We start from the raw sequence: 55,485 nt of genomic DNA, 5'->3' as shown, positions 1-55,485 counted from the left end.
CGACAGCTGGGCCTCGGGCACGCTGCGTGCCTCGCGCTCGGCGGTGAAGCCGTGATAGGTCAGCAGGCCATCCGCTTCGGAGACCTCGCGCACGGTGAGCTTCCAGCCCTCGAAATGGGTCACCTCGTCGCCCGGCGCGAAGCGCACCCGGGTCAGGGGCGCATTACGCTGAGCATACTGGCGCGTCTCACCGGTGGCTGGATAGAGCACCGTGAGCAGGCGGCCGTCCAGGGCCAGGATGGTTCCCAGGCCCAGTTCGGCCTCGCTGTCACTGATCCAGCGTTGTCCCGGTTGATGTGACGCCATGTAGAAGCCTCTCCCCTGCTATCAAAAAGCCGGCTATTTTAGCCAAAGCGGAGTCATAAGCCCAACCTGCTGTTTGCCGCAGGCCGCTAAATTCGAGGTGCCCGTCATGATCCCCATCATTCCACCCCTTGGCGTGACCCCACCGAACCAGTTGGACCCGGCCCCGGTACGCCCACCCGTGGCCCCGGTGGCGCCCGTGGAACCGGCGGCCGAGACGGCCCATGCGCCCCTGGAGGACGAAGCCACTCTGGATCGCGAGGCGCGTCGTCGTCGCCGGCAGCGCGAGGCCCTGCGCCAGGGCCTCGGCGCCGAACGTGCCCAGGCCCTGGAAGAGCCGGAGCAGGTGGGCGTCCAGGTGGACCTGCGGGTCTAGCCCATGGTCGAGCACCTGGAGCTGCAAGACGCCGAGCTGGCCTTCTACCCGCAGTGGCTACCTCTGGAACAAGCCGACGCCTGGTTGCAGCAGCTGGAGGACGAAACCCCCTGGAGCCAGCCGCAGGTGCGGGTCTTCGGGCGCTGGCACCCGGTGCCGCGGCAGGTGGCCTGGTACGCCGATCCCGGCGTGGTCTACGGCTATGCGGGCCTGGATCATGCCGCCTTGCCCTGGACGCCGCTGTTGCAGCGGATTCGCGACGCCGTCGCGGCGGCCTGTGGTCAGGCCTTCAACGGCGTGCTGCTCAACCGCTATCGCGACGGCCAGGATTCCATGGGCTGGCACAGCGATGACGAGGCCAGTCTCGGCGCCAATCCGCTTATCGCCTCGCTCAACCTGGGCGCTGCGCGACGTTTCGATTTCCGCCGCAAGGGCAGCAGCCGCATCGGCCATTCCCTGGAACTCGGTCACGGCAGCCTGCTGGTCATGGGCGGCGCGACCCAGCATCATTGGCAGCACCAGATCGCCAAGACCCGCAAAGCCAGCGGGGTGCGGCTGAATCTCACCTTTCGCCGGATAGCCCCATGAGCGACGACAGCAATCTCATCGACTTCACCACCGAGCGCGGCAAGCGCATCCACGACCTCAAGGAGCGTCGCCTGCAGGAGGTGCGCTCGGCCTTCGAGCAGGCCCTGCCGCTGGCCGCAGCCAAGAAGAAAAAGCGCAAGCCGAAGAAGAAATAGCGGCACTACCGTTCGTCGGGATTGGCCCTTGAAATTTTTTGGGGAATTCCTATCTAGGTTCGTGCGGGATGCCGAAGTCGGGTCCCGCAGGCAACAACGAAACTTGCTGAACCTATCAGGAGATTCACCATGAGCAATGTACTGTCCCTGGCCCCGCTGTTCCGTCATTCCGTTGGCTTCGACCGGTTCAACGACCTGTTCGAATCCGCGCTGCGCAACGACGCTGGCAGCTCCTATCCGCCCTACAACGTCGAGAAGCACGGTGACGACCAGTATCGCATCGTGATCGCCGCCGCCGGTCTCCAGGAAGATGACCTGGACATCGAAGTCGAGCGTGGCGTGCTCACCGTCAAGGGTGGCCGGCGCGAAAACAGCGCCGAGAGCGTGACCTTCCTGCATCAGGGCATCGCCCAGCGCGCCTTCAAGCTGTCCTTCCGCCTCGCCGACCATATCGAGGTGAAGGGTGCCGATCTCAAGCACGGCCTGCTGAGCATCGAGCTGGTGCGGGTGATCCCGGAAGAAGCCAAGCCCAAGCGCATCGCCATCTCCGGCCAGCGCCCGGCCCTGGACAACTGATCGTCCAGGCGTCCTGCCCTAAAGCCCCAGCCCTGAGCTGGGGCTTTTTCGTTTCTGGCCGCTGCGCTAGCGGCTGTGACCGAAGAGCTCCAGCAGCACCCCACGCAACCAGCGGTTGCCGGCCTCCTGGTGATAGCGCGCATGCCAGTGCTGCCTGACCGCGAAACCCTCGATCGGCACCGGGCACTCATGGACCTTGAGACCGTAGGTGGCCGCCAGAGTGGTGCCGATATGCCGGGGCAGGGTGACGATGAGGTCGGAGCTGCCCACCACCGCGCCAACCCCCAGAAAGCCCGGTAGCTCCAGCACGATGCGGCGCTGCACCCCGGCTCTGACCAGGCCTGCTTCCAGCAGCTTCTGCCCGGTGCCGGCACTGACCAGCACATGGCCCTCCTCGGCGTAGGCCGCGGCCGTCAAGCGCTCGCCGAGGCGTGAATGGCGGGCGCTGACCAGGCAGACCCAGTCCTGGGGAAACAGCAGTTGCTGATAGAGGCTGCCGCCCAGCCAGGGAATGAAGCCGATCGCCAGGTCGGCTTCGCCGATCTCCAGGGCCTGTTCGGTATTGCCGTCGATCCGTGCGACCTCCAGGCGTACCCCGGGCGCCACCTCCCGCAGCTGCGCCAATATCCGTGGCAGCAGGGTGATGTGGCTGGCATCGCTCAGGCAGAGGCGGAACAGCCGCTGGGCGGTGGCGGGCTCGAAGGCAACCTCCCAGGCCACCAGCCGACGCAGGGATTCGAGCACTTCCCGACAGGGCGTGATCAGGGCTTCGGCTTGCGGCGTGGGCTTCATGCCGCCCGGTGTGCGCACGAACAGCGGATCACGCAATTGCTGCCGCAGCTTGCCGAGCCAGAGGCTGATGGTGGGCTGGCTCTGGCCCAGTTGCTCGGCGGCCCGGGTCACGCTGCGGGTGCGATAGAGCACCTCGAACAGCATCAACAGCTTGGGTTCGGGCAGGCCGTCCGTAGGCAGCATTATCAGAATTCCTGATGGGTGGATTGAGGTCTTTGTATAGCTCAATAGGGGCCGTGGGCCTAGGGTTAGGGCGGAAACAAGGAGTCCTCTCCCATGAAGATCTGCATCCTCGGGGCCGGTGCGCTGGGCAGCACCTTTGGCGCCTGGTTGAGCGAGGCGGGGCATGAGACCTGGCTGCTCAACCGCCCCAATGCCCATATCGAGACGGTCATCCGCGACGGCCTGGACATCGAGACCGCCGCTGGCAGGCGCCGGGTTCAGGTTCGGGCAGCGGTCAGTGCCGAGGCGGTCGGGGTAGTGGATCTGGTGGTGGTGTTGGTCAAGTCCTTCGCCACCACCGCGGCCATGAGCCAGGCCCAGGCGCTGGTCGGTCCCCACACCCTGGTGCTGTCGCTGCAGAACGGCCTCGGCCATGAAGAATTGTTGGCCGAGATCGTCGGCCAGGAGCGGGTGATCGCCGGCAAGACCTATGTCGGCGGCGTGCTGCTCGGCCCCGGGCGGATCCGTAGCGGGGTGGCGGGCAAGCGCACGCTCATCGGCGAACTCGACGGTCAGCTCTCGGCACGCGTCCAGGCCGTTGCCGCCGTCTTCGAGGACGCCGGGCTGGCCACCACGGTCAGCAGCAACATCCGCGGCACCCTCTGGGACAAGTTGCTGGTCAACGTCGCCACCGGTGCCCTGACCGGCATCACCCAACTCACCTATGGCCAGCTCTACAGCGAGCCGCAGCTGCGCGACACCGCCTTGCAGGCGGTCGCCGAGGCCATCGCGGTGGCGCGCGCGGCCGGCGTCGAGCTCGGCCTGCGCGAGCCGCAGGCGGCCTGGGAGCTGGCGCGCGAAGGCTTGCCGCCGTCCTTCAAGACCTCCCTGCTGCAGAGCTTGCAGAAGGGCTCCATCACCGAAATCGACTTCATCAACGGCGCGGTGGTGCGGCTCGGCCAGCAGTACCGCGTGCCCACGCCGGTCAACGCCACCCTGGTCGCCTGCATCAAGGGCATCGAGCGCGCCCTGGCCGATCGACAACAAGAGGACGCCAAACCATGAGCATTCCCAAGGCCTATCTGGAACACGTGGCCATCTGGGTGAAGGACATCCACTGGCACATCCGCTTCTTCCATGAGGTGTTCGGCATGACCCTGCGCGAGGTGCAGGGCCCGGTCGAGGCGCCCAGCCAGTACTGGACGCTGGGCGGCATGCAGTTCATGAGCAAGCCGGACTTCGCCGGCCCGGAAGGACGCCTGGGCCATCTGGGGCTGATGTGCGAGGACCTCGACGCCGCCCTGGCCGCGGCCCGGCGCTTCGAGGGCGTGGAGCAACTGCCCCAGGGCCCTAACTGGCTGCGCCTGCCCGATGGCCTGGCGCTGGAATTCATCCAGGCCGTGCCGGCCCGCGCCGTGCACGACGCCCTGGCCGTCAACGCCCGTCAAGCCGAGTGAAAGCGACCATGACCGTACCAGAAAGATACTTCGAGGATGCCCGCGAAGGTGACGAGGCGATCACGCCGACCTACCAGGTCACCAAGGAACGCATCCTGGCCTATGCCGACCTCACCGGCGACCACACCCCGGTTCACGTCGACGAGGCCTATGCCAATGCCAGTCACTTCGGCGGCCTGGTTGCCCACGGGCTGATGGGATTGTCCATCGCCGACGGCCTCAAGACCCAATGCGACTACCGCTTCCTGCCAGGGGTGTCGCTGGGCTGGACCTGGGACTTCCTGCTGCCGATCCGCGTCGGCGACGAACTGCACGTCAGGCTGCGCGTGGGCGCCATGCGCCCGAGCAAGAGCAAGCCGGGCTGGGGCATCGTGGTGCTGCCCTCGGAGCTGATCAACCAGAAGGGGGAAGTGGTTCAGTGCGGCGAACACCGGCTGATGGTGCCGCGGCGGGAGGGCGTGGTATGAGCCAGCCATTGCCACTGCAAGGCCTGAGGGTCATCGATTACAGCCACTTCCTCGCCGGCCCCTATGTGGGGCGCTGCCTGGCGGCCTTGGGCGCCGAGGTGATCAAGGTGGAGCGCCCTGGCAGCGGCGATGCCGGTCGCCAGCACGCCTTCGTCCTGGATGACCAGCAGAGTGGCTATTTCCTGCAACTCAACATGGGCAAGCAGGGCGTCAGCGTCAATATGAAGAACCCGCGCGGCAAGGCCTTCATGCAGCAGCTGTGCGACAGCGCCGACGTCTTCATCGAGAACTACCGGCCCGGCGCCCTGGACAGGCTCGGCCTGGGCTATGCGGAGTTGTCTGCGCGCAATCCGCGACTGGTGTATTGCTCGATTTCCGCCTATGGCCACACCGGGCCCGACGCGCACCGCGCCGGTTTCGGGCTGATCGCCGAGGCCAAGAGCGGCATCATGCAGATGGTCGGCACGCCGGGCGAGGCGCCGCCGCTGCTGCGCATCTCCCTGGGCGACATGTACACCGGCGCCCATGCGGTGGCCGCCATCAATGCGGCGCTGCTGGGCCGGGTCACCAGCGGGCGCGGCCAGCACATCGACATGGCGCTGTATGACACCCTGGTATCGATGCACGAGTACGCCGTGCAGTGCTATACCCTGTCCGGTGGCGAGATCCTGCCGCAGCAGACCGGCCACGACATGCCCACCTCGACCCTCTATGGCGTGTTTCGCGCCCGAGACGGCGACCTGGTGATCGCCGCCCAGGTGGACGACTCCTGGAAGCGCTTCGCCGCGCTGGTGGAGCAGGACGCGGGCCAGCCCGGTTTCGGCAGCGACCTGCGCTTCCACACCTCCACCGGCCGCAACGCCCATCGCGAAGCCATCCTGCCCATCGTCAAGGCCTGGGTGGCGGCCAATCCGGTCGCACGGCTGCTGGCCCTGCTCGATGAGATCGACGTGCCCTGTGCCAAGGTGCAGCGCATCGACGAGGTGATCGAGGATCCCCAGATCAAGGCGCGCGGCATGATCCAGGAACAGCAGCACCCGCGCTTCGGCACCCTGCGCATGCCCAATCTGCCATTCCGCTTTTCCGGGTGCGACACCACCATCCAGCAGGTGGCACCGGATCTCGGCGAGCACAACGCTGCCGTCGCCCAGAGCCTGGGCTACAGCGCGGAAGAGATCGCCCGGCTGCAGGCCGATGGCGTGCTGTTCAGCCAGGAGCCCTGGGCATGACCGACCACTACGCGGTGATCGGCCGCCCGATCAACCACACCAAGTCGCCGCTGATCCATGGCCTGTTCGCCGCCACCACCGGGCAAGACCTGGAATACGGCGCCATCGAGGGCTCGCCGGAGGACTTCGCCGGCGACGTGCAGCGCTTTCGCGCCCAGGGCGGGCAGGGCCTGAACGTGACCGCGCCGTTCAAGCTGCAGGCCTTCCAGCTGGCCACCGAGTCCAGCGAGAGGGCACGTCTGGCCCGGGCGGCCAATGCGCTGAAGTTCGAGGGCGAGCAGGTGCTGGCGGAGAACTTCGATGGCATCGGCCTGCTGCGCGACATCGAGGTCAACCTCGGCCAGCCCCTGGCTGGCAAGCGGGTGCTGTTGCTGGGCGCCGGTGGTGCGGTGCGTGGCGCCTTATTGCCCTTGCTCGCGGCGAAGCCGACGGAGCTGGTGCTGGTCAATCGCGACGGGCAAAAGGCGACGGCGCTCGCCCAGGAAATCGACCATCCGCTGCTCAGCCTAAAGAGCTACGCAGCGTTGGAAGGGGAGACATTCGATCTGGTGATCAATGCCACCTCCGCCAGTCTGGTCGGCGAACTGCCGTCGGTGCCGGCCGGCGTCTTCGCCCAGGCCGCGCTGGCCTACGAGCTGGCCTATGGCAAGGGGCTGACGCCTTTCCTGCGTCTCGCCCGCGAGCAAGGCGTGGCGCAGCTGGCGGACGGCGTGGGCATGCTGGTGGAACAGGCCGCCGAAGCCTTCGCCTGGTGGCGCGGCGTGCGCCCCGAGACCCGGCCGGTCATCGACCAGCTGACCCTTCCCCTGACCTGAGCGAACCCATGAAGATCCTGATGCTGCACGGTATCAACCACAACATGTTCGGCAAGCGCGATCCGCTGCAGTACGGCACCGTGACCCTGACGGAGATCGACGCCAGGCTAACGGCCCTGGGTGCTGAACTGGGCGTCGAGGTGGAAAGCTTCCAGAGCAACCACGAAGGGGCGATGGTGGAGCGCATCCATCGGGGCTATGAGGAGGGCGTCGACGCGGTACTGATCAACGCCGGCGCCTGGACCCACTACAGCTACGGCATCCGCGACGCCCTGGCGATCCTCACCGTGCCGGTGGTGGAGCTGCACATGTCCAACATCCACGCGCGGGAAGGCTTCCGGCATCACTCGGTATTCGCCGAGATCGTCCTGGGGCAGATCGCCGGCTTCGGCGTGGACAGCTACCTGCTGGCGCTGCGCGCGGCGGTGAGCGCGGCCCAGGCCAGGCGGTAGTGAACCCCTGGCCCTCTTCCTCGAGTAGAGGGGAGCTCCCGTAGGTTGGGCTGAGGCGGTTCTATCGCCGAAGCCCAACAGGCGTGGATAACCATCGACACCCAGGTGTTTGGGAGCAGGCCATGTTGGGCTTCGCTGCGCTCAGCCCAACCTACGAAAACAGGCCGCCAACGGGTGCCGCTATTCATCGGACGCCTGCGCCCTACCCAAATGCGGCCCCAACTCCCGCTCAGGGCAGTCCCGCCACTGCTTATCCCCAAGACTCGCGGTGAATTCCGGATGCAGCGGATAATGCAGCCGATTGTCCGCCCGGCTGGTATCGCCCACCACCAGCAGCTCCACCGGCTCCGCGGTCTCGTTGATGAAGGTATGGGCGACGCCGTCGCCGGCCTTGAAGCCCACGCCGTCACCCGGCTTGAGCCGGTGGGCGTGACCGTCGATCCAGGCGGTGGGGTGGCCGGCGATCACATAGATGAATTCGTCCTCGGTGGCCTCGGCATGGGGCCTTGAGGTACGCCGGCCAGGTGGCAGCCATTCATGGTGGATGCCCAGGCGGGCGAAGCCGAAGTGGCGGCCGAAGGCGGCGCCCAGGGAAAAGCGCTCGTCACTGCCGGGATAGCCCGGGCCGTCGGGGGCCTGGAGCTGGGACCAGTGGACGATCTTGTCGAAATCTTTCCGGGATTGCATGGGGTGCTGCGCCTCGCGGGAAAATAGCTCAAGCTTGGTCGTTTAGGCGGACATCACCGCCCAGATCTCTTTCGGTAGCGGAACGCGATGCCCAGACTGTCCAGACACCTTCTCGCGCTGTCGACCCTCGTGCTGCTCGGGGGGTGCTCACCCGCTGATACGCCGATCAACAGCCCCTATCGCGCCGGGGCGGAGGGCCAGAATACCCTCTATACCGCCTTTACCACCCGCTCGCCGAAATACTTGGATCCCGCCAGCTCCTATTCCGGCGACGAGACCAATTTCACCTACAACATCTATGAGCCGCTCTATGGCTATCACTATTTCAAGCGGCCCTATGAGTTGATCCCCCGCGGCGCGGAGCGGGTGGTCGCACCCTATTACCTGGACGCTCAGGGCCGGCGCCTGCCGGACGATGCGCCGCCGGCGCAGATCGCCCAGAGCGTCTATGACATCCCCATCCGCCGCGACGCCCGCTATGCGCCCCATCCGGCCTTTGCCCGCGATGCCCAGGGCCACTACCGCTATTTCCCGATCACGCCCGAGGACCTGGCCGACCGCTACCAGATTCCCGACTTTCCCGAGACCGGCAGCCGCGCCGTCACCGCCGCCGACTACGCCTATGGCCTGCGCCGCCTGGCCAGTCCGCGGCTGGTGTCGCCCAGCTACGCGATCTTCGCCGAGCACCTGGTAGGGATGCAGGCCTTTGGCGATGGCCTGCGCGCCGCCGACAAGGCCCTGCGCGCCAGCCTGCCCAAGGACGCACCGCTACCCTGGCTCGACCTGCGTCAGGGCGAGCTGCCCGGGGTCGAGGTACTGGACGACCACACCCTGCGGCTGCGGGTGATCGGCAAGTACCCCCAGTTCAACTACTGGCTGGCCATGACCTTCGCCGCGCCGGTGCCCTGGGAGGCGGAGCGCTTCTACAGCCAGTCGGGTATGGCCGAACACAATCTCAGCCTGAACAGTTGGCCGGTGGGCAGCGGGCCCTATCGCCTCGCCGAATCCATCCCCAATCGCCGCCATGTGCTGGAGCGCAATCCCAACTACCGCGCCGATCCCTATCCCTGCGAGGGCGAGGCCGAGGATCGCGAGCAGGGCCGGCTGGACGACTGCGGCAAGCCCATGCCACTGATCGATCGGGCGGTGTTCAGCCTGGAAAAGGAAGGGGTGCCGCTGATGGGCAAGTTCATCCAGGGCTATTACGACGCGCCGCAGATCGAGCGCGGCGAATACGGCGTGGCCTTGCGCACCCGCGCCGGCGACTCGCTCGACTCCGCCGAGCTCTATCGCGAACGTGGCCTAAAGTTGCCCACCGCGGTGGAGGCCTCCAACTGGTACCTAGGTTTCAACTGGCTGGATCCGGTGGTGGGGCAGGGTGCCACGCCCGAACAGCAGGCGCGCAATCGCAAGTTGCGCCAGGCGCTGTCCATCGCCTTCGACTGGGAGAGCTACATCACCGTCTTTCTCAACGGCAACGGCCTGGTCGCCACCGGCCCGCTGCCGCCGGGCGTGCTGGGCTATGAGCCGCCGCCGGCCGGCACCAACCCCGTGGTCTATCGGTTGGTGGACGGCAAGCCCGAGCGGCGGCCCATCGAGGAAGCCAAGCGGTTGCTCGCCGAAGCCGGCTACCCCGACGGTCGCGACGTCCAGAGCGGGCGACCGCTGATCCTGCAATACGATGCCCAGAGCAGTGGCGACAGCGCCATGTTCGACTGGATGCGCCAGCAGACCGCCAAGCTGGGCATCCAGCTGGAGCTGCGCGGCTCGGACTACAACAGATTCCAGGACAAGATGCGCAAGGGTGCGGCGCAGATCTTCTTCTGGGGCTGGAACGCCGACTATCCCGATGCCGAGAACTTTCTCTTTCTCTTCTACGGTCCCCAGGGCAAGGCCAAGCATGGGGGCGAGAATGCCGGCAACTACAGCAATCCCGAATTCGACCGGCTGTTCGAGCAGATGAAGAGTCTCGACGACGGCCCGGAAAAGGTGGCGTTGATCCGGCGCATGGTCACCATCGTGCAACAGGACGCGCCCTGGCTGTTCGGCTGGAATCCCCTGTCTGGTGGCGCCTACCACCAGTGGGTCTACAACGCCAAGCCGACCCAGATGGTGCGTGACCAGCTGCGCTACCTGCGCCTGGACCCGGCCCTGCGCGAGCGCAAGGTGCTGGAATGGAACCAGCCGGTGCTCTGGCCGCTGTGGTTGCTGCTGGGCGTGGCCCTGCTGCTGGTCTGGCCGGCCTGGCGCATCCTCAAGCGCCGCGAGCGGCAGACCGCCTTTGGCGACTCGGCAGGGGAGGAGCGGCCATGATCGGCTATCTGCTGCGACGCCTGGCCTATGGCGTGCTGATCCTCATCGGGGTGAATCTGCTGACCTTCGTGCTGTTCTTCACCGTCAATACCCCGGACGACATGGCGCGCCTGGCCATCGGCGGCAAGTACGTCACCGCCGACGCCATCGAGGACTGGAAGGCGGAGCACGGCTACGACAAGCCACTGCTGATTAATACCACCCGTGAAGGCGTCGAGCGATTCACCGATACGCTCTTCTTCGAACGGTCGGTCAGTCTGCTGGTGTTCGATTTCGGCACCGCCGACAACGGACGCGACATCGGCCGGGAGATCGCCGAGCGCGCCGGACCGAGTCTGGCGCTGGCGCTGCCGACCTTTGTCCTCGGTCTGCTGGCCAGCGTCGGTTTCGCCCTGCTGCTGGTGTTCTTTCGCGCCACCCGGCTGGACTTCTGGGGCGTGGTGCTCTGTGTGGTGCTGCTGTCGATCTCCTCGCTGTTCTACATCATCGCCGGCCAGTGGCTGTTCGCGAAGATCCTGCGGCTGGTGCCCTATTCGGGCTATGAAGAGGGCTGGAACCTGTTGCGCTTCCTGGCGCTGCCGGTGGTGGTGGCGGTGATTTCCGGCCTGGGCAGCCAGGCGCGCTTCTATCGCGCGCTGTTTCTCGAAGAGATCGGCAAGGACTATGTGCGCACCGCCCGCGCCAAGGGCCTGGCCGAGCGCCAGGTGCTCCTGCGCCATGTACTGCGCAATGCGGCGCTGCCGATCCTTACCGGGGTGGTCTCGGCCATTCCGCTGCTGATCATGGGCAGCCTGATCGCCGAATCCTTCTTTGGCATCCCGGGCCTGGGCAGCTACACCATCGACGCCATCAACGGCCAGGACTTCGCCGTGGTCCGCACCATGGTGTTCCTGGGGTCGGTGCTCTACATCGTCGGCCTGATCCTGGCGGACCTGTCCTACACCCTCGCCGATCCGCGCGTTCGCTTCAGGTAGCCGCCATGCCGAAATTCGTCTTGCTCTGGACCGACCTCGCCCTCTACCTGCTGGTGGCCGGCAGCCTGTTCTATGCCTGGCGTGCGCGTCGCCAGCCGGCGCTGCGCGCCAGTTGGCGACGGGTGCTGCAGGATGCCCCGGCGATGAGCGCGGCCGTGGTGCTGGCCAGCTTCGTCACCATTGCCCTGCTGGATTCGGTGCACTACCGGCCGCAGTTGCCGGCCGCGCCCGGTGCCACGGCGCCGATCTATTCGCCCACGGTGCTCTCCGCCTTCGATGGCCTGCTGGCCGACACCAGCCTGACCCAGCGCGAAAAGACCTATTCCGCACCCCTGGCCACCCACCAGTTCACCAAGGAAACCTTGGGCACCAGCGCCGAGGGCACGCCGCTGCGCGACTTCCCGCGCCTCAAGCACGCCGGCACCACCCTGGGCGATCCCGCCCGCGAATGGCGTGGCGACGTGCTCCGGCGCCTGGGGCTGGGCCTGCTCGGTGGTCTGGGGTTGGCCCTGGCCACCGCGGCCCTGGTGGCGGCGCGGCTGCGCGAAGGGGGCAGCTTCGCCGCGCGTACCGGACTCATCCTGCGCGGCCATACCGCCACCCCCTGGCGCGCCATCCTGCTGACCTGGCTGGGCGTCTGCCTGGTGGCCGGCAGCGTGATCGCCCTGGCCAGCGGCTATCACGTGCTGGGCACCGACAGTACCGGCAACGACGTCCTCTACCAGTCGCTCAAGAGCATCCGCACCGCCTTCGTCATCGGCAGCCTGACCACCCTGGCCATGCTGCCGCCGGCGATCGTTTTCGGCCTGGCCGCCGGCTACTTCAAGGGCCGGGTGGACGACGTCATCACCTATCTCTATACCACCCTGACCTCCATTCCCGGGGTGCTGCTGGTGGCGGCCTGTGTGCTGATGATGCAGGTGTTCATCGACCGCCACCCGGAGCTGTTCGACACTGGTGCGGCGCGCGCCGACCTCCGGTTGTTCATGCTCTGCCTGATCCTCGGCCTCACCGGTTGGGCCGGGCTCTGTCGGCTGCTGCGCGCCGAGGCGCTCAAGCTACGCGAGCTGGAATACGTCCAGGCGGCGCGCGCCTTCGGCGTCTCCCATTTCACCATTCTGCGTCGGCACCTGCTGCCCAATGTCTTCTACCTGGTGCTCATCACCCTGACCCTGGAATTCTCCAGCCTGGTGCTCTACGAGGCGGTGCTGTCCTACCTGGGGATCGGCGTGGACCCGACCATGAATTCCTTTGGCTCCATGATCAACGACGCCCGCACCGAGATGTCCCGGACCCCCATGATCTGGTGGAATCTGCTCAGCGCCTTCGCCTTCATGCTGGCCCTGGTGCTGGCCGCCAATCTGTTCGCCGATGCCGTGCGCGACGCCTTCGATCCACGCAGTCGCCGGCTGAGGTCCGCCTGGCGCAGACGCCGACCCGGCCAGGGCGAGGTGCAGCCATGACGCCGGTGCTGGAAATCCGCGACCTGGAGATCCTGGTCGAAGGCGAGGAGGGCACGCGCCAGGCGGTCAAGCAGCTGGGGCTGGCCATCGCCCGTGGCCAGACCTTCGCCCTGGTCGGAGAATCGGGCAGCGGCAAGAGCGTCACCGCGCTGTCCCTGCTGCGCCTGTTGCCGCCCTCGCTGGGCATCACCCGCGGCGTGGCGCTGCTGGCCGGCACCGATCTGCATCGGCTGCCGGAGCGGCGCCTGCGCGAATTGCGCGGGGGGCGCGTCGGCACCATCTTCCAGGAACCCGCCACCAGCCTGAATCCGGTCATGCGCATCGGCGAGCAGATCGAAGAGACCCTGCGCGCCCATACCCCGCTGCGCGGCGGCGCTGCGCGCGCCCGGGTGGTGGATTGGCTGCGCCGGGTCGGCATTCCCGAGCCGGAGCGGCGTATCGACGACTATCCCTTCCAGTTCTCCGGTGGCCAGAAGCAGCGCATCATGATCGCCCTGGCGCTGGCCGCCGAGCCGGACCTGCTGATCGCCGACGAGCCCACCACGGCGCTGGACGTCACCGTCCAGACGCAGATTCTCACCCTGCTGGCCGACATCCAACGCGAGCTGGGCATGGCCATCCTGCTGATCACCCATGACCTGGCGGTGGTGCGCCAGGTGGCCGATCATGTGGCCCTGATGCGCCATGGCGCGATCGTCGAGAGCGCCCCGGCGGCGGAATTCTTCCAGGCGCCCCGGCATCCCTATGCCCGCGAGCTGTTCGCCGCCATTCCCACCTTCGCCAAACGCGGCCAGACCTTGACCGGTAGCCCACGCACCCTGCCCGAGCGCCAGCCGGGCGACCGCTTGCTGGAGGTGCGCGACCTGGCCGTGCACTATCCGATCCGCCGCGGCGCCTGGGGCCGGACCCGCGACTGGGTCAAGGCGGTGGACGGCGTGAGCTTCGACCTGCACGCCGGCGAGACCCTGGCGCTGCTGGGCGAATCCGGCTGCGGCAAGACCACCACCGGCAAGGCGCTGCTGCGGCTGCTCGATGGACCGCGCATCAGCGGCAGCGCCCAGCTGGGCGGCGAGGACCTGCTCACGGCCGACCGGCGCACCCTGCAGCGGCTACGGCGGCAGATCCAGATCGTCTTCCAGGATCCCTTCGCCTCGCTGGATCCGCGCATGCGCATCGGCGCCACCCTGGAGCAGGGCTTGCTGGCGCTGCGTCCCGAGCTGGATGACGCCGAGCGCCAGCGCCGCGCCGCGGCCCTGGTGGAGCGGGTCGGGCTGCCCGGCGACACCCTGCAGCGCTTCGCCCACGAATTTTCCGGCGGCCAGCGGCAGCGCATCGCCATCGCCCGGGCGCTGATCGTCGAGCCGCAGGTGCTGGTATGCGACGAACCCACCTCGGCACTGGACGTCTCGGTGCAGGCGCAGATCCTCGATCTTCTGCGCGAGCTCCAGGCGGAGCGGGGGCTGGCCTATCTGTTCATCACCCACAATTTCGGCGTGGTCGAGTACCTGGCCGATCGCATCGCGGTGATGGACGGCGGCCACATCGTCGAACAGGGCAGCGCCGAACGGGTGCTGCGTGCGCCCGCTCACGCCATGACCCAACGCCTGCTGGCCGCCGTGCCGCGCCTGGATTTCGGGACCCCGCCATGAATTTTCCACCGCGCATCGCCCTGGCCGACTTCGCGCTGGTCTGGCCGCAACCGCGCCTGGCCGAGGCTTTCGCCGAGGCGCTGAACTGGAGCTATGCCGAGCATCGCCGCTTCCTCGGCTGGGCCCGGGAACACACCACGGTCGCCCAGGCCCGCGACAGCCTGCTCGCCGCGCGCGGTGCCTTCACCCTGGCCCAGGGCGAGAAACGCTACTTCCTGGTGCGCGGTCACGCGTTGCTCGGCTGCCTGGGGCTCACGCCACTGGACGGCGGGCGGCGCTACGAGATCGGCTACTGGCTGCACAGTCTGCATACCGGCCAGGGCCTGATGACCACCGCGCTGCGCTACTTCGTCGAACAGCGCGGCGAAGTGGGGCTCTATCTCACCACCTCGGCCGCCAACGACTCCAGCCAACGGCTCGCCGAACGGGTGGGTTTCCGGCGCGTGCGGGTGCTGGAAAACGATCGGCAAGGTCCGGACGGGCAGCGCTGCGCCACCTGGGTCTACGAATTGCCGCCGGAGACGAAGCGATGACCGCTCTGAGCATTCCGCTGCAGTATCCACCTCGCTTCACCGTGACCGAGGCGGTGGAGCTGATCGACCTGACCCTCGCCGATCCCGCCGCGGTAGCCGACTACTATCGGCGCAATCGCCAGCACCTGGCCCAGTCGATGCCACGGCGCTCCGATGGCTTCTATACCCTGGCCCAGTGGCAGGGCCAGGCGGCCGCCTATCGTGCCGGTGGACCGGGCCTGAGCGATTTGCGCCTGGTCCTGCGGGCAGGGCCGCTGGTCATCGGTACGGTTAATTTCAGTCAGATATTCCGGGGTGGTTTCCAGGCCTGCTACCTGGGCTACGGCCTGGATGAAGCCTGGCAGGGACGCGGGCTGATGCGCAATGCCGTCCGCCTGGGCCGCGATTTCGTCATCGCCGAGCTGGGCCTGAATCGCATCATGGCCAACCATCTGCCGGACAACCTGCGCAGCGCTCATCTGCTCCAGAGCCTTGGCTTCGATCGCGAAGGCCTGGCGCGGCGCTACCTGGAGATCGACGGGGTCTGGCGGGATCACGTGCTGACCAGCTATGTGCGTCCCGCCCCCTGAACGACGAAACCCGGCGGATCGATCCGCCGGGTCCTGGTTCAGACGCGTGCCGCGGTGACCGCCGCCGAGCCCCAGGTGGTGCGCCAGCGGCGCTTGACGCTGAGCAGGCCGAACCAGGCGAGTACGCCGAGGGCGGCGAACAGCCAGAGGCCCAGCTGATAGTCGCCGGTGGCCTGCTTGACCGCGCCCAGGCCGGCGGTGAGGGCGAAGCCACCGATGCCGCCAGCCATGCCGATCAGCCCGGTCATGACGCCGATTTCCTTGCGGAAGCGCTGGGGCACCAGTTGGAATACCGCGCCGTTGCCGGCGCCCAGGCTGAGCATGGCCACCACGAACAGGGCCAGGGCGGCCATGGCGCTGGGCAGGTGGAAGCCCACCGCGGCGATGCAGATGGCCGCCACGGTGTACATGCCGAGCAGGGCGCGGATACCGCCGATACGGTCGGCCAGGGCGCCGCCCAGGGGCCGCATCAGGCTGCCACCGAAGACGCAGGCGGCGGTGTAGTAGCCAGCCATCAGCGGATCCAGACTGTACTGGTCATGGAAATAGCCGGGCAGGGTGCTGGCGAGGCCGAGGAAGCCACCAAAGGTCACGCTGTAGAAGAACATGAACCACCAGCTGTCCCGGTCGTTCAGAGCGCGACCGTAGTCCGCCAGCTTCTTCGGCGCCGGACGTTCCGGCGCGTTGCGGGCGCAGAGCACGAAGACCACCAAGGTCAGGATCAACGGGATCAGCGCGAAGCCGAACACGTTGGTCCAGCCAAAGGCCTTGGCCAGCGCCGGGGCGAAAAGGGCGGCGAACACCGTGCCGGAGTTGCCGGCACCGGCGATGCCCAGCGCCTTGCCCTGATGCTGCGGCGGATACCACTGCGACGCCAGCGGCAGGGCCACGGCGAAGGAGGCCCCGGCGAAACCGAGGAACAGCCCCAGCAGCAGGGTCTGCTCATAACTGTGCACGCCATGCAGCCAGGCCACCAGCAGGGCGAGAATCACCACCACCTGGCCGATGATGCCGGCGGTCTTGGGCGACAGCCGATCGGCGACGAAGCCCAGGATCAGCCGCAGGACCGCGCCTGCGAGGATGGGGGTGGCAACCATCATGCTGCGCTGCTGGGTGGTCAGTTGCAGGTCGGTGGCGATCTGCACGGCCATGGGGCCGAGCACGTACCAGACCATGAAGCTCAGGTCGAAGTAGAGAAAGGCGGCGAACAGGGTCGGCGCATGGCCGGCTTTCCAGAAACTGGGACTCATGGAGGCACCTCGGGCACGTCACGGGCATGAAAAAGGCGCCAGTCCCCCTTGCCCGTTGCCGGGAGGTGAACTGACGCCTTTGTCGGTAAGGTGACCGCCGTTGGCCACCGCTATCCGGGTCTTTGCAAGAGCGAAGCCAAGTCGTCCGAGCCCTGGCCAGATCGCGCCTGGGAGGATCGGGGGTGGGTATCAGGGGTAGGTTGCCGCCCAAAGATTGGGCGCTGCTCCAGACCTTCGCCCTTTATTGGCGCTCTACAGCGCCGTGCCATGGTCGCGACCGTCGATGTAGGTTGGGCTTCGACGATAGCGTCGTCTCAACCCAACCTACGATCCGCCGCTGTTACTTGGCGTACTTGGTCTGCAGCGCCTTGGCTTCCTGGAGGTGGTGCTCCAGCTTCGGCAGGGTTTTCTCGGCGAAGGCCTTGAGCGCGGCGTCATCGCCGGTCTTGGCTTCGTTACGGAAGATCTCGATGGTCTGCTCGTGGGCCACGACCTGATTGTTGGCGTAGGAGCGATCGAAGGAGTCGTCACGCACCTGCAGGATCATGGCCTTGGCCTTGTCCATCAGCTCGGCGTCGGTGGAGACCTTCAGCTTCTTCTCCTGGGCCAGGCTCTTGAGTTGCTCGTTGGCCTTGGTGTGGTCGTCGATCATGCTCTGGGCGAAGGTCTTGATGTCCTGGGACTTGCTCTTTTCCAGGGCCAGCTTGCCTGCTTCGATCTCGGCGATGCCCTTGGCCGAGGCGTCGTCGACGAATTCGGCCGGAGACAGCTTGTCAGCGGCCTGGGCCAGACCGGCACCGGCAGCCAGCAGGATGGCGAGGGACAGGCTGGAGGCTTTCTTCAGCATGGGCGTCATGGACGTGCTCCTGATTTTCTTGGGCAGTTAGGGAAGGGCATCACCGCAGGGCAGTGAAGGCGCCTGCAAAATGGGACCTGCCTAAAAAGTCATACGTTCCCTGGAAAACGATACGAAGCCACATCAGGTGCGGCTTACGCTTGAGCGAAACGCTTCGTAGGCGTCGAAATCGAAGCGCGTCGCCGAGACGATCTGGCTCTGTTTCAGGGTCAGGTAGATGTCCTTGCCCTTGTCCGCATAGTGGGTGGTGAAGGTCACCCAGAGTTTGTCCTTGTCGCGGTAGCCGCTCATGATCGGCTTGATGCAGACGTCCTGGTCGGCCCCTTGCGTTTCGCTCGGTTCGCCCAGGGTGGTGATGCGGCCGACGTACACCTTGCGCTCTTCCAGGGTCAGCATCAGCGTCTCCCGGTTGATCGAGGCGGTCATCAGCAGATCGTCCAGCGGACTGTCCTTGAGGATGCCGGCCAGGATGAAGGTGCGGTAGTTATCCTCGGTGAGGCCGTACTTGCGCTTGATGGTCCAGCGCGCCAGTGCGGCCCAGGCCGTGGGGATGAGCAGGGCCGTCACCGTTACCAGCAGGATCCAGGCGGCCTGCAGCGGATCGTCCAGGGTACCGGTGCGGCGCAACAGCTCGGCGAGACCGGTGAAGTAGTCGAGGGAGAAGGTCCACCCGCCCAGCGACCAGCTACGTCCCTGCAGCAATTGGGCGATGCCCAGGTGCAGGACCACGGCGAGCAGGGTGCAGAACAGACCGAAGCGGGCGCTCTGCAGATAGAGGTACTGGCCCTCGTAGCGGTGCAGGCGATAGAAGTACAACGGATGCTTGTGGCAGACGAGAAATCCGCTGACCAGGATCGGCAGGAGCAGCAGCAGGAACATCAGCGGGTGATGAGCCGCCGGGCGCGGTCCAGGTCTTCCTTGAATTCGGGGGAGTCGAAGACCTCCGCCGGATCGATGCGCAGGGTGCCGCGGCCGACCACGCGCATGGACTTGTAGGAGTTGTTGATGCTCGCGGCCAGCTTGAGATCGTCCGCCGAGGGCGATTTGAGCAGGTTGAACAGGCCTTTCAGCATGACGATATCCCGAGGGTGCACTAGGCGCTTATAGCTTGGAACACCAGAACCGGCAAGGATTCGCCGCGCCGCCGGTCGACGGCGCGGCGCGGGCTCAGGCCGGTTCGACCCCGGTTCTACGCGTGGCTGCCTTGGGCAGCAGGCCGTCGGCGCGGAACATCTGCTTGATGCCGCGCACCGCCTGGCGGATGCGGTCCTGGTTCTCGATCAGGGCGAAGCGCACATGGTCGTCGCCATAGTCGCCAAAGCCCAGGCCCGGCGAGACGCAGACCTTGGCCTCGGCGAGGAGCTTCTTGGCGAACTCCAGCGAACCCAGCTGGGCGTAGGGCTCGGGAATCTTGGCCCAGACATACATGGAGGCCTTGGGATTCTCCACCATCCAACCGGCCTCGTGCAGGCCGCGCACCAGGACATCGCGGCGCTGCTGGTATTGCTGAGCGATGTCGCGCACGCAATGCTGGTCGCCTTCCAGGGCGGCGATGGCCGCCACCTGCAGCGGGGTGAAGGTGCCGTAGTCGTGATAGCTCTTGATGCGCGCCAGGGCGGCGACCAGCTCGGGGTTGCCGACCATGAAGCCGATCCGCCAGCCGGCCATGTTGTAGCTCTTGGACAGGGTGAAGAACTCCACCGCGATGTCCTTGGCCCCGGGCACCTGCATGATGGAAGGCGCCTGCCAGCCGTCGAAGACGATGTCGGCATAGGCCAGGTCGTGCACCACCAGCACGTTGTAGCGCTTGGCCAGTTCCACCACGCGCTCGAAGAAGTCCAGCTCCACGCACTGGGCGGTGGGGTTGGAAGGAAAGCCGAGGATCATCATCTTCGGCTTGGGAATGCTCTCGCGAATGGCCCGCTCCAGCTCGGCGAAGAAATCCATGCCCTGCACCAGGGGCACCGAGCGCACCTGGGCGCCGGCGATCACCGCGCCATAAATGTGGATCGGGTAGCTGGGGTTGGGCACCAGTACGGTGTCGCCGGCATCCAGTGTGGCCAGCATCAGGTGCGCCAGGCCTTCCTTGGAGCCAATGGTGACGATGGCTTCGCTGTCGGCGTCGATTTCCACCTGATAGCGGTCGCGATACCAGTGGGAGATGGCGCGACGCAGGCGGGGAATGCCCTTGGAGCTGGAATAGCCGTGGGTGTCTTCGCGCTGGGCGACCTGGCAGAGCTTCTCGACGATGTGCGGCGGGGTAGGGCCGTCGGGATTGCCCATGGACAGGTCGATGATGTCCTCGCCCCGACGGCGTGCGGCCATCTTGAGTTCGGCGGTGATGTTGAAGACGTAGGGGGGCAGGCGATCGATGCGCGCAAAGCGGCGCACGGGACTGGAATCAGTCATGCGTTCCTCGAAGTACGTAAGCGCCCGGAACCGTCCGAGCGACGTGGGTCACGGGAGGTGACCTGCAGCGGACATTAGCCGCAGGCCGCTGCGCTTGTCGAGGACTTTGTCCGCTCCAGACGCACCAGGGGCCGCAGCGCCTCCAGCCGGGCGTCGATCAGGGGTGTGAGCAGGGCATAGCAGCCTTCCGGGCTGAGCCTGACCTGGGGCGTGTCCAGCACCTCCTTGTTCAGCCGCTCCAGGGCCTGGGCCAGCGCGGGTTCCAGCGGGCCGTTGAGCAATTGCTCGCAGAGGTATTGCAGGCGTACCCGCAACGCCAGGGGGCAGCGCGAATGCCCGGCCGCTCTTACGCCGATGCCGCGGATCAGCCCCAGATTCTCGATGGCCTGGCAGTGCTCGACCAGTGACGGCCGCTGGGGATGCAGCGCTCTCAGGCGCAGTTCCAGCAGCCGCCAGCGCTGCAGCAGGTTTTCGATCAGTTGGCAGTGGGCCTCCAGATCGGTCGGTGCCTGACGCACCTCCTGCCAGCGCCGGTACTGACCGTCGTCGTCCCATAGCTGCCACAGCGGCTCCAGGCGCTGGTGCAGGGCCGTGCGGCGCTGCTGCGCCTCACGGCTGGTCTGGCCCCCAAGTCCGCGGTGTTGCTGGATGCCCTGCAGCAGATCGAGGCCTACCTACAGACCCAGAATCAATTCCTGGCTGGCGTCCTGGTCTCGCCGGCGTTCGAGCAGGTTCCAGCCGACCACCCATCCGGCGGACAGAGTGGCAGCGGTGAGCAGCGTACCCAGCATCGTCATGGCTGCACTCGCCTGGTCAGCTTGCGCAGATAGGCGGTGAGGCCATGCAGGGCTTCGCGCTGTTCGGCGTAGGCCTGGGCGCCGAGATGCAGCTGGTGCAATTGTTCGCTCAGCGCATGGTTGGCCTGGCCATGTTCGGCCAGCGCCTGGCGCATCTGGCCCAGTTGTTCGAGATTGCGGTGACTGCGCTGGGCAATGGCATCCAGCTCCTTGGCCAGACCTGCGCAGCGGTGCTGCTGTTGACCCAGCAGACCCTCGTGCTCGTCGACCTGGCTGGCGACCTGGCGGATGGCGGCGACGATGGTGCCGGTGACGTCGGTGATGCTGCGGGTCGCCTGATCAGTGGCCTGGGCGAGATGCCGCACCTCCTCGGCGACCACCGCGAAGCCGCGGCCCTGCTCGCCCGCCCGTGCGGCCTCGATAGAGGCGTTGAGCGCCAGCAACTGGGTTTGCCGGGCCAGTTGCTGGATGGCCACCACGGCCTGTTCCACGTGCTGGGTGCCGCTGAGCAGGGTGCCTACGGTGGTCGCAGTGGCGTCCAGGCTGTGGCGGATGGAGGCCATGCCCTCACCCAGCTGGCCGGCACTGGCATGGCCGGCGAGGCTTTGTTCGTGGCTGTCAGCGAAGGCCTCGCCGGCGGCCTCGGCGAGGCCGCGAATGCTGGCCAGGGTACGTTCGATTTCCTCGGCCGCGGCGGCGATCATGGCGATGCCGCGCGCCTGCTCGTCGCCCTGACGGCGTGACTCTTCGCTCAGCTGGCCCAGGGCCTGACCGGCGTAGTCCGTCTCGCTGCGGATGCGCTCGCTACGTTCCAGCCGTTCGGCCGCGGCGACCAGCAGGGCGGCAGGATCGATGTCGGCCGGTGTCTCGAGCAGCCGGGCAAGTTCGGCGTGCCAGAAGCACTGTTGACGGTGATGCTGGTGCAGCGCCAGGTGGAAGCGCCAAGCCAGCAGCAGCAACAGCCCAAGGCTGCCGACCGCGGCGCTGGTCTGCGCGTTGCCTGCCAGCAGGGTCGACAGGGTCGCCAACAGCATGCCACCCCCCAGGCCCATGGCGAGCCTTGAAGGCAGGGCGGTAGCGGAGGGTGGACGCCGATCGAGAGCGGTGGACGAGGCGCTGGCAAAGGAGGGTGCGGTCATGACGACTCCAGTAGGGGCGGCATCCAGGGGCGACCGCGCTAGAGCGGTTGAGCGGGTTCCTCGACCAAGCAATACCTTTGCCAGAGAGCCAGGAACGCGGCCAGTCCGTCTCTCTCGTGATCGCCGCCGCCGCGCGCTGCACCAGCTTCGATCGAGGTGCTCCACGGCGGGGCGCTGTACCGCACCGCGATCCGCCAGGTGGCGGCTGCATCCAACTGTGCCGCTGGCGCCAGCGCCGGTATTGGCTGGCACCCACTATGGACCGTTGCCGACCCGGAGTGCCGGCAGGGATGGCCGCGCCGTTACGATCCGGGTGGCCACTGCTTCCCGCGCCATCCCAGGGCGAACCGGCGTCCCAGCTGGCGGGTTGCCGCGCCGCGTTCAGGTCACTCAGGGCTGACGGATGGCATCCAGCAGATCCAGGCGTTGCCACTGCTCATGGGCGGGGTCCAGGCCCAGTTCGGCGACGCCATGGGACTTGGCCAGACGGGTCTGGGCCGTCGCAAGGGATAGCGTGGGGGCCATGGCCTGGAGCAGCGCTGGCGCCCCTTCCGGGACCTGGACCGGCCGCCCGGCGGAACCCGCGACAGCAGGTAGGCCATAACTCAGGGTGTAGTGCTGGAAGGCCACCGCCGCCTGACTGTTCCAGGGGTCCTGGTCGGCGGCGCTACCTGCCGCGCACTGGGCCAGCGTCATCCCACAGGCCTTGGTCAGCGCCGTGCGCAACTGCTCGCGCGCCTCGTCGAACAGGCGGCGATAGGCCGGATCGGCCAGGTAGTGGGCGACGTTGTACTGGGCGATCATCCGGCCGCCGATGACGTCCAGCGGGTAGTGCACCCCCAGCACCTGGCGTGAGTAGCCATAGCCGGCACCGCGCGCCAGGATCGCCGTGGCGCGCTCGGGCAGCATGGCGGCGAGCAGCAGGGTGTCGGTGTAACCCACGGTGCTATGGCCGCTGGGGAAGGCGCCCGCCGAGGCCAGGTAGGGCTGGTGGTTGCCGAGCACGACCCGGTCCTGGACCAGGGTCACCGGGTGCTCGGGGCGCAGGAAGGGCCGGGGATAGTCGAAGTGTTTCTTCGCCGGTGCCGTGCTGACTTCCGAGGCCTTGATCAGGGCGGCCGCCTTGCCCAATTCACCTCTTTCGTAGGCGTCGAGAAACGCCTGGCCCAGGCGCGGGCCCAGGGCATCGGCGGTGAAATACAGGAAGGCGATCCCCTCGGCATCGAGCAGCGCGCGATCCTGCAAGGCCGGTGAGGCGTCGTGGTTGATCCGGGCGACGGTGGCGGTACTCGCGGTCAGCAGGCTGGCGGGCAATTGGCGGAAGCCTTCGAGGACCTGGATATCGGCCTGTTGCAAGCCTTCCTTGGCGAAGTCGTAGTGCTGGGCGGTCAGCCAGGCCTGGTCGGCCAGGGGCGTGCCCTGCTTGACCCGTTCGATACCCGGCTGATCGAAGGGCTGGGCGGCCTGGCGCAGGCGCTGCACCAGCAATTCCCGCTGGCGTTGTTCCAGTTGGGCGAAGGCACCTTGCTCGCCCGCCTGTTCCAGGTTGGCGAGAAAGGTCTGTGGCTGAGTGCTGGCCGCCTGGGCCAGGGGGGTGAGCAGGAGTCCACAAACGAGGGGCAGTAGGGTAAGGCGCATGCTAGAGCTCCCGGAAAGGTTGAGCTCCAGTTTCGGCTGTCCCAATTGCAAGAATGTTACAAGGTGTGTCAGCCCAGCAATTCGCTCATGGCGATGATCTGGTCGGCTACCTGGATCAGCTTCTGTTGCTTGCTCATGGCCTGGCGGCGCATCAGGGTGTAGGCCTCGTCTTCGCTGCAGCCACGCATCTTCATCAGCAGACCCTTGGCCTGGTCGACCTTCTTGCGCTCCAGCAACTGCTGCTCACGGGCCTGGAGTTCGGCGCGTAGCGCCTGGTCGGTCTCGAAGCGGGCGCGGGCGACGTCGATGATGGCCTGCAGGCGACTGGTCTGGATGCCCTCGACGATGTAGGCGCTGACCCCCGACTGGATGGCCCGGCGCATCACCGCCGGGTCGTGCTCGTCGGTGAACATGACGATGGGGCGCGGCAGATCGCGGGTCACCAGGCAGACCTGCTCCATGACGTCGCGTCCGGGTGATTGGGTGTCGAACAGGATAACGTCCGGGCGCAGCGCCTCGATGCGCGCGGGCAGGTCGATGGTCAGGCCGGATTCCTCGATGACTTCGAAACCGGCCTCGATCAGCGCGGCCTTGAGGCGGCCGACCTGCTTGGGGGTGTCGTCGATGAGCAGAATGCGCAAGGTCGTTCTCCCTAGTGATCGCTGAGCGCGTGGATGGCGAAGCTGCGGACATAGCCGGCTGGGTCGCTGCCGTCCCAGGTGCGCCCGTCGAACAGGGTGCTGCTGCGCCGGGTGGGCGGAATCGCCAGGCCGGCGTCGATGGCCGCCTGCCGGTACAGCTCGGTGCACTGCACCGCCTCGGCGATGTCCAGGTAATCCGGATCCTCGCGCAGCAAGCCCCAACGACGGAACTGGGTGAGAAACCAGAGGCCGTCGGACAGATAGGGCGGATTGACCTCACCCTGGCGATGGAAGGCCAGCGGGTGCTGGTCTTCCCAGCGGCCATCGCGGCCGTCTTCGTAGTGACCGAGAAAGCGCTGGGCGAGCAGCGCCGGGTCGGTGTTCACATAGTCGGCGCCGCTGATCAGCTGGGCGGTGCCCAGACGATTCTCGCGACTCTCCTCGATGAAACGACTGGCGTCGAGCAGGGTGCGGATCAGCGCCCGGGCGGTGTTGGGATAGCGCTCGGCGAAGCGGCCGGTGCAGGCCAGCACCTTTTCCGGGTGGTCCGGCCAGATGGCCTGGGTGGTGGTCAGGGTGAAGCCCTGGCCGCGGGCCACGGCAGCAGCGCCCCAGGGTTCGCCGACACAGAAACCGTCGACCCGGCCAGCGGCCAGGTGCTCGGGCATCTGTGGGGGCGGCACCAGGGCAGTGCGCACATCGCGCAGGGGATGGATGCCCTGGGCGGCCAGCCAGTAGTAGAGCCAGAAGATATGGGTGCCGGTAGGAAAGGTGTGCGCCAAGGTCAAGGGCCTGGCGTCCGGTTGGCGGATCCGCTCGACCAGGGAGGCGGTATCCTGCACGCCTTCCCGGGCCAGGCTGCGCGCCAGATTGAGGCTCTGGCCATTTTGCGCCAGCCCCATGAGCACCGCCATCGGCGTAGCGGCGGTGCCGCCCAGGCCCAGATGCGCGCCATAGACCAGGCCATAGAGACAATGGGCGGCGTCGAGCTGGCCATTGAGCAGGTTGTCGCGCAGGGCCGACCAGGAGGGCTGGCGATGCAGATTCAGCGTCAGGCCATGGGGTTCGCCGAAACCCTGAGTCGCCGCCACGATCAGCGAGGCGGCGTCGCTCAGGGGCAGGAAGCCCAGATTGAGTTCGGGCTTTTCCGGGGCATCCGAACCCGCGACCCAAAGATTCGCGGCATGAGGGGAAGACAGGGCAGGCATGGGGTCTCCGGCAACTAACGGACGCCAGGGCACCTCTCTGTGCACCGCCATGGACGTCTCGACTGGGGCCTGCACCATTATGGTGACAGACACGGCACCATCACCGGGCGCCTTCGCGGTCAGGGCGCCTGCGGGAAAGCGCCTCCGCAGCGGTCCGCAACACGGCCTAAAGAGGCAGCCCGGCTAAGGTTTGCCAGGAGACCGGCAAAACCCGCGCCAAGTCGCGGGCTGCCAGCGGAGAAGGCTACCGTTGCGGAATCAGCAGCAGGCGGTCGCGCCCATAGACGCGCTCCAGATTCTGCGGCTGCAGCGGCAGACTCTGGTACTGCCCCTTCGCCCAACCCTTGCCCGGAGTGCCGGCCTGACTCGCCTGTAGGGGCTCGGCCAGGCCGAAGTCCACCACCAGGCGCAGCGCCGGCGCCAGCCAGGCCTGGTCATCGCCGCCCCAGTGGCTGGCGGTCAGGTCGAGGGTCGAGCCGTCGCCGCTACTGGCGTTGCCATCCAGGCGGTGCAAGCGGCCCCACTGCCAGGCGGCGCGATCGCTGCCCAGCTTGGCCTCGCAAGTTTCGACGGCTCCGGCCAGCGCGCGGGCGAAGATCGCCGGCTTGTCTTCACGGGTAGGCGTGCTGACGTCATCCCAATAGGGGCTGTCGTCACGGGCCAGGAGATGATCGACGATGGCGTTGTAGCCGGTATCGCTGAGGGTGGTGAAGGCCTGCCAGGCCGGGCTCCTGGTGCCCCCCAATTCATCGGCGAAGGTCTTTTCGGCCAGGGCCTGCAGGAAGGCCTCGTAGAGCGCCGCATCCGCGGAGCCGGCGGCCAGGCGACCGTCGAAGCCCTGCAGACGGCGCAGGGCTTCTTCCGCCTGCTGGCGCTGGGTGGCCGGCAGGGCGGCGATGGCCTGGCGCAGTGGCGCGGCGAAGCCGGGGGCGTCGAGCTGCGTCTTGAGCTTGGCCGCCAGGGTGGTGGTCTGGTCCTGCTGCAGGGCCATGGCATCGCGGGTATCGAGGCGCGCGGAGCGCCCGGCCAGTTGCGCCAGGCGCTCCTGGCGCTCGGGGCCCGACCAGTTGCTGGACAGCTGCATGCCGTAGCCGCGCGGTACCACGCGCTGGTTGGCGGCGCCCAGCCAGCCCTGGGCCGGATCCTGGTCGTAAGGGTGCAGCATGGGATCGGCGTAGCCATCCCAGGCGTAGCGCTCGTCCCAACCGGGCGAGGGCAGCAGCCCCAGACCGCTGCGGCGATTGGGATAGCGCCCGGTCACCTGCCAGCCGACGTGCTCGGCATCGGCGAACACCAGATTCCAGTCACTGGCGCGCAGCTCGCGGGCCAGTTCGAAGGCGCGCTCCACGTCCTTGGCGCGGGTGAGGTCGAAGAGGGCGTCCAGGCTCTTGTCGGCTTCCAGGCGGCTGCTGCGCAGGGCCAGGCCATAGCCGTTGGCGCCCGGCGCCAGGGCCAGGTTCAGCAGAGGGCCGCGTGGGCTGGTGTAAAGGGTCTCGCGGCGCGGTTTTTCACCGCGGACGAAAAAGGTTTCCACCCGCTCGCCGGCGGGTTGCCACTGACCGCCGCTCTGCACCTGGAGACGACCGCCCTGGCGTTGCAGGCGCTCGAGGTAGAGGTCCTGGCTGTCGCCCATCAGGGTCGCGGCGCCCCAGGCCAGCTTGCCGTTGTAGCCGTCGAGCAGCAGCGGCAGGCCGGGCAGGGTGGTGCCCACGGCCTCGAAGCGCGGCGCCCTCAGGGTCACCAGGGTAAAGGGCGACTGGCCGTTGAAGGCGCTGACCTTGTCCACCGCGAGCAGGCTGCGCCCACTGCGGGTATGACCCGGTGTCGCCGCCCAGGCGGTGCCGGTGGGGCCGCCGAAAGGGGCGAGCTGAGCCAGCTGGCGCTGGACGTCCAGCAGGGCGTCGAGGCCGGGCAACTGGCCACCCAGATTCAGGCCGCGCAGCTTGGCGGTCTCCTCTTCCGGCAGGGGTTCGTCCGGGTAGGTGGGCAAGAGCCAGGCCAGGCGCTCGGGGCCGACCTGAGTGGCCAGGGCCAGCGCCGCGGTCTCCTTGCGCAGGTCCACCGCCTGGGCGAAGTTCAGCAGCTCGAAGAGCAGGGCGCTGTCTTCGGCTTTCCAGTATTCGGCGCGGTAGTCGTGGCCATCCAGCTCGACTCGCTCGCCGGCGCGATAGAGATAGGCGTTGACGCCCCGGGCATAGACTTCGAAGAAGGTCTTCAGACGCGGCGAGGCATTGCCGTAGGCCACCTGGGCAGCCTTGCGCAGATCCACGGTGCGCATGAAACGGTCGCTGTCCAGGCGGCTGTCACCGTAGGCCTCGGCCAGTCGACCCTGGGCCAGCAGGCGCAGCTCGACCATCTGCGCCAGGCGCTCGCTGGCGTGGACATAGCCGAGGGCGAAGAGGGCATCGTGGAAGGTGGTGGTCTCGATCAGCGGCTGGCCGTCGGCGTTGCGGCGCACCGAGGCGGTCTGCGCCAGGCCGCGCAGCGGCAGGCTGCCCTTGACTTGCGGTTGGCTGTGGGTCGGCTGCTCTTCGCCGAAATACTGGCAGCCGGCAAGGGCGGTCAGCAGGCCGAGGGTAGCGAGGCGCAGAGGCGCACGCGGGCGAAACAGCAGAGGCGAGACCATGAACAGCGGACACTCCGGGCGGATGGATGCGAACGGGTGGCTACGTTAGCAGGGTCCGCCGGGGGAGCAAGCCTCGGGCGAGGGGTGGCGCCTGGGCGCTGCCGACAGGTCGTCTGCAGCGACGTCTAGCGCAGCGCCATCCAGATCAGCAGGGCGGCCTGGAACAGGCAGAACACCGCCAGGCAGCCGATGGCGAAACGCAGGGAGATGTCGTCACGGCGATAGAGGGCGATGCGGTCCTCCAGTTGGCGCAGGCTGGCATCGCGCTCGTCGATCACCCGGTCGCACTGCTCCAGCAGGGTGGCGCCGTCCAGCAGCGACAGCAGCTGGACCTTGTCGGCGTTCCAGTCCTCGCGCAGCTGGCTGACCCGCGCTGCCCGGCAGAGCTGCTGACGTTCGTCGTCCGTTGCGGTTTCGATGGTGAAACCCTGGGCGCCGAGCACGTGGTCGCGGCGTTTGCGGCTGTCTTCGTCGAGGGCGTCGCGGCGCGCCAGGGGCAGGTCCTGCACCCCGTAGTGGCTCCAGCGCAGGCGCGCCCAGGCGGCGGCCCGGGCCAGCAGGAAGCGGCCCAGGCCACGTTCTTCCGGCTCAATCTGCAAGCCGCGTTCGGGCCCCAGGCGGATCTGGCCCTGGCGATGGTCGACCCAGACCTCCAGCACGTTCACCTCGCGGTGCAGCAGCTGACCAGGAATCTGCACCGTCAGTCGCAGCAGGCTCTCCTCGTCGCCATGGCGCTCGACCAGGCCGAGTTGCACGAAGCGCAGGGGGCGTGCCCCGACCCGTCGATCCGCGGGCTGGGGCATCAGTCGCAGCAGCTGAAAGCGCTCCGGCGGCAGGCTGGCCCAGGGATGGGGTTCATGGGGCGCGGCTTCGACGGCCGGCGATGCTTGGTCAGGGGTTTCCACGGGCAGGCTCCAGCTGTGCGCCTCCTGGGCGCCTTTGCCGGCTTATCGGCCAGTGGGCGGGGAACCTGAGCGCGCGACGAAGGCGGTCACGCGCTCGACCAGCGCGCGGGCCAGGGGCAGGTTAGGGTTGTCGTAGGTGGGCAGTTGCGCCTGGAAGTCCGCCGGGGCGATACGCAGCACATGGTTCATGCCGGCAATGATGGCCAGTTCCGCATCCGGCTTGGCCCGCTGCAGGGCGCGGGCATCGTCCACCTCCACCTGGACGTCATGGGTGCCCTGGATAATCAGCGCCGGGGCGTGGATGCCGGCGAAGGCCTTGGCCGGATCCTGGCGGAACAGCGAGATGAGATAGGGCTGGACGCTGGGGCGGAACAGCACCAGCAACTCCTTCGGCACCTCGGGCACCGGCGTGCCGCGCAGCAACTGGTCGATGATCCACTGGGCGCTGGCCAGACCGGCGGGCGACAGCTTGCCGGCCAGTTGCTCGCGCAGCACCACGTCGATGGGACGGCCGCTGCCGGCCAGGGTCACCACCCCGGCGACCGGCACCCGGTCGGCGGCCAGGCTGGCGATCAGGGCGCCTTCGCTGTGACCGAGCAGGATCACCTTGGAAAAGCGTGGATCGGCGCGCAGCAGGCGGATCCAGCCAACCAGGTCGTCGACATAGCGCTCCACGCTGAGACGACTCTCGTCCGGCTCGGCGCCGCGACTCTCGGCCACCCCGCGCTTGTCGAAGCGCACGCTGGCGATCCGCTGCCGGCCCAGGGCCTCGGCCAGTCGCTGCAAGGCCGCGTTGCGCGCGCCGGGTCCGTTGCCGTTGCGGTCAAGGGGCCCGGAGCCGGAGACGAAGAGCACCACGGGTTGCGGCCGCTCGCTGCGCGGCAGGATCAGGCTGCCCTTGAGCACGCCGCTGCCGGTGTCAAGCTGGACGGGGCGATAGAGCACGGGGTCGGCCGCGGTGGCGAGGGCGGGCAGGGCGAGGCACAGCAGCAGGGAGAACAGCAGACGCATGACGAAGAGGGCACCGGAGGGCTGGGGTGTGAGGGCCTATCCCGCACACAATCCGTGTAAAAGACCACGGCGCGTGTAAAATCGCCCATTCCCATTTTGCATCCATACCTTTCACCCGTAGCGCGGAGCCCTCGCATGTCCGGCAATACCCTCGGCACGCTGTTCACCGTCACCACCGCCGGCGAAAGCCATGGCCCGGCGCTGGTCGCCATCGTCGACGGTTGCCCGCCCGGACTGCCCCTGGACATCGCCGACCTGCAGCGCGACCTGGATCGGCGCAAGCCCGGCACCAGCCGCCACACCACCCAGCGCCAGGAAGCGGACGAGGTCGAGATCCTGTCCGGGGTCTTCGAGGGCGTCACCACCGGTACCCCCATCGGCCTGCTGATCCGCAACACCGACCAGAAGTCCAAGGACTACTCGGCGATCAAGGACCTGTTCCGCCCAGCCCATGCCGACTACGCCTATCACCACAAGTACGGCCTGCGCGACTACCGCGGCGGCGGTCGCAGCTCGGCGCGGGAAACCGCCATGCGCGTGGCGGCCGGTGCCATCGCCAAGAAGTACCTGGCGACCCAGGGCATCCGGGTGCGCGGCTACATGAGCCAGCTGGGCCCCATCGAGATCCCCTTCAAGACCTGGGACAGCGTGGAAGAAAACGCCTTCTTCAGCCCCGATCCGGACCGGGTGCCGGAGCTGGAAGCCTACATGGACCAGCTGCGTCGCGATCAGGATTCGGTAGGCGCGCGCATCACCGTGGTCGCCGACGGCGTGCCGCCGGGTCTGGGCGAGCCGATCTTCGACCGCCTCGACGCCGAACTGGCCTATGCGCTGATGAGCATCAACGCGGTGAAGGGCGTCGAGATCGGCGCCGGCTTCGCCAGCGTCGCTCAGCGCGGCACCGAGCACCGTGACGAGCTGACCCCGGAGGGCTTCCTGTCCAACAACGCCGGTGGCGTGCTGGGCGGCATCTCGTCTGGTCAGCCCCTCGTCGCCCACCTGGCGCTGAAGGCCACGTCCAGCATCACCACTCCGGGGCGCTCCATCGACGTCCATGGCAATCCGGTGGATATCATCACCAAGGGCCGCCACGATCCCTGCGTGGGCATCCGCGCCACCCCCATCGCCGAAGCCATGATGGCCCTGGTGCTGATGGATCACCTCCTGCGCCACCGCGCGCAGAACGCCGAGGTGAAAGTGCACACGCCCGTCCTGCCCCAGCTCTGATCCGCGGACGGACGATGCCGGTTCCCTATTGGCGGCTGTCGGGCTTCTACTTCGCCTACTTCGCGCTGCTGGGGGCCACGGCGCCCTACCTGGGGCTGTATTTCCACCACCTGGGCTTTTCCGGCACCGCCATCGGTCAACTGGTGGCCATCCCCATGCTGATGCGGGTGCTGGCACCCAACCTCTGGGGCTGGCTGGCCGATCGCACCGGCCGCCGGCTGAGCATCGTCCGCCTCGGCGCCGCCTGCACCCTGCTGTGCTTCTCCGGCATCTACCTCGGCCAGGGCTTCGCCTGGCTGGCGCTGATCATGGCCGGTCATGCCTTCTTCTGGCACGCGGTGCTGCCCCAGTTCGAAGCCATCACCCTGGCTCATCTGCGCGATCAGCCGCAGCGCTATGCGCGCATCCGCCTCTGGGGCTCCATCGGCTTCATCGCCGCGGTGGCGGGGCTGGGCTGGGCCTTCGAGTACGTCAGCCTGGATCTCTATCCGGCCTATCTGCTGCTGGTGATGGCGATCATCCTGCTGGCCTCGCTGGCGGTGCCGGGGGTCAAGGTCGACCCCGGCCAGCGGCCCGAGGCGCCGGCCGAGCCCTTCCTGACCACCCTGCGCCAGCCGCGGGTGCTGGCCTTCTTCATCGCCGCGGCACTGATGCAGCTGTCCCACGGCCCTTACTACACGGTCTTCACCCTGCATCTGGAAGAACTCGGTTATGGCCGCGGCGTCATCGGTCAGCTCTGGTCGCTGGGCGTGGTCGCCGAGGTGCTGATCTTCCTGGTGATGCCGCAACTGCTGGCGCGGATCGCTCTGACTACCCTGCTGGTCGGCGCCTTTCTGATCGCCGCCGGGCGCTGGCTGCTGCTAGGCGCCCTGGCCGACCAGTTGCCAGTGCTGTTGTTCGCCCAGCTCCTGCATGCGGCCACCTTCGCCTGCTTCCACGCCGCCGCCATCCAGTTCGTCCAGTCCCATTTCGACCGCCGCCGCCAGGGCCAGGCCCAATCGCTCTACGCGGCACTTTCCGGGGCTGGCGGGGCGCTGGGCGCGCTGTATGCTGGCTATGCCTGGCAGGTGTCCGGTGCCCTTGCCGCCTTTGCCGGCGCCTCCCTGGCGGCGCTGGCGGGGGCCTTCCTAATCCTCTTGTCCGTTAGGTCCAGTACGAAAAGTGCCTGCGCTCGGTGAGGCTTCGTTGAAAAACACCTGGATCGCCAGCCCGGTCGCAATGCTCATTTACCTCTCGTAAACTCCGCTTCCTCAGCGTTTTGATTCGCTGGCGCTCACCCTCTGGGCCAGCCGTTGGCTGTTACTCCCGTTGGTCGTTGCGCCTCGCCTGACCGTCGCTCGGCGACTTTTCGTACAGAACCAAGGAGAACCCTCCATGATCCAGCAGCGTGAGCAACTGGCCCGGGAAATCATCGACGCCGGTCGCTTTCTCTATGGCCGCGGCTGGTCGCCGGCCACCAGCAGCAACTATTCGGTACGGCTGTCCGACAGTCGCCTGCTGTTGACCGTCTCCGGCAAGCACAAAGGTCAGCTGGAGCTGGACGATATCCTCGCCACCGACCTCGACGGCACCCCGCTGGAGGCCAAGAAGCCTTCCGCGGAGACCGCGCTGCACACCCAGCTCTATCGCTGGCAGCCGGAGATCGGCGCCGTGCTGCACACCCACTCGGTGAACTCGACGGTGCTCTCGCGCCAGCTCGAAGGCGATCGCTTGGTGCTGGACGGCTACGAATTGCAGAAGGCCCTGCATGGCGTCACCACCCACGACGTGCGGGTGGAGATCCCGGTGTTCGACAACGACCAGGACATCCCGCGCCTGGCCGACAAGGTGCAGACCTGGCTGAACGTGCATCCCGACTGCGTGGGGTACCTGATCCGCGGGCACGGCCTCTATACTTGGGGCCCGCGCATGGCCGATGCCTTGCGCCACGTGGAAGCCTTCGAATTCCTCTTCGAATGCGAACTCAAGACCCGGAGCCTGCGTCCATGAGCCGACTGACCGTCTACCACGATGCCGAACCCCGCCAGCCGCTGAAGGTGATCAGCGATGGCGAGCACATCGCCGCCACCCTGGCCGAGGTTGGGGTGCGTTTCGAGCGCTGGCAGGCCACCGCCCCGGTGGCGCCCGGCGCCAGCCAGGAGGAGGTGATCGCCGCCTACCGACCGGAGATCGATCGCCTCATCCAGGAGCGCGGCTACCAGACCGTCGACGTCATCAGCATGCATCCCGAGCATCCGCAGAAGGAGGCGCTGCGCGCCAAGTTCCTCGAAGAACATCGCCACAATGAAGACGAGGTGCGCTTCTTCGTCGCCGGCCAGGGCCTTTTCACCCTGCACATCGACGACCAGGTCTATGCCGTGCTCTGCGAGAAGGACGACCTTATCTCGGTGCCGGCCGGTACGCCGCACTGGTTCGACATGAGCGAGTCGCCGTCCTTTGTCGCCATCCGCCTGTTCGACAATCCCGACGGCTGGGTCGCCCACTTCACCGGCGTGGACATCGCCCAGCGCTTTCCGCGCCTGGAGGTCGAGGCGTGACGATCAAGGCCATCCTCACCGATATCGAAGGCACCACCAGCGCCGTCAGCTTCGTCTTCGACGTGCTCTTCCCCTATGCCCGCGCGCACCTGCCGGCCCATGTGCGCGCCCATGCCGGAGAGCCGGCGGTGGCCGAGCAACTCGATGCCGTGCGTGCCGAAGCCGGCGAGCTGGACGCCGACGTGGAGCGGGTGATCGCCATCCTGCTGGAGTGGATCGCCACCGACCGCAAGGCCACGCCGCTCAAGGCGCTGCAGGGACAGGTGTGGGAGCAGGGCTATCGTGCCGGCACCCTCCGGGGGCACGTCTATCCCGACGCCGTCCAGGCCCTGCGCCAGTGGCATGCCGCCGGACTGCCGCTGTACGTCTATTCCTCGGGCTCGATCCAGGCGCAGAAGCTGATCTTCGGTTGCTCCGAGCATGGCGATCTCACGCCTTTGTTTTCCGGGTATTTCGATACCCTGACCGGCGGCAAGCGTGAAGCTGCGTCCTATGCCCGCATCGCCTCGGCGACCACCCATGCGCCGGCGGAACTGCTGTTCCTTTCCGATGTGGTGGAAGAGCTGGATGCCGCGCGCCAGGCCGGTCTGCCGACCTGCGGCCTGGTGCGTGCCGGTGGCCAGCTGGGCGACCATCCGTGCGTGGCGTCCTTTGCTGACATCGATCTCACCGCCTTCGGTTGAGGCCCATGGCCGGCGTCGCTGCCAAGCGAGCCGGCCGAACTCCACGCCCTCATCGCCAGTCCCAAGTGACGAGACCTGTGTCCTCGCAACGGGAGTCGCGACATGATCAATTCCACCATCGGCGGTGTACTGGGCTTCATCGTCTTCCTGCTCGACATCTGGGCCATCGTCAACGTCATCCGCAGTGACAGCACCAGCAATGCCAAGATCGGCTGGACCGTGCTCATCATCGTGCTGCCGGTGATCGGTCTGATCGCCTGGGCCGCCGCCGGTCCGCGCGGCAATCGCTCGGCCACCGCGCCTACCCATAAAGGCTAACCAGCACAACGCTGGAGCCTGTCACATCCAGCTCTTACAATGCCCGGCTTTTGGCCGGGCATTGTCTGTCTCGGCCCGCCACCTGCGGAGATCGACATGAGCGACTACCTGGAAACCCTCTACGACGGCTATGGCCAGAGATTCACCGTCGAGCGCCTGCTCCACGAGGTGCGTACCGAGCATCAGCACCTGGTGATCTTCCAGAACGCCGTGCTGGGCAAGGTAATGGCCCTGGATGGCGTCATCCAGACCACCGAGGCCGACGAATTCATCTATCACGAGATGCTCACCCAGGTGCCGCTGCTCGCCCATCCGGCGCCGAAGCGGGTGCTCATCATCGGCGGTGGCGACGGCGGTATCCTGCGGGAAGTGGCCAAGCACCGGGGTGTCGAGCACATCACCATGGTCGAGATCGACGGTTCGGTGGTGGAGATGTGCAAGGAGCACTTTCCCGGTCATTCGGCTGGCGCCTTCGAGGATCCGCGGCTGAATCTGGTGATCGACGACGGCATGAATTTCGTCGCCAACACCACCGAGCGCTATGACGTCATCATCTCCGACTCCACCGATCCCATCGGTCCGGCCGAGGTGCTGTTCTCGGAGAACTTCTACCAGGCCTGCCATCGTTGCCTGAACGACGGCGGCGTGATGGTGGCCCAGAATGGCACCCCCTTCCTGCAGCTGGACGAGGTCAAGACCACCGCCAGCCGGATGTCCGGGCTGTTCGCCGACTGGCACTTTTATCTGTCAGCGGTGCCTACCTACATAGGGGGCGTGATGACCCTGGCCTGGGGCAGCAAGGACGTGACCTTGCGTCGGCAAGGTGCCGAAACCCTGGCGCAACGCTACAGTGATACCGGCATCCAGACCCGTTACTACACCCCGGAGCTGCATGCCGCCGCCTTTGCTCTACCTCGATACGTGCTGGAGGCCATCGGCAAGGCGTAAGCCCTGACGGTTGCGGCACCGTTCGAGTGCTCAGCCGCAACTCGCCGGGCGTCGGTAGCGACGGCTCGGCGAGAAGATCATCCGAACCAGAGGAGGGTTGTCCTATGTCCTTGTCGTTTGCCGATGATGTGAGCTTGAACCTGCTGCAGCGGATGAAGGAGGGCGGCTTCGACTTCGCCCGCTTCCATCCCATCGACTTCTTCGCCATCTTCGCCGACGAAGGCAAGGCCCGCATCGCTGCGGACCAGTTTCACGGCGAGTCCCTCAACACCCAGGTGATGCCCCACGAAGAGGGGGGCTGGCATCTGCAGGTCAGCAAGGTGATGTTCGCCACCCACGCCACCATCGACGATTTCGAAAGCGATCTCGAGGCGGTGGTGGTGCCTCTGGGCGGCCAACTCGATGGCTGGGGCGTCACCCAGGAAGTCAGCCGCAGCTCCGCCTGATCCCTGGCCTGTCGAGGCGGCATCCCGAAGGGGATGCCTGTCTCATTCTCTGTAATCACTCCGCCGCTCAATCATCGCACTTTCCGCCAGGCGCACCGTCTTAGGCTCATGACGGAAACGTTGCGGTGCATGCGCACGCTTACGTGCCTGGCTTTGGTGCACCGCGCGACCCGCCGCCTCGCAAGAGCTTGATCCACAAGGCTCTGGTGCTGGCACGCGGCTTGCGAAGCTGCACCGTGGGTGACAAGGAGATCGGCATGAGCCGCCAACTGTATAACGAGATGTATGACGCCCAGGCGCACTGTCGACCGCACTACGGTCGCTATGCGCAATGGCTGAGTGAGACACCCCCGGAACTCCTGGCCCAGCGTCGTCGCGAAGCCGACCTGCTGTTCCATCGCGCCGGTATCACCTTTACCCTCTATGGCGACGAGCAGGGCACGGAGCGCCTGATTCCCTTCGACGCCCTGCCGCGAGCCATCCCCGCCAGCGAATGGCAGATCATCGAGCGCGGCTGCATTCAGCGCGTCCAGGCGCTGAATCTCTTTCTCCACGACCTCTATCACGACCAGCGCATCATCAAGGCCGGGGTCATACCCGCCGAGCAGGTGCTGGCCAATGACCAGTACCAGCTGGCCATGCAGGGGCTGGACCTGCCCAATGGCATCTATGCGCACATCGCCGGGGTCGACCTGGTGCGCGATGGCGACGGCGCCTACTACGTACTCGAAGACAACCTGCGCACTCCCAGTGGGGTGTCCTACATGCTCGAGAACCGCAAGATGATGATGCGGTTGTTTCCCGAGCTGTTCACCCTGGAGCGCATCGCGCCCATCGACCACTACCCGAACATCCTGCTCGATACCCTGCGCAGCTCCACCCCGGTCAACAACCCCACGGTGGTGGTGCTCACCCCGGGCCGGTTCAACAGCGCCTACTTCGAGCACGCCTTCCTGGCGAGGGAGATGGGCGTGGAGCTGGTGGAGGGGGCCGACCTGCTGGTGCGCGACGAACAGGTGTTCATGCGCACCACCTCGGGCTTCCGCAAGGTCGATGTCATCTACCGCCGTCTCGACGACGCCTTCCTCGATCCCCTGGCCTTCAATCCGGACTCCCTGCTGGGCGTACCCGGCCTGCTGGCCGCCTATCGCGCCGGTAACGTCATCCTGGCCAACGCCATCGGCACCGGGGTGGCCGACGACAAGTCGATCTATCCCTATGTGCCGGAGATGATCCGCTTCTACCTCAGCGAAGAACCCATCCTCTACAACGTACCCACCTGGCAGTGCCGCAAGCCGGACGAGCTGTCCCATGTGCTGGCCAATCTGCCCGAGCTGGTGGTCAAGGAGGTCCATGGCTCCGGCGGCTACGGCATGCTGGTCGGCCCTACCGCCAGCAGCTTGGAGATCGAAGCCTTCCGCGCGCGGCTCAAGGCCAATCCCAGCGCCTACATCGCCCAGCCGACCCTGTCGCTGTCCACCTGCCCGACCTTCGTCGAGAGCGGTATCGCACCGCGGCACATCGATCTGCGGCCCTTCGTGCTGTCCGGGCGCAAGACGCGCCTGGTGCCCGGGGGCCTCACCCGGGTCGCCCTGCGCGAAGGCTCGCTGGTGGTGAATTCCTCCCAGGGCGGCGGCACCAAGGACACCTGGGTGGTCCAGGACTAGATCGCCAAGAAACAGTGGCCGCTACGGCGGCCTCGCAAGGACCTTTGAAAGGCGACCCCACCATGCTGAGTCGTACCGCTGCCGATCTGTACTGGATGTCCCGCAACCTGGAGCGCGCCGAGAATCTCGCGCGGATGCTGGACGTCAGCTATTCGCTGTCGATGATGCCGCAGAGCGGGCAGGGCGGAGGCCTGGACGAGCTGGCCATGCCGTTGCTCATCACCGGCACCCTGGATGACTACCGGGAAAAGCACGGCGCCCTGCACCCCGAGCGCCTGCTGCATTTCTTCGCCTTGGACGAGCGCAACCCCGGCAGCATCTATTGCTGTCTGCAGGCTGCGCGCAGCAATGCCCACGCGGTGCGTGGGCGCATCACCGCCGACATGTGGGAGAACGTCAACTCCACCTGGCTGGAGATGCGCGAGATCGCCGTTACCGGCCTGATCCGCTTCGGCATCAGCCGTTTCTGCGAGTGGGTCAAGGAGCGTTCCCATCTGTTCCGCGGCGCCACCGTCGGCACCATCATGAGAAACGACGCCTATCGCTTCATCCGCCTGGGTACCTTCGTCGAACGCGCCGACAATACCCTGCGCATGCTCGACGCCCGCTACCAGGTGCTCGGCGAAGAGGAAGCGGAAGCCATCAGCGATGCCTCCGCCCGCGGCTTCTATCAGTGGAGCGCCTTGCTGCGCGCCCTGAGCGCCTTCGAGGCCTACACCGAGCTCTATCGCGATGCCCTCAACGTGCGCAACGGCGCCGAGCTGCTGCTGTTGCAGGAAGACCTGCCGCGCTCGCTGCTGGCCTGCGTGATCGAGCTGCACCGGGTGCTGGTCAGTCTGCCCGGGGAGAATGGCCGCGAGGCCAAGCGTCTGGCCGCGGGTCTCGAGGCGCGGCTGCGCTACACCAGCATCGACGAGGTGCTGGACGAAGGCCTGCACGCCTGGATCGGTGATTTCATCGTCCATGTCCGCCAGCTCGCCAGCGCCATCAACACCGCTTACCTGGAGGCCGTATGAGGCTCGCGATCCATCACGAAACGCTTTATCGCTATGCCGATCAGGTCCGCGCCAGCATCCAGTACCTGCGCCTCACGCCTCAGGACGATGCACGCCAGAAGATCCTTGGCTGGGAGCTGGCCTTGCCACGGCCGGCGCGGGCGCAACGCGATCCCTTCGGCAACATCCTCCATGTGCTGACCCTGGACACCCCGCATGACGCCATCACCATCACCGCCAGTGGTCAGGTGGAAATCGACGAGGGCTTCGAATCCGAGCCCTGCCAGGCCTCACCCTTTCCCTTCCTGCGTCAGACCCGGCTGACCGAGGCCGACGAAGCGCTGACCGCCTTCGCCCGCGAGGTCTGCGACGGGCGCCAGGATCGCGACAGCCTGATCCAGCTGATGGAGCGCCTGCACGAGCGCATGATCTATGTACCCGGCTCCACCGAGGTGGACGGCAATGCCGCCCAGGCCTTCGCCAAGGGCGCCGGGGTCTGCCAGGATCATGCCCATGCCTTCCTGGCCTGCGCCCGCAGCCTGGGCATCCCGGCGCGCTACGTGTCCGGCTATCTGTGCACCGACGACAGCGCGCACCTCTCCAGCCATGCCTGGGCGGAAGCCTGGCATGACGGCGCCTGGTACAGCTATGACGTAACCAATCGCCTGACCCGACCGGAGCGCCACCTGCGGCTGGCCATCGGCCTGGACTACCTGGATGCCTGCCCGGTACGCGGCATGCGCCGCGGTGGTGGGGTGGAGCACATGGAGGCCAAGGTGCTGGTCGAGCCGTTGCAGCAGGTGCAGCAACAGCAATAATCAGCACTGCCGGCAGCGTACGAAGAGACGGCCAGGGGCCGTCTTTCTTTTTCCTCGCCGCTGCGGCAAAAATCGTCTCGATACCCGAGGTTCGCATGACCTATTGCGTCGCCATGAAACTGCACGACGGCCTGGTGTTCGTCGCCGATTCCCGCACCAATGCCGGAGTCGACAACATCGCCACCTTTCGCAAACTGCATCTGTTCCGGATTCCTGGCGAGCGCCTGATCGCCATCCAGTCGGCAGGCAACCTGGCTACCTCCCAGGCGGTCATCAGCCTGTTGCGGCAGCGCCTGGACAGCGAACAGGACAACCTGCACGGAGTGCCCACTCTGTATGAGGCCGCCCGCTTGCTAGGGCAGACCTTGCGCGAGGTCCTGCAGCGCGATGCCGAGGATGCCCCCAGCGGTCATGGCCTGGATCTGAGCTGTTCCTTTCTCCTGGGCGGGCAGATCCGCGGCGCGGAGCCGGAGTTGTTCAACCTCTATCCCCACGGCAATTTCATCGGTGCCACCGAGGACACGCCCTGTTTCCAGATCGGCGAGAGCAAGTACGGCAAGCCCATCCTGGATCGGGCGCTGACCTTCGCAACGCCGCTGGAAGAAGCCCTGCGCTGCGCGCTGCTGTCCTACGACGCCACCATTCGCAGCAATCTATCGGTGGGGCTGCCGCTGGATCTGGTGGTCTATCCGCGCGATGCGCTGGCGCAGGTCAGCAGCCATCGGATCGACGAGCACGATCCCTACTTCCAGGCCTTGCGTAAAGGCTGGGGAGAGGGGCTGCGTGACTTGCTGGCAGCCTTGCCGGCAGCACCAGCGGATTATTGGCGCTAGGGATCAGCCAAAGAACCGGGAAAGATTGGGGATGACCAGTACGACGGTGGTGACGATGAGCACGAAACTCGCCTGACGCCACTTGGGGACGGGATTCTTGAACATGACTTGGGGCCTTTATTGTTAGCTGTTTGAAGCCTTTACGTCTTCAGCGGGAAGCGCTTGCGCGACAGCGGCATGCAGTTACTGATACCCGCAGGCTTGAGCACTATCCAGTAGCTATAGAACATAAATTTCAGTTTTGTGGCGATGACCGGCCAGCCGGTTATCAAAAATGTCGCACTAGACGATTTCTCCTTTGCTTTCAGGCAATTGGAAAAATGCTTGCGACGCTACCGTTGGTCGGAGGTATAGAAGGTAACGCAGGGCAGAGAAGCGACTGACCGGTCATCCCGTGAACGGCGCAGAGCAGCGGACTTTCCCAGCCCTGCGTGCAAATGTATGAATCGATTGAAGAAAAAGCTTGCCATCGAAATCGCCTTTGCCTATAGTTGCGCGCCTCGGTGATGCAGATGCAGCCGCCGAGCAAATCTGGTGAGGTGTCCGAGCGGTTGAAGGAGCACGCCTGGAAAGTGTGTATAGGAGAAATCTTATCGAGGGTTCGAATCCCTCCCTCACCGCCAGATCTGAGAGAACCCCTGAGAGCCCAGCTCCAGGGGTTTTTTCTTGCCTGCGATTCGGCCAGGCTTCGGTGGATCAGGCCGCCTGGGCGAAGGTCGCGGCGGTATCCCGGGCGTTGGGCAGCACGGCCGTCAGCTGTTCCAGGTCGATGCTGGCGAACAGCGGACCGCTCAGGTCCTGCACCTTGCTGTCACCAACATTCTCCTGCAGCACCTCGGCCACGGCGACCGCCTGGGCCACGATCAGCGCATAGCCGTTGCCTTCCGGTGCCTGCAGCGGGCGGGCCTGGTAGCCAATGGCGTCGCGCAGGACCTGGGGCAGCTGCCAGCGGCGGGCCAGTTCGGCACCCACTTCCGGATAGCCGAAGCCCAGTTGCAGGGTCTCGTCGGCGGCGCGATGGCTGCTGGCGGTGGCGCGACCGGCCAGGCTCGGTGCCAGTTCGGGGGCGCCGCTCTGGATCAGCAATTCGCCGATGTCGTGGAGCATGCCGCAGGTAAAGGCGGTTTCCTGGTCTAGGCCGGCCTGCTTGGCCAGTGGCTTGCACAGGCTGGCGACCAGAAAGCTGTTGTACCAGAAGGCCTGCAGATCGAAGCCGGGCGCGGCCTTGAAGCCGCCAGCGAAGGCCGAGGCCAGTACCAGGGTGCGCAGGGTGTTGAAGCCCAGGCGCAGGGCGGCGTCTTCGATGCTGGTGGATTCACGGGCGCCGCGGAAGCGCGCCGAGTTGGCCAGGCGCAGCACCTTGGCGGCGATGACTGGATCGCGCGCCACGGTGCGCGACAGGGTTTCGATGCTGGTGTTGGGGTCGTCGAACTGCTGGATCAGGACCTGCGCCACTTCGGGGACGTTGGGCAGGTTGTGCAGCTGGGCAAAGAGGGTGTCGAGTTGCATGGGCGTCTCCGCGGAAAAGGGTTACATCTCCTTACACCCTCGTCATCGGTCGCCTGCGCGGATTTCTGTAGCGGTCATGTGACGATCGGTCGCAGCCGGAGTGGCCGCGACCGGGTAGCCAAGCAAAATTGCTTTGCTGATCAGGTAATTGCTGCAAGAAAGCCAGGCATGCCTGGCCGCGCTATTACCGTTCGTCGAGAGCGAAATCGACCTGGGTCAGGCCCGCTTCGCTGGCTTCCAGCACCCAGCCTCGGCGGTCCCAGTCCCCCAGCACGATACGCTCGGCCGGCTGGCCATCGAGCAGCAGCTCATGGTGGGCGGGTCTGTGGGTATGACCGTGGATCAGCGTCGTCACCCGGGCGGCGCGCAGTTCGCGCTCGACTTCGGCCTCGGTGACATCGGTGATGTCCATGGCCTTGGCGCGGGTCTGCTGGCGACTCTCGCTGCGCAGCTTGCGCGCCAGCTTCTGGCGGCTGGCCAGCGGCAGGTGGCGCAGGACGAAGAGGGTGAGGGGATGGCGCAGGATGCGACGCAGCTTCTGGTAGCCCTCGTCGCGGGTGCAGAGGGTATCGCCATGCATGAGCAGCACGCGGCGACCCGGGAAGTCGGCGATATGGCGATCCGGCAGCAAGCGGCAACCCGCCTGGCGGCAGAAGGCCTTGCCGATCAGGAAGTCGCGATTGCCATGCATCAGATAGACGGCCGTGCCGCTGTCGGCCAGCTGGCGCAGGGCGGTGGCGATCTCCTGCTCGAAGGGCCCCATGGCGTCATCGCCGATCCAGGCTTCGAACAGATCCCCAAGGATGTACAGCGCCTCGGCACCGCGGGCACGGGTTTCGAGGAAATGCAAAAACGCCCGGACCAGGTCCGGGCGTTGCGGTTCGAGATGCAGGTCGGAGACCAGTAGAATCACTCGACGATCTCGGCCTTCTCGATGATCACGTCTTCGCTCGGCACGTCCTGGTGACCGGCCTTGCTGGTAGTGGCGACGCCTTTGATGGCGTTGACCACGTCCATGCCCTCGACCACCTTGCCGAACACCGCATAGCCCCAGCCCTGGCTGGTGGGCGCGGTGTGGTTGAGGAAGGTGTTGTCGGAGACGTTGATGAAGAACTGCGCCGAGGCGGAGTGCGGATCCATGGTGCGGGCCATGGCGACGGTGCCGATCGCGTTGGAGACGCCGTTATTGGCTTCGTTCTTGATCGGGGCGCGGGTCGGCTTCTGCTTCATGCCCGGCTCGAAACCACCGCCCTGGACCATGAAGTTGCTGATCACGCGGTGGAAGATGGTGCCGTCGTAGTGACCGCTCTTGACGTATTCCTTGAAGTTGGCCGCGGTTTCCGGCGCCTTGTCCTCGAAGAGTTCCAGGGTGATGACGCCGTGGTTGGTGTGCAGCTTGATCATGGCAGCGAATCCGTAGCTAAGGGGGACAGCATCCAGACCCGGCGAGGGCCTCAAGGGTTTCGCCGGGACTTGACGGGTTGGGCTATGATACGGGTTTACCTTTGCCCGGCCTACCCTGGCCGTGCGTCTGCCCAGTTAAGGATCCCATGAGCAAGCCGACTTCCGACTCGTCCACCGCCGCCAAAGCCGCCCCCGCGCATTTCCTGCGGCAGATCGTCCAGGCTGACCTGGACGCCGGCAAGCAGGCCAAGATCGTCACCCGTTTTCCCCCGGAGCCCAATGGCTACCTGCACATCGGCCACGCCAAGTCGATCTGCGTGAACTTCGGCCTGGCCAAGGAATTCGGCGGCGACTGCCATCTGCGCTTCGACGACACCAACCCGGCCAAGGAAGACCAGGAATACATCGACGCCATCAAGAGCGACGTGCACTGGCTGGGCTTCGACTGGGCCGGCGAGGTGCGCTATGCCTCCGCCTACTTCGACCAGCTCTACGCCTGGGCGGTGAACCTGATCGAGCAGGGCCTGGCCTATGTCTGCGACCTGACGCCCGAGCAGGCTCGCGAATACCGCGGCAGCCTCACCGAGCCGGGTCGCAACAGCCCCTTCCGCGACCGTTCGGTGGCCGAGAACCTGGACCTCTTCGCCCGCATGAAGGCCGGCGAGTTCAAGGACGGCGAGAAGGTGCTGCGCGCCAAGATCGACATGGCCTCGCCCAATATGAACCTGCGCGATCCCATCCTCTATCGCATCCGTCACGCCCATCATCACCAGACCGGCGATGCCTGGTGCATCTATCCGAGCTATGACTTCACCCATGGCCAGTCCGATGCCCTGGAAGGCGTGACTCACTCCATCTGCACCCTGGAGTTCGAGGACCACCGTCCGCTGTACGAGTGGTTCCTGGCCAAGCTGCCGGTGCCGGCCCAGCCGCGCCAGTACGAATTCGCCCGCCTCAACCTGAACTACACCGTCACCAGCAAGCGCAAGCTCAAGCAACTGGTGGACGAGGCCCATGTGCACGGCTGGGACGACCCGCGCATGTCCACCCTGTCGGGCTATCGCCGCCGTGGCTACACCCCGGCCGCCATCCGCAACTTCTGCGAGATGATCGGCGTGACCCGTTCCAATGGCGTGGTCGACGTGGCCATGCTGGAATTCGCCATCCGCGAGGACCTGGACCAGAACGCTCCGCGCGCCATGTGCGTGCTCAAGCCCCTCAAGGTGGTGATCACCAACTACCCCGAGGGCCAGGTAGAGAATCTGGAGCTGGCACGGCATCCCAAGCAGGATCTGGGCGTGCGCCAGCTGCCCTTCACCCGCGAGCTGTACATCGACCAGGGCGACTACGAAGAGAATCCGCCCAAGGGCTACAAGCGCCTGGAGCCGGGTGGCGAGGTGCGCCTGCGCGGCAGCTACGTGATCCGTGCCGATGAGGCCATCAAGGATGCCGACGGCAACGTGGTCGAACTGCGTTGCAGCTACGACCCGGACACCCTGGGCAAGAATCCCGAGGGCCGTAAGGTCAAGGGCGTGATCCACTGGGTGCCGGCCGAAGGTAGCGTGGAGTGCGAGGTGCGCCTCTACGATCGCCTGTTCCGTTCGGCGCAGCCGGAGAAGAGCGAGGAGGGTGGCAGCTTCCTCGACAACATCAATCCCGAATCCCTGGTGGTGCTCAAGGGTTGCCGTGCCGAGCCGTCGTTGGCCCAGGCCCAACCGGAAGACCGCTTCCAGTTCGAGCGCGAAGGCTACTTCTGCGTCGATCTGAAGGACTCGGCACCCGGCAAGCCGGTGTTCAATCGTACCGTGACCCTGCGCGATTCCTGGGGGCAATGATGGCGCTGCACCTCTACAACACTCTGACCAAGACCAAGGAAGCCTTCACGCCGCTGGTACCAGGGCAGGTGCGCATGTACGTCTGCGGCATGACCGTCTATGACTACTGCCACCTGGGGCATGGTCGCAGCATGGTGGCCTTCGACGTCATCACCCGCTGGTTGCGCCATAGCGGCTATGAGCTGACCTACGTGCGCAACATCACCGACATCGACGACAAGATCATTAAGCGCGCCAATGCCAACGGTGAGCCCTTCACCGACCTGGTGGCGCGGATGATCGAGGCGATGCACGAGGACGAGGCGCGGCTGAATATCCGCAAGCCCGACCAGGAGCCACGCGCCACCGATCACATCGATGGCATGCACGCCATGATTCAGACCTTGATCGACAAGGGCTATGCCTATGCCCCGGGTAACGGCGACGTCTACTACCGGGTCAACCGCTTCGCTGGCTATGGCAAGCTGTCGCGGCGGCGCGTCGAGGACTTGCGCATCGGCGCGCGCATCGAGCCGGGCGAGGCCAAGGAAGATCCGCTGGACTTCGTGCTGTGGAAGGCCGCCAAGCCGGGCGAGCCGAGCTGGCCGTCGCCCTGGGGCGCCGGGCGACCGGGCTGGCACATCGAGTGCTCGGTGATGTCCACCTGCTGCCTGGGCGAGACCTTCGACATCCATGGTGGCGGCAACGATCTGGAATTCCCGCACCACGAGAACGAGATCGCTCAGAGCGAGGCGGCCACCGGCAAGACCTACGCCAACGCCTGGCTGCACTGCGGGATGATCACCATCAATGGCGAGAAGATGTCCAAGTCCCTGGGCAACTTCTTCACCCTGCGCGAGGTGCTGGAGAAGTATCACCCGGAAGTGGTGCGCTACCTGCTGATCGCCAGCCACTACCGCAGCCCGATCAACTACTCGGAAGACAACCTGCGCGAAGCCAAGGGTGCTCTGGAGCGCTTCTATCACTCGCTCAAGGGCCTGCCGCAAGCACCGGCGCAAGGCGGCGAAAGCTACGCCGAGCGCTTCGCCCAGTGCATGGACGACGACTTCAACACCGCTGGTGCCTGCGGCGTGCTGTTCGAGCTGGCCCGCGAGATCAACCGCCTGCGCGAGAGCGATCCTGCCGCGGCGGCTGGCCTGGCCGGGCGTCTGCGCGAACTGGGTGATGTACTGGGCGTGCTGCAGCTGGAGCCGGAAGCCTTCCTGCGCGCTGATGCGGCGGGGCGGGTGGATGCCGCCGAGGTCGAGGCGCTGATCCAGGCCCGGCTGACTGCGCGCGCGGAAAAGAACTGGGCGGAATCCGACCGCATCCGCGACCAGCTCACCGCTCTGGGCGTGGTACTGGAAGACGGCAAGGGCGGCACCACCTGGCGCCTGGCGGAGTAAGCGACGCCTAGCATATCGCGGCCATGGCGGTCCGCCGATGCGGCCGCTCCTACGGGGCCGGGCCGCCGTAGGTTAGGTTGAGACGGCTCCATCGTCGAAGCCCAACAGTGCGGGCTCTGGGCAAGACCCGTTTGGCTTCGCAGCGCGCAGCCCAACCTAATGGCCGTTCCTACGGGCTGGCGCTGTTTTCGTAGGTTGGATTGAGACGGCTCCATCGTCGAAGCCCAACAGTGCGGGCTCTGGGCAAGACCCGTTTGGCTTCGCTGCGCGTAACCCAACCTAATGGCCTTTCCTACGGGCTGGCGCTGTTTCCGTAGGTTGGGTTGAGACGGCTTTATCGTCGAAGCCCAACAACCAGCTCCAAGCAAGACCTGTTGGGCTTCGCTACGCTCAGCCCAACCTAGGGTCTGTTACGGTCATGGCCGCAATCAACCGTCTACCGCCATTCCACCGCGCTAAGCCTTACGGTTACTTGCGTGGCTTGCCGAAGCCGGGCGACTTGCGCACCGACTTGACCTTGGGTTTGCCGTCTTCCACCCAGCGACCCAGGGGCTTGTCGGATACCGGTCCACCCACCTTGGGTTTCTTCGGCTTCTTGGGCTTCTTCATGACCAGTCCGCCCGGACCGGTCTGGGGAACGCGGTGGTCGGGGATGAAATCCGGCTCGTCGCGGCGCACGAGGATCTGGCCGATCAGCGTCTCGATGGCCGCCAGTTGCTCGACTTCATCGGCGCAGACCAGCGAAACCGCCTGGCCCTGGTTGCCGGCGCGGCCCGTCCGGCCGATGCGGTGGACATAGTCCTCGGCGACGATGGGCAGGTCCAGGTTGACCACCAGCGGCAGGTCCTGGATGTCCAGGCCACGGGCGGCCACGTCGGTAGCGACCAGGATGTCGGCCTCGCCGGCCTTGAAGCGGGCTAGGGAGCGCAGTCGCGCGGGCTGGGGCTTGTCGCCATGGATGGATTCCGCCGCCAGCCCCTCGGCCTGCAGCGCCTCCACCAGTTGTTCCACACCCTTGCGGGTCTTGGCGAACACCAGCACCTGGCCCTGGCGACCGCTGCGATAAAGGTGCAGGAAGAGTTCGGTCTTGCGCTTCTTGTCGACCGGCACCACCCACTGCTTGACGGTGACCGCGGCGGTGTTGCGCGGACTGACGTCGATAGTCTGGGGATCGCGCAGCACCGGGGCGGCCAGCTGACGCACGGCGTCGGAGAAGGTCGCCGAGAACAGCAGGGTCTGGCGCTTGCGCGGCAGCATGACGAACAGCTCGCCCAGTTGCCGGGAAAAGCCCAGGTCGAGCATGCGATCGGCTTCGTCCAGCACCAGCAGCTGTACCTGGTCGAAGCGCACGGCGTTCTGGTTGAACAGGTCGAGCAGGCGCCCGGGGGTCGCCACCAGCACGTCCACGCCCTTGCGCAGCTTCATCATCTGCGGATTGATGCTCACGCCACCGTAGGCCACGGCGGTACGCAGGGGCAGGTGCTGGGCATAGTCACGCAGACTGGCATGAACCTGCTCGGCCAGCTCGCGGGTGGGGGTGAGGATCAGGGCGCGAATATGGTTGGGCGCTACCGCCGGGCCTTCCTGCACCAGTCGCTGCAGGAGCGGCAGTCCGAAGGCGCCGGTCTTGCCGGTACCGGTCTGGGCGGCGGCCAGCAGGTCGCGACCGGCCAGCACCGCCGGGATGGCCTGGCGCTGGATGGGCGTGGGGGAGCTGTGCTCCAGGGCGGTGAGCGCCTGCAGCAGCGGATCTATGAGGCCGAGGTCGGCAAAGGTCATGACAGGCCCGGATGGCGTCGAAAAGGGAGCGAATTCTAGGCCGACTGTGAAGCGCGCTCAAACTTTGTAGCCAGGCGGCGGCTGCAGCCGGAATCCCGGCACGGCATAGTGGTCAGTTGCGTGGCTACAGGAGACCCCATGAGCGCTACCCCTACCTTGCCCCCGGTGCTGGCCGGTCCGCTGCTGCGGCGCACCGAAGCGTCCCGGTTGCTGCTGTGGCTGGTGACCCGCTCGGCCGAGACGCCCGTGCCGCGGCTGTGGCAAGGGGCGACCGAGCTCGGCGTGCAGGGGGAGACCCAGTGCCTGCGCCTGGGCGAGCAGGCCTATCTGCAGCTGATCGAGGTCCGACCGGACACCGAGTTGCCCACGGACGCCTTCCTCCACTACGACCTGCAGCTGAGCGCCGGCGGAATCCGCGACTGGGCGCCGCATCTGCTCTCCGCCGAGGGTGAATTGCCGCGCTTCGTCCTGCGCGCGCGTTTCGATCATCTGCTGCACGGCTCCTGCCGCAAGCCCCACCATGCCTCGGCCGATGGCCTGCTCGCCGTGGATCGCCTGCTGCAGGCCTGCACGACGCCCGAGGAGCGGCCCGCGGCCTTGCTGCTCACGGGCGATCAGGTCTATGCCGATGACGTCGCCGGGCCGATGCTGCTGGCGGTGCAGGCGCTGATCCGCCGCCTCGGGCTCTATGGCGAAGACCTCGAAGGTGCGGTGGTGGCGGACAGCGAGGCGCTGATGGCCCATGCCGCCAACCTCTATCACCGCGAGGACCTGCTACCGGCTTTCAAGTCCAACCGGGCGCTACGCGAGAAATTCTTCGGCGGGGTGGAGAAACCCATCTTCACCTCCACCAATGCCCACAACCACCTGGTGACCCTGAGCGAGGTGCTGGCGCTCTATCTGCTCTGCTGGTCGCCGACGCCCTGGACCCTGATCGAGGTCGTGCCACCGGCGCTCGACGCCAAGGACGGTGAGCGCTACGCCACCGAGTCGCGCTGCATCGAGGGCTTCGTCGCGACCCTGCCCCAGGCGGCGCGGGCCCTGGCCGGGGTGCCGACGCTGATGATCTTCGACGACCACGACGTCACCGACGACTGGAACCTCTCCGCGCGCTGGGAGGAGACCGCCTACGGCCATCCCTTTTCCCGGCGCATCCTCGGCAATGCGTTGCTGGCCTATCTGCTCTGCCAGGCCTGGGGCAACGCCCCGGAAGCCGTGGCCGAACCCCTGGCCGCCACGGCCCGGCTGCTGGACACGGCGGGGGACGACGGCAAGCTGGAATGTGCGACGCAGAACGCCTGCATCGACGACCTGCTGCGCTTCCAGGGCTGGCACTACGTGCTCAAGACCAGCCCGCCGCTGATCGTGCTGGACACCCGGACCCGTCGCTGGCGCAGCGAGCGACGCCTGGAGCACCCCTCGGGGCTGATGGACTGGGAAGCCCTCTGCGAATTGCAGCAGGACCTGCTGGACCATCCCTCGGCGGTGATCGTCTCGGCCGCGCCCATGTTCGGCGTCAAGCTGATCGAGGCGGTGCAGCGCATCTTCACCTGGTTCGGCCAGCCGCTGATGGTGGATGCCGAGAACTGGATGGCCCACCCCGGGGCGGCCAAGACCATGCTCAACATCTTTCGCCACCGCCGCACCCCGGGCAACTACGTGGTGCTCTCCGGCGACGTGCACTATTCCTTCGTCTACGACATCCGCATCCGGGACCGACGCGGTGAGCCGCGGCTCTGGCAGATCACCAGCAGCGGCATCAAGAACGAATTCCCGCCGCGCCTGCTGGCCACCCTGGACCGGCTCAATCGCTGGCTCTATGCGCCCTGGTCGCCGCTCAACGGCTTCACCAAGCGCCGCCGCTGGGAGCTGCAACCGCGCCTGCCGGATCGCCGCGAGGCCGGCGAGCGACTTTGGAACGGTGCCGGCATCGGCCAGGTGCTGCTGGACGCGGAAGGGCGCCCGGCGGTGATCCGTCAGCACAATGCCGATGGCTCGCCGGCCACCGAGTTCGTCGAGCGCCCGGGCTGAGCTCGGCGCCGCCGTGCCTTAGGGCCTTCCGGGTGACAGGCGCCTGATCAGCCAGGTCGAGAGCCAGTACACCGGCTCCAGCACCAGAAAGCCCAGCAGGATACCGCCCAGCCGGGCCAGGCCCGCCACCGGGTCGATATGGTCATAGTGGTCAGGCACCATCACCACCAGAAACGCCAGCGCGAACTGCATGCCGAGATAGCCGATACCGAGCGGACCGTTCTCGAGGTGTCTGCCAATCAGCACACCGAGCGCAACGCCCGCCAGCGTCAGCCAGAGGCTTTCCTGGCTGACCAGCAGCAGGAGGGCCGCCAGGCCACCCCCGAGCAGGCAGCCGAGCATTCGATGCAACAGCCTTCTGGAGACCGCCTTGCCGGCGCTGCTCAGGCCGTCGAAGGGAACCACCATGACCGCCAGGATGGTGATGGCCGCCTGGCTGACATCCACCCCGACCTCTGCCGTCGCGCCCAGGGACAGCAGGGCCAGGGCCAGACCTCCCTGCAGTGCATGGCGCAACGCCAGGGGCTGCCAGACACCCAGGGTCCGCGGCGTCGAGGCCACCGTGGTTGGCGTCCTGGGCCACAGGCGCGCACGGACGCCGTAGGTGGACAGCGCGCTCACCAGCACGCAGGCCGAGGTGCCGAGCGCCACCTCCAACAGCCGTGACAGGGCGTATCGCTCGAGCTGATCGGGCGCCTGGAGGCTCGCCAGGACCACCATGGCGTAGGTGAGGCCGCCCAGCAACCAGGCATAGCCATAGCGGCCCACCAGTGTCAGATAGAGGGTGACGCTGCCCACCGTGCCCAGCAGGATGGCCTGCTCGTAGGGGTTCAGCTGCAGGTGGCGCAGGACCAACAGGGCACCGGCGGCGCCGATACCGGTACCCAGCACCCGCAGGCAGCCGCGCGAGAAACTGTCGCGGACATCTGACCTCATCACGATGTAGCCGCTGAACGCCGCCCAACCGGCATGCTGAACCCCGGCCAGGTGGCCGAGCAGGATCGCCAGAAAGACCGAGGTCAGGGTCTCCAGTTCGTCGACCAGACGGCGCCGGTCGCGGCCGAACTGGCGGAGATCGCCTGCCAGATCGCGCAACAACTGCCTGAATTCCGACAACGCCTGGGAAGGGGGCATGGATCCATGATGAGTGCCGTGGTCGCTGCCTATGCTACCGCGCCCGAGCGCCGTCTGGCAGCACAGGGGCCGGCCGCGAACGGCAGAGGCGCATCGCGACCGGACCGCTCAGGCCGAGCTGCCGCCAGCGGCCAGCCAGCGCAGCACCCCCTGGCCCGCTGCCCGGCCGCTGGCGAAGCAGGCCGTGAGCAGATAGCCGCCGGTGGGTGCTTCCCAGTCGAGCATCTCGCCGGCGCAGAAGACGCCCGGCAATTGCCGCAGCATCAGGCCAGCGTCCAGCGCTTCCAGGGGCACGCCGCCCGCGCTGCTGATCGCTTCCGCCAGGGGCCGTGGCCTGACCACGGTGAGGGGCACGGCCTTGCAGGCCTGAGCCAATCGGCCCATGTCCTGGAAGGTCTCCGGCGGAGCCAACTCGCGGAGCAGGGCGGCCCGGGCGCCGTCGATCCCGGCATGGCGCCGCAGGTGGTTGGCCAGGGACTGGCTACCGCGGGACTTGGCCAGGGCCCGGCCGAGTTCGGCCAGGTCACGCTGCGGCGCCAGATCCAGGGTCAGGGTCGCCTGGCCATCCCGTTCGATGGCCGTGCGGATCTCGGCGGACAGCGCATAGACCAGGCTGCCCTCGATCCCTGTGTCGGTCAGCACGAATTCGCCCTGGCGTGGCGGCTGACCCGGAAGGGCCAGGGCGGCGGGCTTGATCGGCGCGCCGGCGTGGCGGGTCTTGAGGAAGTCACTCCAGCCAGCCACCTCGAAACCGCAATTGGCCGGTTCCAACGGGCGCAGTCTGATCCCCCGCGCCGCCAGCAGCGCCTGCCAGGCCCCATCCGAGCCGAGCCGCGGCCAGCTGCCCCCGCCCAGTGCCAGCACCGTGGCCTGGGGCTGCAGCAGACGCTCGCCCTCCGGGGTGGCCAGGCGCAACCGGCCCTCGGCGTCCCAGCCCAGCCAGCGACTGCGGGTGTGGATGCGCACGCCCTGGTCGCGCAGCCGATGCAGCCAGGCACGCAGCAGGGGCGCGGCCTTCATGTCGGCGGGAAATACCCGGCCCGAGGTGCCGACAAAGGTCTCGATGCCCAGCTCATGGATCCAGGCGCGCAGGGCATCGCTGTCGAAGCTGTCGAGCCAGGGGCTGACTCCGCTCTCGCGCTCGCGATAACGCTGGCGAAAGGCGGCCTGCTCCTCGGCATGGGTAATGTTCATGCCACCCACGCCGGCCAGCAAAAACTTGCGGCCCACGGAAGGCATCGCATCGAAGAGATCCACAGGGACGCCCGTGGCGGCCAGGGTCTCGGCCGCCATCAGCCCGGCGGGGCCACCCCCTATGACAGCGACGGCGGGCGTGGCGGAGAGGAGAGACATGGCGGCATCCAGGAGCTGAGAAAAACCGCCATTGTACGCGACGCGACTAGACCACGCCGGCTTGGCCCAGGGGCGCTGCCAGGGGTTCTTCCAGCCGCTCGGGAATCAGCGGCTCGCTGCGTCCGGGCGTCAGGATCACCTTGCGGCAGTCCTCCTGCTTCTTGTCGAAGATCTTGTAGCCCTCGACCGCCTGCTCCAGGGACATCCGGTGGGTGATGATGGCCTCCGGCGCCAGGTCACCGCGCTCGATGTGTTCGAGCAGCTCCGGCAGATAACGCTGCACGTGGGTCTGGCCCATCTTGAAGGTCAGGCCCTTGTCGAAGGCGTCACCGAACAGGAAGCCGTGGATGAAGCCGGCATAGACCCCGGGCACGCTCACGGTGCCACCGCGCCGCACGGCCGCGATGCACTGGCGCAGGGCCTTGCCGCTGCTGCCTTCCAGCTTGAGGTTGGCGAGGATGGTCTCGGTGGTGCTGCCCTTGGCCTCGAAGCCCACGGCATCCACGACTCCATCCACACCCCGCTTGCCGGGCGTCTGCTCGATGATGGTGGCCGCCGGATCGTCGTCCTCGTCGAAGTTGATCGGGATGACGCCATAGGTCTGCTGGGCATAGGCCAGGCGATAGGGGTGGTGATCGACCATGAAGATGCGCTCGGCGCCCAGCATCCGCGCACAGGCCGCGGACAGCAGGCCCACCGGGCCGGCGCCATAGATGGCGATGCTCGATCCTTGACCGATGCCGGTGTTGAGCACGGCCTGCCAGGCGGTGGGCAGGATGTCGGACAGGAACAGCACCTTTTCGTCAGCCAGGGTGCCGGGCACCTTGAAGGGACCGGTGTTGGCCTTGGGCACGCGCACGTATTCGGCCTGGCCGCCCGGTACGCCGCCATAGAGGTGACTGAAGCCGAACAGCGCCGCCCCCGGCGGGATCTGTTTCTTGTTGAGGATGGCGCCGCGGCCGGTGTTGGTGGTCTCGCAGGCGGCGTAGAGATCCTGGTTGCAGAAGAAGCAGCTGCCACAGGCGATGACGAAGGGAATCACCACCCGATCGCCCTTCTGCACGGCGGTGACGGCCGGGCCGGTTTCCTCGACGATGCCCATGAATTCGTGGCCGAAGATATCGCCGTGTTCGACGGTGGGGATCTTGCCGCGGTAGAGGTGCAGGTCCGAACCGCAGATGGCCGTGGCCGTCACCCGCAGGACGATGTCGTCGGCGTCCTGGATGGTCGGATCGGGAACGGTATCGACGCGGACATCGTGGGCACCGTGGTAGGTCAAGGCTCGCATGGCGGTCTCCGTAGGGCGGTAAGCACCTAGGGTGGAGGCCGCCGCAAGCCGAGCGGTTCCGCGAGGTCGGACCGATGGTATGGCGATCTGATAGCGACAGTTCGCGACTTTTCGCCGCTATTGCCCGGGCCAGAGCCGGGCAGGCGCAGCGGTGTCAGCGGTTGCGGATATAGACGGCCTTGCCGGCGCTGCCGTCGGCGGGATCGCGTTCCTGGACCTCGAAACGATCGCCATGGGCCTTGACCAGGCCGCTGAATTTGCGATGCCCATAGAGGCGGGCGTCGAAATCGGGACGCACCTTGCCCAGGTTGGCGCCGACCATGCCCAGATTGGCCCAGCCGCCTTCGTCGGAGGCGTCTTCCACCGCCTGCTCGATGAGCTTGAGAATGGTGCTCAGCTTGGGCTTGCCACGGTTGGTGGTGGCGGGCTTGTCGCTCGTGCTGGCGGTCTCGCGAGATTCCTCCCGTGGCTTGGACCTGAGGATCTCGGTGTAGATGAATCTGTCGCAGGCCGACACGAAGGGGTCCGGCGTCTTCTCCTCGCCGAAGCCGTAGACCGTCAGTCCTTCCTCGCGCAGCCGCGCCGCCAGGCGGGTGAAGTCGCTGTCGCTGGAGACCAGGCAGAAGCCGTCGAAGCGGCGGGTGTAGAGCAGGTCCATGGCGTCGATGATCAGAGCGCTGTCGGTGGCGTTCTTGCCCTTGGTGTAGCCGAATTGCTGCACCGGCTGGATGGAGTGGTCGAGCAGCACCTTCTTCCAGCTGTTGAGCTGCGGCTGGGTCCAGTCACCGTAGATGCGCTTGACGCTGGCCACGCCGAAGCGGGCGATCTCGGCCATGAGGCCATCGACGATGGCCGCGGGGGCATTGTCGGCGTCGATCAGCACGGCCAGGCGCGCCTGGCTGGATTCGGGTGTCTTGGCGGTCTTGCTCATGAAAACTCCCGTTCAGTTCAGACCCAGCTCCTGCCAGACCTGGGTCGCGGTGTGATGGAGGATGCCGTGGCGGCGGGCGAGGGCCAGGCGATCGGCCGAATAGCCGCCGCCGATGACCCCTACCACCGGTATATCCGCCGCCAGGCAGCGCCGCAAGACCAGGCCGTCGCGGGCGGCGAGGCCGGCGTCGGTCAGGTCCAGATAGCCGAGGGCATCGTCGCGATGGACGTCCACCCCGGCGTCGTAGAGCACCACGTCGGGCTGATGGAGCGGCAGCAGGTAGCCCAGGGCGTCGTCGAGCACCCGCAGGTAGCCGGCGTCGTC

The 55,485-nt window shown here is 66.7% G+C and carries 57 protein-coding genes and 1 tRNA gene (2 of these 58 only partly in view); 32 read left to right on the top strand and 26 right to left on the bottom strand.

Going from position 1 to position 55,485, the window contains the following annotated elements:
• A protein-coding gene (gene rapA, locus FEZ61_RS07700; protein WP_173148071.1) for an RNA polymerase-associated protein RapA crosses the window boundary here: on the bottom strand, positions 1-306 show its 5' end (the start). It extends 2,529 nt beyond the left edge of the window; 306 of the gene's 2,835 nt are visible here — the first part of the coding sequence; it begins with the start codon at positions 304-306; its stop codon lies beyond the left edge, outside the window.
• Positions 307-412: 106 nt separating this feature from the next.
• On the opposite strand from rapA, the gene FEZ61_RS07695 reads away from it, so the two are divergent.
• From FEZ61_RS07695 to FEZ61_RS07680, 4 genes are all read left to right on the top strand, one after another.
• Positions 413-679, top strand: coding sequence for a hypothetical protein (locus tag FEZ61_RS07695; RefSeq protein ID WP_017642152.1), 267 nt, complete (start codon positions 413-415; stop codon positions 677-679).
• 3 nt (positions 680-682) lie between these two features.
• Entirely contained in the window at positions 683-1,267 is a 585-nt protein-coding gene (locus tag FEZ61_RS07690) for an alpha-ketoglutarate-dependent dioxygenase AlkB (protein ID WP_064308271.1), read from the top strand.
• Positions 1,264-1,422 (top strand): hypothetical protein, encoded by a 159-nt coding sequence (locus tag FEZ61_RS07685; RefSeq protein ID WP_017642154.1) that lies wholly within the window; start codon positions 1,264-1,266, stop codon positions 1,420-1,422. The genes FEZ61_RS07690 and FEZ61_RS07685 overlap by 4 nt, the downstream gene beginning before the upstream one ends.
• 129 nt (positions 1,423-1,551) lie before the next feature.
• Positions 1,552-1,998 (top strand): Hsp20 family protein, encoded by a 447-nt coding sequence (locus FEZ61_RS07680; RefSeq protein ID WP_017642155.1) that lies wholly within the window; start codon positions 1,552-1,554, stop codon positions 1,996-1,998.
• A gap of 66 nt (positions 1,999-2,064) precedes the next feature.
• Here FEZ61_RS07680 and FEZ61_RS07675 read toward each other — a convergent pair whose 3' ends face one another.
• Positions 2,065-2,973, bottom strand: coding sequence for a LysR family transcriptional regulator (locus FEZ61_RS07675; RefSeq protein WP_017642156.1), 909 nt, complete (start codon positions 2,971-2,973; stop codon positions 2,065-2,067).
• A 93-nt stretch (positions 2,974-3,066) separates the two neighbouring features.
• Here FEZ61_RS07675 and FEZ61_RS07670 point away from each other — a divergent pair, with 93 nt between their 5' ends.
• Genes FEZ61_RS07670 through aroQ form a run of 6 tightly spaced genes read left to right on the top strand, consistent with a single transcriptional unit; the run spans position 3,067 to position 7,372 of the window.
• On the top strand, positions 3,067-4,017 hold the full coding sequence (locus FEZ61_RS07670) for a ketopantoate reductase family protein (RefSeq protein WP_017642157.1): 951 nt from the start codon (positions 3,067-3,069) through the stop codon (positions 4,015-4,017).
• The gene (locus FEZ61_RS07665; RefSeq protein ID WP_017642158.1) at positions 4,014-4,409 is read left to right on the top strand and encodes a VOC family protein; all 396 of its coding nucleotides are present in this window, start codon (positions 4,014-4,016) and stop codon (positions 4,407-4,409) included. Before FEZ61_RS07670 ends, FEZ61_RS07665 begins: the two co-directional genes overlap by 4 nt.
• A gap of 8 nt (positions 4,410-4,417) precedes the next feature.
• The gene (locus tag FEZ61_RS07660; RefSeq protein WP_173148069.1) at positions 4,418-4,876 is read left to right on the top strand and encodes a MaoC family dehydratase; all 459 of its coding nucleotides are present in this window, start codon (positions 4,418-4,420) and stop codon (positions 4,874-4,876) included.
• Complete coding sequence (locus tag FEZ61_RS07655) at positions 4,873-6,105, top strand: CaiB/BaiF CoA-transferase family protein (protein ID WP_173148067.1); 1,233 nt, start codon at positions 4,873-4,875, stop codon at positions 6,103-6,105. The genes FEZ61_RS07660 and FEZ61_RS07655 overlap by 4 nt, the downstream gene beginning before the upstream one ends.
• Entirely contained in the window at positions 6,102-6,920 is an 819-nt protein-coding gene (aroE, locus tag FEZ61_RS07650; protein WP_173148065.1) for a shikimate dehydrogenase, read from the top strand. Before FEZ61_RS07655 ends, aroE begins: the two co-directional genes overlap by 4 nt.
• A gap of 8 nt (positions 6,921-6,928) precedes the next feature.
• The gene (gene aroQ, locus FEZ61_RS07645; RefSeq protein WP_173148063.1) at positions 6,929-7,372 is read left to right on the top strand and encodes a type II 3-dehydroquinate dehydratase; all 444 of its coding nucleotides are present in this window, start codon (positions 6,929-6,931) and stop codon (positions 7,370-7,372) included.
• Positions 7,373-7,552: 180 nt separating this feature from the next.
• Here aroQ and FEZ61_RS07640 read toward each other — a convergent pair whose 3' ends face one another.
• Positions 7,553-8,059, bottom strand: coding sequence for a cupin domain-containing protein (locus FEZ61_RS07640; RefSeq protein ID WP_173148061.1), 507 nt, complete (start codon positions 8,057-8,059; stop codon positions 7,553-7,555).
• Between the two features lie 87 nt (positions 8,060-8,146).
• Between FEZ61_RS07640 and FEZ61_RS07635 the strand changes: the two genes are divergently transcribed.
• The 6 genes from FEZ61_RS07635 to FEZ61_RS07610 are packed head-to-tail and all read left to right on the top strand — an operon-like array spanning position 8,147 to position 15,560.
• On the top strand, positions 8,147-10,372 hold the full coding sequence (locus tag FEZ61_RS07635) for an ABC transporter substrate-binding protein (protein WP_173148059.1): 2,226 nt from the start codon (positions 8,147-8,149) through the stop codon (positions 10,370-10,372).
• Positions 10,369-11,346: an ABC transporter permease gene (locus tag FEZ61_RS07630; RefSeq protein ID WP_017642166.1), complete on the top strand. Its 978-nt coding sequence runs from the start codon at positions 10,369-10,371 to the stop codon at positions 11,344-11,346. Before FEZ61_RS07635 ends, FEZ61_RS07630 begins: the two co-directional genes overlap by 4 nt.
• A gap of 5 nt (positions 11,347-11,351) precedes the next feature.
• The gene (locus tag FEZ61_RS07625; protein ID WP_173148058.1) at positions 11,352-12,809 is read left to right on the top strand and encodes an ABC transporter permease; all 1,458 of its coding nucleotides are present in this window, start codon (positions 11,352-11,354) and stop codon (positions 12,807-12,809) included.
• The gene (locus FEZ61_RS07620) at positions 12,806-14,458 is read left to right on the top strand and encodes a dipeptide ABC transporter ATP-binding protein (RefSeq protein WP_173148056.1); all 1,653 of its coding nucleotides are present in this window, start codon (positions 12,806-12,808) and stop codon (positions 14,456-14,458) included. Before FEZ61_RS07625 ends, FEZ61_RS07620 begins: the two co-directional genes overlap by 4 nt.
• Positions 14,455-14,991, top strand: coding sequence for a GNAT family N-acetyltransferase (locus tag FEZ61_RS07615; protein WP_173148054.1), 537 nt, complete (start codon positions 14,455-14,457; stop codon positions 14,989-14,991). Before FEZ61_RS07620 ends, FEZ61_RS07615 begins: the two co-directional genes overlap by 4 nt.
• Positions 14,988-15,560: a GNAT family N-acetyltransferase gene (locus FEZ61_RS07610; protein ID WP_173148052.1), complete on the top strand. Its 573-nt coding sequence runs from the start codon at positions 14,988-14,990 to the stop codon at positions 15,558-15,560. The genes FEZ61_RS07615 and FEZ61_RS07610 overlap by 4 nt, the downstream gene beginning before the upstream one ends.
• Positions 15,561-15,598: 38 nt before the next feature.
• On the opposite strand, the gene FEZ61_RS07605 is transcribed toward FEZ61_RS07610, so the two are convergent.
• From FEZ61_RS07605 to FEZ61_RS07545, 14 genes are all read right to left on the bottom strand, one after another.
• On the bottom strand, positions 15,599-16,810 hold the full coding sequence (locus FEZ61_RS07605; RefSeq protein WP_064308266.1) for a nitrate/nitrite transporter: 1,212 nt from the start codon (positions 16,808-16,810) through the stop codon (positions 15,599-15,601).
• A gap of 340 nt (positions 16,811-17,150) precedes the next feature.
• Entirely contained in the window at positions 17,151-17,666 is a 516-nt protein-coding gene (locus FEZ61_RS07600; RefSeq protein WP_064308265.1) for a DUF4142 domain-containing protein, read from the bottom strand.
• Positions 17,667-17,789: 123 nt separating this feature from the next.
• Positions 17,790-18,545, bottom strand: a complete 756-nt coding sequence (locus FEZ61_RS07595; RefSeq protein WP_173148050.1) for a hypothetical protein — start codon at positions 18,543-18,545, stop codon at positions 17,790-17,792.
• On the bottom strand, positions 18,545-18,739 hold the full coding sequence (locus FEZ61_RS07590) for a hypothetical protein (RefSeq protein WP_064308263.1): 195 nt from the start codon (positions 18,737-18,739) through the stop codon (positions 18,545-18,547). Before FEZ61_RS07590 ends, FEZ61_RS07595 begins: the two co-directional genes overlap by 1 nt.
• Before the next feature lie 94 nt (positions 18,740-18,833).
• Positions 18,834-20,075: an alanine transaminase gene (alaC, locus tag FEZ61_RS07585; RefSeq protein WP_173148048.1), complete on the bottom strand. Its 1,242-nt coding sequence runs from the start codon at positions 20,073-20,075 to the stop codon at positions 18,834-18,836.
• Between the two features lie 74 nt (positions 20,076-20,149).
• Positions 20,150-20,593, bottom strand: a complete 444-nt coding sequence (locus tag FEZ61_RS07580; RefSeq protein ID WP_173148047.1) for a hypothetical protein — start codon at positions 20,591-20,593, stop codon at positions 20,150-20,152.
• A gap of 156 nt (positions 20,594-20,749) precedes the next feature.
• The gene (locus FEZ61_RS24595) at positions 20,750-20,872 is read right to left on the bottom strand and encodes a hypothetical protein (protein ID WP_274601650.1); all 123 of its coding nucleotides are present in this window, start codon (positions 20,870-20,872) and stop codon (positions 20,750-20,752) included.
• Entirely contained in the window at positions 20,869-22,011 is a 1,143-nt protein-coding gene (locus tag FEZ61_RS07575) for a methyl-accepting chemotaxis protein (protein WP_173148045.1), read from the bottom strand. Before FEZ61_RS07575 ends, FEZ61_RS24595 begins: the two co-directional genes overlap by 4 nt.
• Before the next feature lie 390 nt (positions 22,012-22,401).
• Entirely contained in the window at positions 22,402-23,649 is a 1,248-nt protein-coding gene (locus FEZ61_RS07570; RefSeq protein ID WP_173148043.1) for a phosphatase PAP2 family protein, read from the bottom strand.
• A 68-nt stretch (positions 23,650-23,717) separates the two neighbouring features.
• A complete protein-coding gene (locus FEZ61_RS07565) occupies positions 23,718-24,290 on the bottom strand; it encodes an ANTAR domain-containing protein (RefSeq protein ID WP_017642176.1) in 573 nt (190 codons plus the stop codon).
• 11 nt (positions 24,291-24,301) lie between these two features.
• Entirely contained in the window at positions 24,302-25,498 is a 1,197-nt protein-coding gene (locus tag FEZ61_RS07560) for a CmpA/NrtA family ABC transporter substrate-binding protein (RefSeq protein ID WP_064308259.1), read from the bottom strand.
• Between the two features lie 244 nt (positions 25,499-25,742).
• The gene (locus tag FEZ61_RS07555; RefSeq protein WP_173148041.1) at positions 25,743-28,124 is read right to left on the bottom strand and encodes a penicillin acylase family protein; all 2,382 of its coding nucleotides are present in this window, start codon (positions 28,122-28,124) and stop codon (positions 25,743-25,745) included.
• Between the two features lie 125 nt (positions 28,125-28,249).
• Positions 28,250-29,029 (bottom strand): hypothetical protein, encoded by a 780-nt coding sequence (locus FEZ61_RS07550; RefSeq protein ID WP_064308257.1) that lies wholly within the window; start codon positions 29,027-29,029, stop codon positions 28,250-28,252.
• A 42-nt stretch (positions 29,030-29,071) separates the two neighbouring features.
• A complete protein-coding gene (locus FEZ61_RS07545; RefSeq protein ID WP_064308256.1) occupies positions 29,072-30,040 on the bottom strand; it encodes an alpha/beta fold hydrolase in 969 nt (322 codons plus the stop codon).
• A 135-nt stretch (positions 30,041-30,175) separates the two neighbouring features.
• Here FEZ61_RS07545 and aroC point away from each other — a divergent pair, with 135 nt between their 5' ends.
• From aroC to FEZ61_RS07480, 13 genes are all read left to right on the top strand, one after another.
• Complete coding sequence (gene aroC / locus FEZ61_RS07540; RefSeq protein WP_017642181.1) at positions 30,176-31,267, top strand: chorismate synthase; 1,092 nt, start codon at positions 30,176-30,178, stop codon at positions 31,265-31,267.
• 14 nt (positions 31,268-31,281) lie between these two features.
• Positions 31,282-32,445, top strand: a complete 1,164-nt coding sequence (locus tag FEZ61_RS07535; RefSeq protein WP_017642182.1) for an MFS transporter — start codon at positions 31,282-31,284, stop codon at positions 32,443-32,445.
• Between the two features lie 196 nt (positions 32,446-32,641).
• A complete protein-coding gene (locus FEZ61_RS07530; RefSeq protein ID WP_017642183.1) occupies positions 32,642-33,256 on the top strand; it encodes a methylthioribulose 1-phosphate dehydratase in 615 nt (204 codons plus the stop codon).
• The gene (locus FEZ61_RS07525) at positions 33,253-33,804 is read left to right on the top strand and encodes an acireductone dioxygenase (RefSeq protein WP_017642184.1); all 552 of its coding nucleotides are present in this window, start codon (positions 33,253-33,255) and stop codon (positions 33,802-33,804) included. Before FEZ61_RS07530 ends, FEZ61_RS07525 begins: the two co-directional genes overlap by 4 nt.
• Complete coding sequence (gene mtnC, locus FEZ61_RS07520; protein WP_173148039.1) at positions 33,801-34,487, top strand: acireductone synthase; 687 nt, start codon at positions 33,801-33,803, stop codon at positions 34,485-34,487. The genes FEZ61_RS07525 and mtnC overlap by 4 nt, the downstream gene beginning before the upstream one ends.
• Before the next feature lie 102 nt (positions 34,488-34,589).
• Entirely contained in the window at positions 34,590-34,805 is a 216-nt protein-coding gene (locus tag FEZ61_RS07515) for a PLD nuclease N-terminal domain-containing protein (protein ID WP_007159012.1), read from the top strand.
• Between the two features lie 96 nt (positions 34,806-34,901).
• A complete protein-coding gene (speE, locus tag FEZ61_RS07510; RefSeq protein WP_017642186.1) occupies positions 34,902-35,753 on the top strand; it encodes a polyamine aminopropyltransferase in 852 nt (283 codons plus the stop codon).
• Positions 35,754-35,857: 104 nt separating this feature from the next.
• On the top strand, positions 35,858-36,199 hold the full coding sequence (locus tag FEZ61_RS07505) for a ribonuclease E inhibitor RraB (protein WP_017642187.1): 342 nt from the start codon (positions 35,858-35,860) through the stop codon (positions 36,197-36,199).
• A 257-nt stretch (positions 36,200-36,456) separates the two neighbouring features.
• Entirely contained in the window at positions 36,457-37,866 is a 1,410-nt protein-coding gene (locus FEZ61_RS07500) for a circularly permuted type 2 ATP-grasp protein (RefSeq protein ID WP_017642188.1), read from the top strand.
• 62 nt (positions 37,867-37,928) lie between these two features.
• Positions 37,929-38,882, top strand: coding sequence for an alpha-E domain-containing protein (locus tag FEZ61_RS07495; RefSeq protein WP_093252587.1), 954 nt, complete (start codon positions 37,929-37,931; stop codon positions 38,880-38,882).
• Positions 38,879-39,679, top strand: a complete 801-nt coding sequence (locus tag FEZ61_RS07490; protein WP_093252582.1) for a transglutaminase family protein — start codon at positions 38,879-38,881, stop codon at positions 39,677-39,679. The genes FEZ61_RS07495 and FEZ61_RS07490 overlap by 4 nt, the downstream gene beginning before the upstream one ends.
• A 95-nt stretch (positions 39,680-39,774) precedes the next feature.
• Entirely contained in the window at positions 39,775-40,512 is a 738-nt protein-coding gene (locus FEZ61_RS07485) for a proteasome-type protease (RefSeq protein ID WP_173148037.1), read from the top strand.
• Positions 40,513-41,045: 533 nt separating this feature from the next.
• Positions 41,046-41,135 (top strand) — tRNA-Ser (locus tag FEZ61_RS07480).
• 73 nt (positions 41,136-41,208) lie between these two features.
• On the opposite strand, the gene FEZ61_RS07475 is transcribed toward FEZ61_RS07480, so the two are convergent.
• The 3 genes from FEZ61_RS07475 to FEZ61_RS07465 form a co-directional block, all read right to left on the bottom strand.
• Positions 41,209-42,021 carry an HDOD domain-containing protein gene (locus FEZ61_RS07475; RefSeq protein ID WP_017642193.1) on the bottom strand — a complete coding sequence of 271 codons (813 nt, stop codon included), beginning with the start codon at positions 42,019-42,021 and terminating at the stop codon, positions 41,209-41,211.
• Between the two features lie 184 nt (positions 42,022-42,205).
• Positions 42,206-42,934: a UDP-2,3-diacylglucosamine diphosphatase gene (gene lpxH / locus FEZ61_RS07470; protein WP_173148035.1), complete on the bottom strand. Its 729-nt coding sequence runs from the start codon at positions 42,932-42,934 to the stop codon at positions 42,206-42,208.
• Positions 42,931-43,425, bottom strand: a complete 495-nt coding sequence (locus FEZ61_RS07465) for a peptidylprolyl isomerase (protein ID WP_007158996.1) — start codon at positions 43,423-43,425, stop codon at positions 42,931-42,933. The genes lpxH and FEZ61_RS07465 overlap by 4 nt, the downstream gene beginning before the upstream one ends.
• Positions 43,426-43,571: 146 nt before the next feature.
• Between FEZ61_RS07465 and FEZ61_RS07460 the strand changes: the two genes are divergently transcribed.
• Together FEZ61_RS07460 and cysS are read left to right on the top strand one after the other, a co-directional pair.
• Positions 43,572-45,260, top strand: coding sequence for a glutamine--tRNA ligase/YqeY domain fusion protein (locus tag FEZ61_RS07460; protein WP_173148033.1), 1,689 nt, complete (start codon positions 43,572-43,574; stop codon positions 45,258-45,260).
• Positions 45,260-46,645, top strand: coding sequence for a cysteine--tRNA ligase (gene cysS / locus FEZ61_RS07455; protein ID WP_173148118.1), 1,386 nt, complete (start codon positions 45,260-45,262; stop codon positions 46,643-46,645). The genes FEZ61_RS07460 and cysS overlap by 1 nt, the downstream gene beginning before the upstream one ends.
• Before the next feature lie 468 nt (positions 46,646-47,113).
• Here cysS and FEZ61_RS07450 read toward each other — a convergent pair whose 3' ends face one another.
• On the bottom strand, positions 47,114-48,424 hold the full coding sequence (locus FEZ61_RS07450; protein ID WP_173148031.1) for a DEAD/DEAH box helicase: 1,311 nt from the start codon (positions 48,422-48,424) through the stop codon (positions 47,114-47,116).
• Positions 48,425-48,562: 138 nt separating this feature from the next.
• On the opposite strand from FEZ61_RS07450, the gene FEZ61_RS07445 reads away from it, so the two are divergent.
• Positions 48,563-50,455 carry a hypothetical protein gene (locus tag FEZ61_RS07445; RefSeq protein WP_064308248.1) on the top strand — a complete coding sequence of 631 codons (1,893 nt, stop codon included), beginning with the start codon at positions 48,563-48,565 and terminating at the stop codon, positions 50,453-50,455.
• An 18-nt stretch (positions 50,456-50,473) separates the two neighbouring features.
• On the opposite strand, the gene FEZ61_RS07440 is transcribed toward FEZ61_RS07445, so the two are convergent.
• The 5 genes from FEZ61_RS07440 to FEZ61_RS07420 form a co-directional block, all read right to left on the bottom strand.
• Entirely contained in the window at positions 50,474-51,589 is a 1,116-nt protein-coding gene (locus FEZ61_RS07440; protein ID WP_242455108.1) for an FUSC family protein, read from the bottom strand.
• A 108-nt stretch (positions 51,590-51,697) separates the two neighbouring features.
• Positions 51,698-52,942 carry a TIGR03862 family flavoprotein gene (locus tag FEZ61_RS07435; protein WP_093252559.1) on the bottom strand — a complete coding sequence of 415 codons (1,245 nt, stop codon included), beginning with the start codon at positions 52,940-52,942 and terminating at the stop codon, positions 51,698-51,700.
• A 46-nt stretch (positions 52,943-52,988) separates the two neighbouring features.
• Positions 52,989-54,230 (bottom strand): zinc-dependent alcohol dehydrogenase, encoded by a 1,242-nt coding sequence (locus tag FEZ61_RS07430; protein ID WP_042133367.1) that lies wholly within the window; start codon positions 54,228-54,230, stop codon positions 52,989-52,991.
• A gap of 154 nt (positions 54,231-54,384) precedes the next feature.
• Positions 54,385-55,161, bottom strand: coding sequence for an NYN domain-containing protein (locus tag FEZ61_RS07425; RefSeq protein WP_064308245.1), 777 nt, complete (start codon positions 55,159-55,161; stop codon positions 54,385-54,387).
• 12 nt (positions 55,162-55,173) lie between these two features.
• A protein-coding gene (locus tag FEZ61_RS07420) for a histone deacetylase (RefSeq protein WP_173148029.1) crosses the window boundary here: on the bottom strand, positions 55,174-55,485 show its final stretch. It continues 615 nt past the right edge of the window; 312 of the gene's 927 nt are visible here — the last part of the coding sequence; its start codon lies off the right edge, out of view; its stop codon occupies positions 55,174-55,176.

The sequence above is a fragment of the Pseudomonas sp. MS15a(2019) genome, from assembly GCF_013277805.1.
Taxonomy (GTDB): Bacteria; Pseudomonadota; Gammaproteobacteria; order Pseudomonadales; family Pseudomonadaceae; genus Chryseomonas; species Chryseomonas benzopyrenica.
Note: the sequence above shows the minus strand (reverse complement) of the source record. Positions and strands in the feature narration are given on the sequence as shown.

Coding starts and splice junctions, on each gene's coding strand:
- speE (WP_017642186.1), top strand. CDS start 34,902: ATGAGCGACTACCTGGAAACCCTCTACGACGGCTATGGCCAGAGATTC.
- FEZ61_RS07595 (WP_173148050.1), bottom strand. CDS start 18,545: ATGTTCCTGCTGCTGCTCCTGCCGATCCTGGTCAGCGGATTTCTCGTC.
- aroC (WP_017642181.1), top strand. CDS start 30,176: ATGTCCGGCAATACCCTCGGCACGCTGTTCACCGTCACCACCGCCGGC.
- FEZ61_RS07435 (WP_093252559.1), bottom strand. CDS start 52,942: ATGTCTCTCCTCTCCGCCACGCCCGCCGTCGCTGTCATAGGGGGTGGC.
- FEZ61_RS07605 (WP_064308266.1), bottom strand. CDS start 16,810: ATGAGTCCCAGTTTCTGGAAAGCCGGCCATGCGCCGACCCTGTTCGCC.
- FEZ61_RS07670 (WP_017642157.1), top strand. CDS start 3,067: ATGAAGATCTGCATCCTCGGGGCCGGTGCGCTGGGCAGCACCTTTGGC.
- FEZ61_RS07685 (WP_017642154.1), top strand. CDS start 1,264: ATGAGCGACGACAGCAATCTCATCGACTTCACCACCGAGCGCGGCAAG.
- FEZ61_RS07620 (WP_173148056.1), top strand. CDS start 12,806: ATGACGCCGGTGCTGGAAATCCGCGACCTGGAGATCCTGGTCGAAGGC.
- FEZ61_RS07465 (WP_007158996.1), bottom strand. CDS start 43,425: ATGATCAAGCTGCACACCAACCACGGCGTCATCACCCTGGAACTCTTC.
- cysS (WP_173148118.1), top strand. CDS start 45,260: ATGGCGCTGCACCTCTACAACACTCTGACCAAGACCAAGGAAGCCTTC.
- FEZ61_RS07430 (WP_042133367.1), bottom strand. CDS start 54,230: ATGCGAGCCTTGACCTACCACGGTGCCCACGATGTCCGCGTCGATACC.
- FEZ61_RS07450 (WP_173148031.1), bottom strand. CDS start 48,424: ATGACCTTTGCCGACCTCGGCCTCATAGATCCGCTGCTGCAGGCGCTC.
- alaC (WP_173148048.1), bottom strand. CDS start 20,075: ATGACTGATTCCAGTCCCGTGCGCCGCTTTGCGCGCATCGATCGCCTG.
- FEZ61_RS07475 (WP_017642193.1), bottom strand. CDS start 42,021: ATGCAACTCGACACCCTCTTTGCCCAGCTGCACAACCTGCCCAACGTC.
- FEZ61_RS07695 (WP_017642152.1), top strand. CDS start 413: ATGATCCCCATCATTCCACCCCTTGGCGTGACCCCACCGAACCAGTTG.
- FEZ61_RS07485 (WP_173148037.1), top strand. CDS start 39,775: ATGACCTATTGCGTCGCCATGAAACTGCACGACGGCCTGGTGTTCGTC.
- FEZ61_RS07545 (WP_064308256.1), bottom strand. CDS start 30,040: ATGCGTCTGCTGTTCTCCCTGCTGCTGTGCCTCGCCCTGCCCGCCCTC.
- FEZ61_RS07600 (WP_064308265.1), bottom strand. CDS start 17,666: ATGACGCCCATGCTGAAGAAAGCCTCCAGCCTGTCCCTCGCCATCCTG.
- FEZ61_RS07635 (WP_173148059.1), top strand. CDS start 8,147: ATGCCCAGACTGTCCAGACACCTTCTCGCGCTGTCGACCCTCGTGCTG.
- FEZ61_RS07630 (WP_017642166.1), top strand. CDS start 10,369: ATGATCGGCTATCTGCTGCGACGCCTGGCCTATGGCGTGCTGATCCTC.
- FEZ61_RS07460 (WP_173148033.1), top strand. CDS start 43,572: ATGAGCAAGCCGACTTCCGACTCGTCCACCGCCGCCAAAGCCGCCCCC.
- FEZ61_RS07590 (WP_064308263.1), bottom strand. CDS start 18,739: ATGCTGAAAGGCCTGTTCAACCTGCTCAAATCGCCCTCGGCGGACGAT.
- FEZ61_RS07675 (WP_017642156.1), bottom strand. CDS start 2,973: ATGCTGCCTACGGACGGCCTGCCCGAACCCAAGCTGTTGATGCTGTTC.
- FEZ61_RS07615 (WP_173148054.1), top strand. CDS start 14,455: ATGAATTTTCCACCGCGCATCGCCCTGGCCGACTTCGCGCTGGTCTGG.
- FEZ61_RS07680 (WP_017642155.1), top strand. CDS start 1,552: ATGAGCAATGTACTGTCCCTGGCCCCGCTGTTCCGTCATTCCGTTGGC.
- FEZ61_RS07610 (WP_173148052.1), top strand. CDS start 14,988: ATGACCGCTCTGAGCATTCCGCTGCAGTATCCACCTCGCTTCACCGTG.
- aroQ (WP_173148063.1), top strand. CDS start 6,929: ATGAAGATCCTGATGCTGCACGGTATCAACCACAACATGTTCGGCAAG.
- FEZ61_RS07640 (WP_173148061.1), bottom strand. CDS start 8,059: ATGCAATCCCGGAAAGATTTCGACAAGATCGTCCACTGGTCCCAGCTC.
- aroE (WP_173148065.1), top strand. CDS start 6,102: ATGACCGACCACTACGCGGTGATCGGCCGCCCGATCAACCACACCAAG.
- FEZ61_RS07660 (WP_173148069.1), top strand. CDS start 4,418: ATGACCGTACCAGAAAGATACTTCGAGGATGCCCGCGAAGGTGACGAG.
- FEZ61_RS24595 (WP_274601650.1), bottom strand. CDS start 20,872: ATGACGATGCTGGGTACGCTGCTCACCGCTGCCACTCTGTCCGCCGGA.
- FEZ61_RS07445 (WP_064308248.1), top strand. CDS start 48,563: ATGAGCGCTACCCCTACCTTGCCCCCGGTGCTGGCCGGTCCGCTGCTG.
- FEZ61_RS07530 (WP_017642183.1), top strand. CDS start 32,642: ATGATCCAGCAGCGTGAGCAACTGGCCCGGGAAATCATCGACGCCGGT.
- FEZ61_RS07490 (WP_093252582.1), top strand. CDS start 38,879: ATGAGGCTCGCGATCCATCACGAAACGCTTTATCGCTATGCCGATCAG.
- FEZ61_RS07505 (WP_017642187.1), top strand. CDS start 35,858: ATGTCCTTGTCGTTTGCCGATGATGTGAGCTTGAACCTGCTGCAGCGG.
- FEZ61_RS07495 (WP_093252587.1), top strand. CDS start 37,929: ATGCTGAGTCGTACCGCTGCCGATCTGTACTGGATGTCCCGCAACCTG.
- FEZ61_RS07535 (WP_017642182.1), top strand. CDS start 31,282: ATGCCGGTTCCCTATTGGCGGCTGTCGGGCTTCTACTTCGCCTACTTC.
- FEZ61_RS07525 (WP_017642184.1), top strand. CDS start 33,253: ATGAGCCGACTGACCGTCTACCACGATGCCGAACCCCGCCAGCCGCTG.
- FEZ61_RS07575 (WP_173148045.1), bottom strand. CDS start 22,011: ATGACCGCACCCTCCTTTGCCAGCGCCTCGTCCACCGCTCTCGATCGG.
- FEZ61_RS07500 (WP_017642188.1), top strand. CDS start 36,457: ATGAGCCGCCAACTGTATAACGAGATGTATGACGCCCAGGCGCACTGT.
- FEZ61_RS07690 (WP_064308271.1), top strand. CDS start 683: ATGGTCGAGCACCTGGAGCTGCAAGACGCCGAGCTGGCCTTCTACCCG.
- FEZ61_RS07555 (WP_173148041.1), bottom strand. CDS start 28,124: ATGGTCTCGCCTCTGCTGTTTCGCCCGCGTGCGCCTCTGCGCCTCGCT.
- FEZ61_RS07560 (WP_064308259.1), bottom strand. CDS start 25,498: ATGCCTGCCCTGTCTTCCCCTCATGCCGCGAATCTTTGGGTCGCGGGT.
- FEZ61_RS07655 (WP_173148067.1), top strand. CDS start 4,873: ATGAGCCAGCCATTGCCACTGCAAGGCCTGAGGGTCATCGATTACAGC.
- FEZ61_RS07665 (WP_017642158.1), top strand. CDS start 4,014: ATGAGCATTCCCAAGGCCTATCTGGAACACGTGGCCATCTGGGTGAAG.
- FEZ61_RS07440 (WP_242455108.1), bottom strand. CDS start 51,589: ATGCCCCCTTCCCAGGCGTTGTCGGAATTCAGGCAGTTGTTGCGCGAT.
- FEZ61_RS07425 (WP_064308245.1), bottom strand. CDS start 55,161: ATGAGCAAGACCGCCAAGACACCCGAATCCAGCCAGGCGCGCCTGGCC.
- FEZ61_RS07515 (WP_007159012.1), top strand. CDS start 34,590: ATGATCAATTCCACCATCGGCGGTGTACTGGGCTTCATCGTCTTCCTG.
- FEZ61_RS07570 (WP_173148043.1), bottom strand. CDS start 23,649: ATGCGCCTTACCCTACTGCCCCTCGTTTGTGGACTCCTGCTCACCCCC.
- FEZ61_RS07625 (WP_173148058.1), top strand. CDS start 11,352: ATGCCGAAATTCGTCTTGCTCTGGACCGACCTCGCCCTCTACCTGCTG.